General features: G+C 74.2%; 54 protein-coding genes (2 of these 54 running past the window's edge). 23 read left to right on the forward strand and 31 right to left on the reverse strand.

Going from position 1 to position 54,767, the window contains the following annotated elements:
- Positions 1–471 carry the end of a helix-turn-helix domain-containing protein gene (locus ACBI99_RS23440; RefSeq protein ID WP_375073464.1) on the forward strand. The gene continues 1,002 nt to the left of window position 1, outside the view, so the window shows 471 of its 1,473 coding nt (coding positions 1,003–1,473); its start codon lies beyond the left edge, outside the window; the stop codon is at positions 469–471.
- Between the two features lie 43 nt (positions 472–514).
- Positions 515–1,450 (forward strand): glucosyl-3-phosphoglycerate synthase, encoded by a 936-nt coding sequence (locus ACBI99_RS23445; RefSeq protein ID WP_357592013.1) that lies wholly within the window; start codon positions 515–517, stop codon positions 1,448–1,450.
- On the opposite strand, the gene ACBI99_RS23450 is transcribed toward ACBI99_RS23445, so the two are convergent.
- Positions 1,439–2,032 carry a TetR/AcrR family transcriptional regulator gene (locus tag ACBI99_RS23450; protein ID WP_375073465.1) on the reverse strand — a complete coding sequence of 198 codons (594 nt, stop codon included), beginning with the start codon at positions 2,030–2,032 and terminating at the stop codon, positions 1,439–1,441. The genes ACBI99_RS23445 and ACBI99_RS23450 overlap by 12 nt on opposite strands.
- Positions 2,033–2,101: 69 nt before the next feature.
- Here ACBI99_RS23450 and ACBI99_RS23455 point away from each other — a divergent pair, with 69 nt between their 5' ends.
- The gene (locus ACBI99_RS23455) at positions 2,102–3,292 is read left to right on the forward strand and encodes an MFS transporter (RefSeq protein WP_375073466.1); all 1,191 of its coding nucleotides are present in this window, start codon (positions 2,102–2,104) and stop codon (positions 3,290–3,292) included.
- Positions 3,293–3,337: 45 nt separating this feature from the next.
- Positions 3,338–4,729 (forward strand): hypothetical protein, encoded by a 1,392-nt coding sequence (locus ACBI99_RS23460; protein WP_375073467.1) that lies wholly within the window; start codon positions 3,338–3,340, stop codon positions 4,727–4,729.
- Between the two features lie 36 nt (positions 4,730–4,765).
- Here ACBI99_RS23460 and ACBI99_RS23465 read toward each other — a convergent pair whose 3' ends face one another.
- The 9 genes from ACBI99_RS23465 to ACBI99_RS23505 form a co-directional block, all read right to left on the reverse strand.
- Positions 4,766–5,566 (reverse strand): urease accessory protein UreD, encoded by an 801-nt coding sequence (locus ACBI99_RS23465; RefSeq protein WP_219518173.1) that lies wholly within the window; start codon positions 5,564–5,566, stop codon positions 4,766–4,768.
- A complete protein-coding gene (gene ureG, locus ACBI99_RS23470) occupies positions 5,563–6,264 on the reverse strand; it encodes an urease accessory protein UreG (RefSeq protein WP_219518174.1) in 702 nt (233 codons plus the stop codon). Before ureG ends, ACBI99_RS23465 begins: the two co-directional genes overlap by 4 nt.
- Positions 6,265–6,287: 23 nt before the next feature.
- Positions 6,288–6,965 carry an urease accessory protein UreF gene (locus ACBI99_RS23475; RefSeq protein ID WP_375073468.1) on the reverse strand — a complete coding sequence of 226 codons (678 nt, stop codon included), beginning with the start codon at positions 6,963–6,965 and terminating at the stop codon, positions 6,288–6,290.
- Between the two features lie 96 nt (positions 6,966–7,061).
- Positions 7,062–8,948, reverse strand: a complete 1,887-nt coding sequence (locus tag ACBI99_RS23480) for an urease subunit alpha (RefSeq protein ID WP_219518176.1) — start codon at positions 8,946–8,948, stop codon at positions 7,062–7,064.
- The gene (locus tag ACBI99_RS23485; protein ID WP_372455447.1) at positions 8,941–9,597 is read right to left on the reverse strand and encodes an urease subunit gamma; all 657 of its coding nucleotides are present in this window, start codon (positions 9,595–9,597) and stop codon (positions 8,941–8,943) included. Before ACBI99_RS23485 ends, ACBI99_RS23480 begins: the two co-directional genes overlap by 8 nt.
- Before the next feature lie 121 nt (positions 9,598–9,718).
- Positions 9,719–10,357 (reverse strand): response regulator transcription factor, encoded by a 639-nt coding sequence (locus tag ACBI99_RS23490; protein ID WP_219518178.1) that lies wholly within the window; start codon positions 10,355–10,357, stop codon positions 9,719–9,721.
- Entirely contained in the window at positions 10,357–11,547 is a 1,191-nt protein-coding gene (locus ACBI99_RS23495; RefSeq protein ID WP_375073469.1) for a sensor histidine kinase, read from the reverse strand. The genes ACBI99_RS23490 and ACBI99_RS23495 overlap by 1 nt, the downstream gene beginning before the upstream one ends.
- Complete coding sequence (locus tag ACBI99_RS23500) at positions 11,544–12,266, reverse strand: ABC transporter permease (RefSeq protein WP_357594093.1); 723 nt, start codon at positions 12,264–12,266, stop codon at positions 11,544–11,546. The genes ACBI99_RS23495 and ACBI99_RS23500 overlap by 4 nt, the downstream gene beginning before the upstream one ends.
- Positions 12,263–12,982 (reverse strand): ABC transporter ATP-binding protein, encoded by a 720-nt coding sequence (locus tag ACBI99_RS23505; RefSeq protein WP_219518183.1) that lies wholly within the window; start codon positions 12,980–12,982, stop codon positions 12,263–12,265. The genes ACBI99_RS23500 and ACBI99_RS23505 overlap by 4 nt, the downstream gene beginning before the upstream one ends.
- Before the next feature lie 95 nt (positions 12,983–13,077).
- On the opposite strand from ACBI99_RS23505, the gene ACBI99_RS23510 reads away from it, so the two are divergent.
- Complete coding sequence (locus ACBI99_RS23510) at positions 13,078–14,421, forward strand: hypothetical protein (protein ID WP_375073470.1); 1,344 nt, start codon at positions 13,078–13,080, stop codon at positions 14,419–14,421.
- On the opposite strand, the gene ACBI99_RS23515 is transcribed toward ACBI99_RS23510, so the two are convergent.
- Positions 14,357–15,916, reverse strand: coding sequence for a carbohydrate binding domain-containing protein (locus ACBI99_RS23515; protein ID WP_219510069.1), 1,560 nt, complete (start codon positions 15,914–15,916; stop codon positions 14,357–14,359). The genes ACBI99_RS23510 and ACBI99_RS23515 overlap by 65 nt on opposite strands.
- 320 nt (positions 15,917–16,236) lie before the next feature.
- On the opposite strand from ACBI99_RS23515, the gene ACBI99_RS23520 reads away from it, so the two are divergent.
- Positions 16,237–17,490: a serine hydrolase domain-containing protein gene (locus ACBI99_RS23520; RefSeq protein ID WP_357588518.1), complete on the forward strand. Its 1,254-nt coding sequence runs from the start codon at positions 16,237–16,239 to the stop codon at positions 17,488–17,490.
- Here ACBI99_RS23520 and ACBI99_RS23525 read toward each other — a convergent pair.
- Positions 17,372–17,929, reverse strand: coding sequence for a dihydrofolate reductase family protein (locus tag ACBI99_RS23525; protein WP_375073471.1), 558 nt, complete (start codon positions 17,927–17,929; stop codon positions 17,372–17,374). The genes ACBI99_RS23520 and ACBI99_RS23525 overlap by 119 nt on opposite strands.
- 213 nt (positions 17,930–18,142) lie before the next feature.
- Between ACBI99_RS23525 and ACBI99_RS23530 the strand changes: the two genes are divergently transcribed.
- Positions 18,143–18,553 carry a hypothetical protein gene (locus ACBI99_RS23530; RefSeq protein WP_375073472.1) on the forward strand — a complete coding sequence of 137 codons (411 nt, stop codon included), beginning with the start codon at positions 18,143–18,145 and terminating at the stop codon, positions 18,551–18,553.
- Between the two features lie 5 nt (positions 18,554–18,558).
- Here ACBI99_RS23530 and ACBI99_RS23535 read toward each other — a convergent pair whose 3' ends face one another.
- Positions 18,559–19,353 (reverse strand): glucose 1-dehydrogenase, encoded by a 795-nt coding sequence (locus ACBI99_RS23535; protein WP_375073473.1) that lies wholly within the window; start codon positions 19,351–19,353, stop codon positions 18,559–18,561.
- Between the two features lie 113 nt (positions 19,354–19,466).
- On the opposite strand from ACBI99_RS23535, the gene ACBI99_RS23540 reads away from it, so the two are divergent.
- The gene (locus ACBI99_RS23540) at positions 19,467–20,120 is read left to right on the forward strand and encodes a TetR/AcrR family transcriptional regulator (protein ID WP_357588514.1); all 654 of its coding nucleotides are present in this window, start codon (positions 19,467–19,469) and stop codon (positions 20,118–20,120) included.
- Positions 20,121–20,348: 228 nt separating this feature from the next.
- A complete protein-coding gene (locus ACBI99_RS23545; protein ID WP_375073474.1) occupies positions 20,349–21,734 on the forward strand; it encodes an MFS transporter in 1,386 nt (461 codons plus the stop codon).
- 15 nt (positions 21,735–21,749) lie between these two features.
- On the opposite strand, the gene ACBI99_RS23550 is transcribed toward ACBI99_RS23545, so the two are convergent.
- Positions 21,750–22,727 (reverse strand): aldo/keto reductase, encoded by a 978-nt coding sequence (locus ACBI99_RS23550; RefSeq protein WP_357588512.1) that lies wholly within the window; start codon positions 22,725–22,727, stop codon positions 21,750–21,752.
- Between the two features lie 17 nt (positions 22,728–22,744).
- Between ACBI99_RS23550 and ACBI99_RS23555 the strand changes: the two genes are divergently transcribed.
- Entirely contained in the window at positions 22,745–23,458 is a 714-nt protein-coding gene (locus ACBI99_RS23555; protein ID WP_219510059.1) for a hypothetical protein, read from the forward strand.
- Here the strand turns inward: ACBI99_RS23555 and ACBI99_RS23560 are convergent.
- Complete coding sequence (locus ACBI99_RS23560) at positions 23,400–25,106, reverse strand: GNAT family N-acetyltransferase (RefSeq protein WP_375073475.1); 1,707 nt, start codon at positions 25,104–25,106, stop codon at positions 23,400–23,402. The genes ACBI99_RS23555 and ACBI99_RS23560 overlap by 59 nt on opposite strands.
- A 73-nt stretch (positions 25,107–25,179) precedes the next feature.
- On the opposite strand from ACBI99_RS23560, the gene ACBI99_RS23565 reads away from it, so the two are divergent.
- Together ACBI99_RS23565 and ACBI99_RS23570 are read left to right on the forward strand one after the other, a co-directional pair.
- A complete protein-coding gene (locus tag ACBI99_RS23565) occupies positions 25,180–26,193 on the forward strand; it encodes a hypothetical protein (RefSeq protein ID WP_357588508.1) in 1,014 nt (337 codons plus the stop codon).
- 35 nt (positions 26,194–26,228) lie between these two features.
- Positions 26,229–26,360, forward strand: coding sequence for a hypothetical protein (locus ACBI99_RS23570; protein ID WP_375073476.1), 132 nt, complete (start codon positions 26,229–26,231; stop codon positions 26,358–26,360).
- Here ACBI99_RS23570 and ACBI99_RS23575 read toward each other — a convergent pair.
- On the reverse strand, positions 26,349–28,109 hold the full coding sequence (locus ACBI99_RS23575) for an ATP-binding cassette domain-containing protein (RefSeq protein WP_375073477.1): 1,761 nt from the start codon (positions 28,107–28,109) through the stop codon (positions 26,349–26,351). The two genes, ACBI99_RS23570 and ACBI99_RS23575, sit on opposite strands and share 12 nt — an antisense overlap.
- Before the next feature lie 177 nt (positions 28,110–28,286).
- On the opposite strand from ACBI99_RS23575, the gene ACBI99_RS23580 reads away from it, so the two are divergent.
- Positions 28,287–29,144: a tol-pal system YbgF family protein gene (locus ACBI99_RS23580; RefSeq protein WP_375073478.1), complete on the forward strand. Its 858-nt coding sequence runs from the start codon at positions 28,287–28,289 to the stop codon at positions 29,142–29,144.
- Positions 29,145–29,153: 9 nt separating this feature from the next.
- On the opposite strand, the gene ACBI99_RS23585 is transcribed toward ACBI99_RS23580, so the two are convergent.
- Positions 29,154–30,317: an acetate/propionate family kinase gene (locus ACBI99_RS23585; RefSeq protein WP_219510055.1), complete on the reverse strand. Its 1,164-nt coding sequence runs from the start codon at positions 30,315–30,317 to the stop codon at positions 29,154–29,156.
- Positions 30,318–30,432: 115 nt separating this feature from the next.
- Between ACBI99_RS23585 and ACBI99_RS23590 the strand changes: the two genes are divergently transcribed.
- From ACBI99_RS23590 to ACBI99_RS23610, 5 genes are read left to right on the forward strand one after another with little or no spacing between them, the layout of a single operon-like run.
- On the forward strand, positions 30,433–31,212 hold the full coding sequence (locus tag ACBI99_RS23590) for an alpha/beta fold hydrolase (protein ID WP_375073479.1): 780 nt from the start codon (positions 30,433–30,435) through the stop codon (positions 31,210–31,212).
- A gap of 35 nt (positions 31,213–31,247) precedes the next feature.
- A complete protein-coding gene (locus ACBI99_RS23595) occupies positions 31,248–31,736 on the forward strand; it encodes a (2Fe-2S)-binding protein (RefSeq protein ID WP_219510051.1) in 489 nt (162 codons plus the stop codon).
- Positions 31,733–32,704 carry an FAD binding domain-containing protein gene (locus ACBI99_RS23600; protein ID WP_375073480.1) on the forward strand — a complete coding sequence of 324 codons (972 nt, stop codon included), beginning with the start codon at positions 31,733–31,735 and terminating at the stop codon, positions 32,702–32,704. Before ACBI99_RS23595 ends, ACBI99_RS23600 begins: the two co-directional genes overlap by 4 nt.
- Positions 32,701–34,725, forward strand: coding sequence for a xanthine dehydrogenase family protein molybdopterin-binding subunit (locus ACBI99_RS23605; protein WP_375073481.1), 2,025 nt, complete (start codon positions 32,701–32,703; stop codon positions 34,723–34,725). The genes ACBI99_RS23600 and ACBI99_RS23605 overlap by 4 nt, the downstream gene beginning before the upstream one ends.
- 57 nt (positions 34,726–34,782) lie before the next feature.
- Complete coding sequence (locus tag ACBI99_RS23610; protein ID WP_219510048.1) at positions 34,783–35,304, forward strand: DUF6328 family protein; 522 nt, start codon at positions 34,783–34,785, stop codon at positions 35,302–35,304.
- Here ACBI99_RS23610 and ACBI99_RS23615 read toward each other — a convergent pair.
- Genes ACBI99_RS23615 through ACBI99_RS23640 form a run of 6 tightly spaced genes read right to left on the reverse strand, consistent with a single transcriptional unit; the run spans position 35,271 to position 41,313 of the window.
- A complete protein-coding gene (locus ACBI99_RS23615) occupies positions 35,271–35,621 on the reverse strand; it encodes a monovalent cation/H(+) antiporter subunit G (RefSeq protein WP_219510047.1) in 351 nt (116 codons plus the stop codon). The genes ACBI99_RS23610 and ACBI99_RS23615 overlap by 34 nt on opposite strands.
- Positions 35,618–35,878, reverse strand: coding sequence for a monovalent cation/H+ antiporter complex subunit F (locus tag ACBI99_RS23620; RefSeq protein ID WP_219510046.1), 261 nt, complete (start codon positions 35,876–35,878; stop codon positions 35,618–35,620). The genes ACBI99_RS23615 and ACBI99_RS23620 overlap by 4 nt, the downstream gene beginning before the upstream one ends.
- Positions 35,875–36,414 (reverse strand): Na+/H+ antiporter subunit E, encoded by a 540-nt coding sequence (locus tag ACBI99_RS23625; protein ID WP_375073482.1) that lies wholly within the window; start codon positions 36,412–36,414, stop codon positions 35,875–35,877. Before ACBI99_RS23625 ends, ACBI99_RS23620 begins: the two co-directional genes overlap by 4 nt.
- On the reverse strand, positions 36,411–37,961 hold the full coding sequence (locus ACBI99_RS23630) for a Na+/H+ antiporter subunit D (RefSeq protein ID WP_219510045.1): 1,551 nt from the start codon (positions 37,959–37,961) through the stop codon (positions 36,411–36,413). The genes ACBI99_RS23625 and ACBI99_RS23630 overlap by 4 nt, the downstream gene beginning before the upstream one ends.
- On the reverse strand, positions 37,961–38,530 hold the full coding sequence (locus ACBI99_RS23635) for a Na(+)/H(+) antiporter subunit C (protein ID WP_219510043.1): 570 nt from the start codon (positions 38,528–38,530) through the stop codon (positions 37,961–37,963). Before ACBI99_RS23635 ends, ACBI99_RS23630 begins: the two co-directional genes overlap by 1 nt.
- On the reverse strand, positions 38,527–41,313 hold the full coding sequence (locus tag ACBI99_RS23640; protein WP_375073483.1) for a Na+/H+ antiporter subunit A: 2,787 nt from the start codon (positions 41,311–41,313) through the stop codon (positions 38,527–38,529). Before ACBI99_RS23640 ends, ACBI99_RS23635 begins: the two co-directional genes overlap by 4 nt.
- 162 nt (positions 41,314–41,475) lie before the next feature.
- Between ACBI99_RS23640 and ACBI99_RS23645 the strand changes: the two genes are divergently transcribed.
- On the forward strand, positions 41,476–41,844 hold the full coding sequence (locus tag ACBI99_RS23645) for a hypothetical protein (protein WP_219510041.1): 369 nt from the start codon (positions 41,476–41,478) through the stop codon (positions 41,842–41,844).
- A gap of 23 nt (positions 41,845–41,867) precedes the next feature.
- On the opposite strand, the gene ACBI99_RS23650 is transcribed toward ACBI99_RS23645, so the two are convergent.
- Entirely contained in the window at positions 41,868–42,296 is a 429-nt protein-coding gene (locus ACBI99_RS23650) for a hypothetical protein (protein ID WP_219510040.1), read from the reverse strand.
- A 230-nt stretch (positions 42,297–42,526) separates the two neighbouring features.
- Between ACBI99_RS23650 and ACBI99_RS23655 the strand changes: the two genes are divergently transcribed.
- Positions 42,527–44,899 carry a DEAD/DEAH box helicase gene (locus tag ACBI99_RS23655; protein WP_375073484.1) on the forward strand — a complete coding sequence of 791 codons (2,373 nt, stop codon included), beginning with the start codon at positions 42,527–42,529 and terminating at the stop codon, positions 44,897–44,899.
- On the opposite strand, the gene ACBI99_RS23660 is transcribed toward ACBI99_RS23655, so the two are convergent.
- From ACBI99_RS23660 to ACBI99_RS23670, 3 genes are read right to left on the reverse strand one after another with little or no spacing between them, the layout of a single operon-like run.
- The gene (locus ACBI99_RS23660) at positions 44,880–45,701 is read right to left on the reverse strand and encodes a PIG-L family deacetylase (RefSeq protein ID WP_375073485.1); all 822 of its coding nucleotides are present in this window, start codon (positions 45,699–45,701) and stop codon (positions 44,880–44,882) included. The genes ACBI99_RS23655 and ACBI99_RS23660 overlap by 20 nt on opposite strands.
- Positions 45,702–45,711: 10 nt before the next feature.
- Positions 45,712–46,815 carry a glycerophosphodiester phosphodiesterase gene (locus ACBI99_RS23665; RefSeq protein WP_375073486.1) on the reverse strand — a complete coding sequence of 368 codons (1,104 nt, stop codon included), beginning with the start codon at positions 46,813–46,815 and terminating at the stop codon, positions 45,712–45,714.
- 10 nt (positions 46,816–46,825) lie between these two features.
- Positions 46,826–48,046 carry an MFS transporter gene (locus tag ACBI99_RS23670; RefSeq protein WP_375073487.1) on the reverse strand — a complete coding sequence of 407 codons (1,221 nt, stop codon included), beginning with the start codon at positions 48,044–48,046 and terminating at the stop codon, positions 46,826–46,828.
- Between the two features lie 63 nt (positions 48,047–48,109).
- Here ACBI99_RS23670 and ACBI99_RS23675 point away from each other — a divergent pair, with 63 nt between their 5' ends.
- Together ACBI99_RS23675 and ACBI99_RS23680 are read left to right on the forward strand one after the other, a co-directional pair.
- Complete coding sequence (locus ACBI99_RS23675) at positions 48,110–49,096, forward strand: LysR family transcriptional regulator (RefSeq protein WP_375073488.1); 987 nt, start codon at positions 48,110–48,112, stop codon at positions 49,094–49,096.
- Positions 49,097–49,169: 73 nt separating this feature from the next.
- Positions 49,170–49,970 carry an NUDIX domain-containing protein gene (locus ACBI99_RS23680; protein WP_357588477.1) on the forward strand — a complete coding sequence of 267 codons (801 nt, stop codon included), beginning with the start codon at positions 49,170–49,172 and terminating at the stop codon, positions 49,968–49,970.
- A 20-nt stretch (positions 49,971–49,990) separates the two neighbouring features.
- Here ACBI99_RS23680 and ACBI99_RS23685 read toward each other — a convergent pair whose 3' ends face one another.
- The 4 genes from ACBI99_RS23685 to ACBI99_RS23700 are packed head-to-tail and all read right to left on the reverse strand — an operon-like array spanning position 49,991 to position 54,373.
- Complete coding sequence (locus ACBI99_RS23685; RefSeq protein ID WP_375073489.1) at positions 49,991–51,508, reverse strand: acyl-CoA synthetase; 1,518 nt, start codon at positions 51,506–51,508, stop codon at positions 49,991–49,993.
- Between the two features lie 48 nt (positions 51,509–51,556).
- On the reverse strand, positions 51,557–52,072 hold the full coding sequence (locus tag ACBI99_RS23690; RefSeq protein ID WP_357588475.1) for a GNAT family N-acetyltransferase: 516 nt from the start codon (positions 52,070–52,072) through the stop codon (positions 51,557–51,559).
- A gap of 39 nt (positions 52,073–52,111) precedes the next feature.
- A complete protein-coding gene (locus ACBI99_RS23695) occupies positions 52,112–53,293 on the reverse strand; it encodes a hypothetical protein (RefSeq protein WP_375073490.1) in 1,182 nt (393 codons plus the stop codon).
- Between the two features lie 45 nt (positions 53,294–53,338).
- Complete coding sequence (locus tag ACBI99_RS23700; protein WP_219510033.1) at positions 53,339–54,373, reverse strand: helix-turn-helix domain-containing protein; 1,035 nt, start codon at positions 54,371–54,373, stop codon at positions 53,339–53,341.
- Positions 54,374–54,646: 273 nt separating this feature from the next.
- Here ACBI99_RS23700 and ACBI99_RS23705 point away from each other — a divergent pair, with 273 nt between their 5' ends.
- A protein-coding gene (locus tag ACBI99_RS23705; protein WP_375073491.1) for a hypothetical protein crosses the window boundary here: on the forward strand, positions 54,647–54,767 show its 5' portion. It continues 110 nt past the right edge of the window; only the first 121 of its 231 coding nucleotides appear in the window; the start codon lies at positions 54,647–54,649; its stop codon lies beyond the right edge, outside the window.

Here is a 54,767-nt window from a genome sequence, read left to right on the forward strand (position 1 = left end):
ATCATCTACAAGGCGTACGAGAACGACGGCATCGTCTTCCCGGCCGACGAGCAGGGCGCGATCGAGGGCCAGCGGATGTGCCTGCAGTGGTCGGGCCGCCAGGTCTTCACCTCGCCCGACCGCTTCTCCGTCTTCTACCAGTACTCCGACTCGCCGACCGGCACCTACTTCTGCGTCGCGCACGTCGACCCGTCACGCGAGCGCGACTTCGCCATCACGCTCGGCGTGCCGTTCCGGGAGTCGCGCTGGTTCCGGGGCCGGGAGACCACCAACCGGACCCGGTCGCTCTGCCCCAACGGCGACTGCTGCCGCCGCCCGCCGACCGATCTGGCCGAGCGCTGGGAGGGTTACGCCTGGCCGTCGGCCCGCGCCAACTCCCACGTGCTGGCCGCGCTGCCGCCGGGGTCGTTCCCGGGGGTCGACGAGGCCGACGTCTACACGTTCCTGGAGCGCCACGCGGGGGCCGGCTGACCTTCGCCTATCCTGGGGGCGGGGATGAACGGGGGTGGTTCGCATGCTGCCTGAAGTTCAGAGCTGGATGCGGCGCCGCAGCTCGCGGGCCGCGGACTGGCCGGTCGCGGCGCTGGCCGAGGCCAAGGGCGGTGCGACGGTCAGCGTGGTGCTCCCGGCGCGTGACGAGCGGGAGACCGTGGGGGAGATCGTCGCCGTCATCATGGGGGAGCTCGGCGCGGTCGTCGACGAGGTCGTGGTCATCGACTCGCGCTCCACCGACGACACGGCGGAGGTGGCGGCGCGGGCGGGCGCCGTCGTGCACGCCCAGGACACCATCCTGCCGGGCCTCGCGCCGCTCGACGGCAAGGGCGAGGCGCTGTGGAAGTCCCTGGCGGTCACCAGCGGCGACATCGTCGCCTTCGTCGACGCCGATATCCGGAAATTTCGCTCCACCTTGGTGAGCGGATTGCTCGGCCCGCTCCTCAGCGACTCCTCCGTCGCGTACGTCAAGGGCTGCTACGACCGCCCGCTCGACGGCGCGCCCACCGGCGGCGGCCGGGTCACCGAGCTCGTCGCCCGCCCGCTCATCAACCTGCACTGGCCCGAGCTGGCCGGTTTCGTCCAGCCGCTCGCCGGCGAGTACGCCGGCCGCCGCGCCGCGCTGGAACGGGTGCCGTTCCTGACCCGCTACGGGGTCGAGATCGGGCTGCTCATCGACCTGCTGGAGCTGGCCGGGCTCGACGCGTTCGCCCAGGTGGACCTCGGCACGCGCGAGCACGCCCCGCAGTCGACCGAGGCCCTGGGCGGCATGGCGGGGCAGATCATGCTCGCCGCCTGGTCCCGCCTGTGCCGCCAGGGCAAGATCCAGACCTGCCACGACCCGTCGTGCCGCCTCGACCAGTTCCGCCGCGTCAGCGCCGGGCACGAGGTCCTGACCAGCGACATCTCGGTCGCCGAACGCCCGCCGATGGTCACCGTGCCCGCGTCAGCCGCCTGACGGGCCCTCCCCGGGCAGGCCGTCGCGCAGCGCCGCGGCGGCGAAGGCGGCGGCGTGCTCGCGCATCGCCTCCTGGTCGCCCGCCGCCTCGCCCAGGAGGATGCGCGCGAGCTGCGGCATCATCGCCGGGAACAGCGCCAGCCCCGTCAGCAGGAACACCGTGCGCGCCGTCGCGTCCGTGGGCCGCTCGCTCATCGACGCGGTCTTGCGCGCGCACCGCTCGACCCGCGCCTCCTGGCCGGGCAGCAGCTCCTGGCCCCGGTAGTTGAGCGCCTCCCACATCAGCAGCCGCACCAGCTCCGGATGAGCCTGGTAGTAGGCCGACAGCTTGGCCACGTAGTCGACCGGGTCGCTGCCGGGCAGCGCGATCTGCGCGGTCAGGTCGTCGATCGCCTCGGTGATGACCGCGTCGAACAGCTTCTCCTTGCTGCCGAAATGGCCGTAGATGCGCTCCTTGTTGACGCCGGCGCGCTCGGCGATCCGGTCCACGCGCGCTCCCGCGACGCCGTACGCGGCGAACTCCTCGCGGGCGGCGGCGAGCAGGGCGGCCCTGGTGGCGGTGGTCGAGACCTTGGCTGGCATGCGGCCATCCTACCTCGACCAACTAGTTGGTTGACATCCAACTAGTTGGTTGGTGTAGCGTCCCGGCACATGACGACCACTTCCCTCCGCCCCGCGCCGCCCGCCACGGCGCCCTTCGGGTCCACGCTGCTGTCCTTCGTGCTCACCGCCGTGCTGGTCAGCGGCCAGCTCTACATCGTGATCCCGCTGCTGCCCGACATGGCCGCGACCTGGGGGACCGTCCCGGGCGAGCTGACCTGGCTGGTGACCGCGTTCGGCGCCGGCTACGGGGTGGGATTCCTGATCTTCGGCCCGCTTTCCGACCGGTTCGGGCGCAGGCGGCTGGTGCTCGCCGGACTGCCCCTGGCCGCCCTCGCCACCGCGCTGGTCGCCGCCGCGCCCTCGCCGGAGGCCGCCCTCGTGCTGCGTGCCGTCCAGGGGCTGGCCGTGGCCACGTTCCCGCCCGCCGGGCTGGCGTACCTGGCCGAGCGGATCGAGCCGCGCCGGCGCGCGGTCGCGATCTCCGCGGTGACCGGCGCGTTCCTCGCCTCCGCCGTGCTCCTGCAGGTGCTCGCCCAGCTCCTGGTGGACACCACCGGATGGCGCGGGCTGTTCCTGATCTCCGGCGCCGCCCTGGCCCTGTCCGGCCTCGGCCTGCGCGCCACCATGCTGCCCGGCACCCCGCAGGCGCCGACCGGCGGCGGGCTGCTCGCGGCCTACCGGCCGCTGCCGGAGCTGCTGCGCGACCGGCCGCTGCTGGCCCGGTACGCGGCCTCGGTCGTGGTGCTGACCGGGTTCGTGGCCGTCTACACCGGCCTGCAGCTCTACGGCGTCACCCCGTCGTCCGGCGAACTGCTCGCGCTGCGCGCCGCCGGGCTGCCCGCCATGATCGCGGTGCCGCTGCTCATGCCCTGGTTCGGCCGCGTCGCGCCCGTCACCCGGGCCGCCGTGATGCTGGCCGGCGGCGCGCTGGTGCTCGCCGCCGCCGCCCTGACCGGCGCCGCCGGGCCCGGCCTGGTGCTCCTGCTCGCCGTGTACGCCGTCGCCATCACCGCCGGCCTGCCCAGCCTGAACGAGTCCATCTCCGCCCGCGCCGGCCGCTCGCGCGGCACGGCGCTGGCGCTGTTCTCCTTCTCGCTCGCCGTCGGCGGCAGCGCCGGCCCGCAGGTCGCCGCCCTCTTCAGCGGCTTCACCCCGCTCCTGTACGCCCTCGCGGCGGCGATGGGCCTGTCCGCCCTGGCCGTCGCGCTGGTGAGCGGCCGGGGCGGTGTCCCGGTTTGATCTTTTCGCGGCGAATTCCGGGTATGGCTGCGTACGATCGCCCCCGTGGACCTGATCGCGTTCTTCGCCGTCGTGCTCGCCATCCCCCTGGGACTGGCGGGCGGCGCTGCGGTGCTGGCCGCCCGGTCGACGCCGCGCGAACGCCACCGCCCGGTGAGCCGGCTCGCCCTCGCCCACGGGGCGGTCCTGGCGACGCTCGGCCTCGCCGTCCTCGCGGGCAACGCCTGGGCCACGCGCGAGGACGTCCACTACGACGACTTCGGCTCCGCCGTGCAGCTCTACACGAGCATGCTCGGCGCCGCCCTGCTGTTCCTCGGCCTGGGGCCGTTCGTCGCGTGGGCGCTGAAACTCCCGGCCCGGCACGCCGCCCGCCTGCCCGTCACGGTCCGGCTGGCGGCGCGCGAGGCGGCCGGCGCCTCCCGCGGCACGGCGGCCTTGACGGCGGCGGTGATGCTCGCCACCGGCCTGGCGGTCACCCTGATGGTCTCGGCCGCCGCCGTCACCACCCAGAACCGCGCCCAGTACCTCCCGCAGGCCCGGCCCGGCGCCCTCCAGGTGGACACGTTCTACACCGACGACCCCGACGCCGTGGGCGCCGCCGTCCGGGAGGAGCTCCCGCCCGGCGTCCCCGTGCTGCGGAGCGAGGAAACGGCCGGGAGCGGCCACGTGACCTACGCCGGCGACGGCTGGTCGGGGTTCGACGCCTTCGTCGGTGACGAGACGCTGCTCCGCTACCTGACCGGGGACCCGGCCACGCCCTACGACGAGGACACGGCCGTCCTCGTCACCGCGGAACCGGGCGCCGACCCCACGATCGAGCTCCACTACAGCATGACCACGCCTCCCGGCGAGTACCTGACCAAGACCATTCCCGCGATCACGGTCAGACCGGCCGACCCGCGCCTGAGCGCGCTCTTCGTCCCCGCGAAGGTCGTCCGCGGGCTGGGCTTCGACCTGGAGGCGGGCAGGTTCCTCGTCGACCCCGCCGCCCATCGCACCACCCGCGCCGAGCAGGAGCGGCTCACCGACCGGCTCAGCGACCTCGCCGAGGTCCACGTCGAGCGGGGGTACGAGCCGGCGACCGGCTGGATCCCGGTCGCCGGGGCGCTCATCCTGCTCGCCCTCGGCGGCGGGCTGGCCGCCACCGCCCTGGCGGCGCGCGGTTCCCGGCGGGCGCGCGTGCTGCGGCGCGCCGGCGGGTCCCCGCGACGGTACGCGGCCTGCCGCGCGGGGCTGGTCACGGCGTGCGGCGCGCTGCCGGGCGCGGCCGGCGGCGGCGTCGCCGGCCTGCTGCTGGCCTGGCCGCTGACCACCTCGATCGAATGGGACGTGCCGCCACGGGTGGCCTTCGACACCCCGTGGGAGCTGGTCGCCGCCCTGGCAGCCGGGCTCCCGGCGCTCGCGGCGGCCCTGGCGGCGCTCAGACCGGCGAGATGACCCGGCCCCGGCGGCGACCTGTCGGGGCGCCGGGGGTCACGCGATCCGTGAGGCCGCCTCGAGGAGGCGGCGCAGCCGGACCAGGTCCGGGGCGACGGCGCTCACCAGGAAGGCCGGCCCGGCGAGCGGGGTGAGCACGGCCTGCCCCTCCCCGGGATCGTCGCCGGCGAGCCGGACGGCCGGCGCCCGCTCGTCGAGGCCCGGGTCGGCGACGAGGATCTGCCCGGCGGTGCGATGACCGGCCAGGACCGCCGGGCCGTCCCACCCGGGCGCGTCCGGCCCGTACCGGCTCTCCAGGTCGAGAAGGGGACGCCCGCCGCGCCGGACGGTCAGCCGGGCCGACAGCCGGCCCGGCGGCTCGCCGACGCGGCCGAGGACGTGCTCCTCGCGCAGCACGAGCCGCGCCGTGGCCGCCAGGTCGACGACGCACGTCTGCCGCAGGTTGCTGCGCGCGGCGGAGATCAGCGGCTCGGGCAGCCACTGCAGGCTCGCCCCCGCCGCGACGCTCACCCGCACGTCGTAGGCGGCGTGCCCGGACGTGGGGCCGCGCAGCGCGACGGTGGCCCCGGCCGAGGTGACGCGCAGGTGGGCGTCCTCCTCGACGCCGACCTCGATGCGCAGCCGGTCGCCGCCCAGCGGCGCGCTCATGGCGCCGATGACGCACACCCGCGCCTGGCTCCCGTCGGAACGGCCGCGCCGCAGGTCGAACGGGCCGTCCCCGGCCAGCACGGGCAGGGCCGTGACCGTCCCCGCGCGCACCGCCCTGATGCGCGCGGTGGCGTGCACGCCCGGCCCGGGACGACCGGCCCGGCTAGCGGTGGCCGCCGTGAGCGTCACGCGGCGCCCGCGCCCCAGGCGGCCAGCCGCCCGCGCACCCAGTCGGCCACCGGCGTGACGCCGCCCTCGGCCTTCAGCGCCGTGAACGCCACCGGCAGGTCGCCGCGCTGCGCCCTGGCGTCGCGGGCCATGCCCTCCAGGTCGGCGCCCACGTACGGGGCCAGGTCGGTCTTGTTGACCACCAGCAGGTCGGAGGCGGTCACGCCGGGGCCGCCCTTGCGCGGGATGTCGTCGCCGCCCGACACGTCGATGACGAAGATCTGCGCGTCGACGAGGCCCCTGGAGAAGGTGGCGGTCAGGTTGTCGCCGCCGGACTCCACGAGGATCAGGTCCAGCGCGCCGATCCGGTCCTCCAGGTCCTCGACGGCTTCGAGATTGGCGGAGATGTCGTCACGGATGGCGGTGTGCGGGCACGCGCCCGTCTCGACCGCGGCGATCCGCTCCGGCGGCAGGACGGCCTCGCGCAGCAGGAACTCGGCGTCCTCGCGGGTGTAGATGTCGTTGGTGACGACGGCGATCGACACCTCGTCGCGCAACGCCCGGCACAGGGCGGCCACCGTGGCGGTCTTGCCGGTGCCGACCGGGCCGCCCAGCCCGATGCGCAGGGCCCGCCGCCCGCCGCCCGGCCGCTGCGGGGGAGAGCCGCCGGGGCCGTGCGGGTGGCCGTCGGGGAAGGAGTCGCCGTGGTTCAGGTGCATGGGTGCTCCGGATGGTCTGGGGGTCAGGAGGCGAACAGGCGTACCGGCAGGGCAGCATGCCGTTCGGCGGAGATGTCGAGCAGCGGCGCCGAGACGGCGGGCAGCGCCTCGGCGCCCTCGGCGGCGACCCGCCGCGCGGCCCCGGCCGCCCGCGCCGCGACCCGGTCGACGTCCTCGGCGAGGCGGGCGAGCACACCGGCGGCGTCGACCGGGTCCAGCCGCAGCAGCCGGACCGTCGCACCGGCCGGCCCGCTGACGCTCTCGTACGCGGCCGCGTACGCCGCGTCGAGCGCCGGCAGGCCCGCCGAGCGGGCGGCGAGCCCGAGGACGACGGGCTGGTGCGCGCCCCGCGGCCGCGCCGCCGCCAGCGCGTCGAGGTCGCCGCAGGGCCAGATCGCGCGGGCGGCCCGCAGGAGCTGCCGCCCGAGCCTGCGCGAGGCCCGCCGCAGGGCGGGGGAGGGAGTGCGGGCGTCGGCGGCCTCGTCGAGCGGCAGCGGGTCGCAGCCGGCGGCGGCCGCGGCGGCCAGGCCCGCCGCGACCAGCCCGGCGGTGTGCAACCGGCCGCGGCAGAACGCCTCCAGGCCCGCCGCGTCCCGGACGAGCCCCGCCGAGACGGCCGCCTCGGCCCCGCCGGAGTGGGCGTGCCCGCCGGAGGGGAAGCGCCCGTCGGCCAGCACGAGCAGCGCGGCGCGGTCCGTCATGTATGGGCTCCTTCGATGCGAGGCGGTCAGACAGGGCGAGGCGGTCAGACAGGGCGAGGCGGTAAGACAGGGCGGGGTGGTCAGCCGGCGCGGCGGTCAGAAGAGGAAGTAGCGCTGCGCCATCGGCAGCTCGGTGGCGTACTGGTCGCCCTCGACGAGCTCGTCGTCGATCTCCGTCTTCACGTCCTTGGCGATCGCGCCGCCGATCTCCACCGTGAACGTGTCGGGGTCGACGCGGATGTCGGGCCGGGCGTCGTTCTCCCGCATGTCGGCCTTGAACACCTTGCGGGTGTCGCGGATGGCCGTGAACGGCTTGCCGACCTTGACCCGTTCGGCCAGGCCCGCGGCGATGGCGTGCTCGGTGACGAAGTTGACCGAGTTGGCGCCCGGGGCCCGCCCGGTCGCGCCCCACACGGGCCTGGGCAGGACCGGCTGCGGGGTGGTGATGGAGGCGTTGGCGTCGCCCACCTGGGCGTAGGCGAGCTGGCCGCCCTTGATCACCCGGTCGGCGCGGACGCCGAAGAACTTCGGCTCCCACAGCACCAGGTCGGCGAGCTTGCCCACCTCGACCGAGCCGACCACGTGGTCGATCCCGTGCGCGACGGCCGGGTTGATCGTGTACTTGGCGACGTAGCGGCGGGCGCGGTGGTTGTCGGCGTCGCCGTCGCCGTCGAGCGGGCCGCGCCGGGCCTTCATCACGTGCGCCGTCTGCCACGTCCTGATGATCATCTCGCCGATGCGGCCCATCGCCTGCGCGTCCGACGACATGATCGAGATGGCGCCCAGGTCGTGCAGGACGTCCTCGGCCGCCATCGTCGAGGGCCGGATCCGCGACTCGGCGAACGCCAGGTCCTCCTTCACCAGCGGGTTGAGGTGGTGGCAGACCATCACCATGTCGATGTGCTCCTTGACCGTGTTGACGGTGAAGGGCCGGGTCGGGTTGGTGGAGGCCGGCAGCACGTTCGGCAGGGACACCATCGTGATCATGTCGGGCGCGTGGCCGCCGCCCGCGCCCTCGACGTGGAAGATGTGGATCGGGTGGTCGCCGATGGCCTCGATCGTGTCGGCGACCGCGCCCGCCTCGTTCAGCGAGTCGGCGTGCAGCGCGAGCTGCACCCCGGTGGCCTTGCACACCTCCAGACACCTGCGCAGGACGGCGGGCGTGGCCCCCCAGTCCTCGTGGATCTTGAACCCGAGCACGCCCCCCTTCACCTGGTTGAGCAGCGACTCGGTGGACATCGTGCTGCCCTTGCCGAGCAGCCCCACGTTGACCGGGAAGTGGTCCAGCGCCTCGAACGCCCGCGCCACGTGCCAGGAGCCCGGCGTGACGGTGGTGGCGGTGCTGCCCTCGGCCGGCCCGGTCCCGCCGCCGATCAGGGTGGTGACGCCCGCCGCCAGCGCCTCGTGGACCTGCTCCGGGCAGATGAAGTGCACGTGCGTGTCGACCCCGCCCGCGGTGAGGATCTTGCCGTTGCCGGCGATGACCTCGGTCTCCGGGCCGATGAGGAAGTCCGTCGCCCGCTCGTGCCCGTCGTGCAGCCGGTCCATGAGATCGTCGTTGTACGCCTTGCCGAGCGCGACGATGCGGCCGTCGCGGATGGCGACGTCGGCCTTGACCACGCCCCAGTGGTCCAGGATGACGGCGCCGGTGATGACGGTGTCGGGCGGCCGCGGCGCGCCGAACGCCGCCGGGTCGCGCGGCGCGTGCGACTGGCCCATCGACTCGCGGATCACCTTGCCGCCGCCGAAGAGGACCTCGTTGCCGCTGCGGCCGGGGCCGCCGGACCAGTCCTCGGTCACCTCGATCCGCAGGTTGGTGTCGGCCAGCCGGATCCGGTCGCCGGCCGTCGGGCCGTACCGGTCGGCGTAGTCGGCCCGGCTCAGCGGGGCGTCCACCGGGCGCTCGTCCGGCGGGGCGATCCGCTCCCTCGGGACCGCGTCCGCCAGCGGGATGGCCACCGGGTCCGTCACGGACTCATCCATCGAGGGCACCTCCCACCTCGCCGCGCAGCCCGGCGACGACCCGTTTGCCCTCGATGGGCACGAGCGTCACCTCGCGGGTGCAGCGGGGCTCGAACCGCACGGAGCTGCCGGCCGGGATGTTGAGGCGCTTGCCGTAGGCGGCCTCGCGCGGCTCGATGGCGAGCCGGGGGTTGGCCTCCCAGAAGTGGTAGTGGGAGCCGACCTGGATGGGCCGGTCGTCGGTGTTGGTCACCGTCACGGTCGTGACCTCACGGCCCTCGTTGAAGACGACGGGCCCGGCCCCGTCCGGATGGTCCACCTTGCCCGGATGGACCACAGCCTGCTTCGTGGCCTGCTCGGGGAAGGGCTCGCGGATGGTGACGAGCTTGGTGCCGTCGGGGAACGTCGCCTCGACCTGGATGTTGGAGATCATCTCCGGGACGCCCGGCATGACGTCGTCCCGGCTGAGCACCTCCGGGTCCGGCGGGAGCATGAGCTCGGCGACCGGCTTGCCGTCGCGGGCCCCCTCCAGCACGAGCGAGGTCAGCAGCGCCACGGTCTCCGGATAGTTCAGCTGCACCCCCCGCTCCTTACGTCTCCTGGCCACGTCCGCGGCCACGTGGATCATCAGACGTTCCTGCTCGTGGGGAGTCAGGTGCACCCCGGCCACCTCGCCTTCGCTCCGCCGCGCCCGGACGGCCCGGCGTCTCCGAACGTAACGTGACGACTACGGATCGTGACGTGCCGTGACGGTAAGGCATCCGTCACCCGGCCTCACCGGGCTGGTCCGGTCACGCCTCCGAGGCGGGCTTGAGCAGCCCCGTCTCGTAGGCCGCCGCCACGGCTGCCGCCCGGTCGTTGACCCCGAGCTTGGCGTAGACGTGCAGCAGGTGCGTCTTGACCGTCGCCTCCGTGACGAACAGCCGCGCGGCGACGTCGCGGTTGGTCGCCCCCCGCGCGATCAGCGCCAGCACCTCCAGCTCGCGCCGGCTCAGCCGCCGCCGCTCCGGCTCGCGCGCCGCGCGGGTGAGCCGCCCGGCCACCGTGGGCGACAGCACCTGCTCGCCCCGGGCGGCGGCCCGCGCCGCGCGCAGCAGCTCGGCGCGCGGCGTGTCCTTGAGCAGGTAGCCGGTCGCGCCCTGCGCGATCGCGGGCAGCACGTCGGCGTCGTCGTCGAACGTCGTCAGGACCAGCACCCGGACGTCCGGCGCCTGCTCGCGCAGCCTGCGGATGAGCTCGGCGCCGCCCATCCCCGGCATCCGCAGGTCGGTGACCACGAGGCCGGGGGCGGTCTGCCGGGTCAGCGCCAGCGCCTCCGGCCCGTCGGCCGCCTCACCGACGACCTCGAACGCCTCGTCGGAGGCGAAGATCCCGCGCAGCCCGTCACGGACCACCGGATGGTCGTCCACGATGACGACCCGGATCGCCATCAGCGGTCCCCGGGAACGGCGGGCACCGTGGCCGAGATGCCCGTGCCCTGGCCGGGAGCCGACTCGACGGCGAACTCGCCGGCCAGCCGGGCGACACGCTGCCGCATCCCCATCAGCCCGAACCCGCCCGCCGCCGACGGCTCCACCGCCCCCGGGTCGAACCCGGCCCCGTCGTCACGCACGTCCAGCACCACCACGTCCTCCATGTACGACAGGGTGACGGCGACCCGCCCGGCGCGGGCGTGCCTGGCCACGTTCGCCAGCGCCTCCTGCGCCACCCGCAGCAGCGTCGCCTCCACCTCGGCGTGCAGCGGCCGCGCCTCGCCGGTCACCTCCACCGGCGCGGGCACCCCGCTCGCCCGCGACCACGCGGCCGCCACGTCCTCCACCGCCGCCGCCAGCCGGGCCTCCTCCAGCGGGGCCGGGCGCATCGCCCGCACCGACCTGCGCGCCTCGTCGAGACTGTCCCGCGCCAGAGCCCGTACGGTGGCGATCCTGGCACGGGCGGCGGGCACGCCGGCGACGAGGTCGTCGACCACCTCCAGCTGGGTGAGGATGGCGGTCAGCCCCTGGGCGATCGTGTCGTGGATCTCCCTGGCCATCCGCTGGCGCTCGCCGAGCACGCCCGCCTCGCGCGCCCGGGTCAGGAACCGGGCCTGGAGGCTCGCGTTCTCCTCCGCCAGCTCCCGCAGCCGCGCGATCATGGCCTGGCGCTGCCGGTTCTGCTCGGAGATCGTCTGGATGAACAGGCCGACCGTCGAGGCGACGAGGACGGCCAGCAGGAAGGAGAAGATCATCTCGCCCGCCGGTCTCGGCTCCGGCCGGGCGCCGACCAGCACCGCCGCCGTCGCCGCCACCCCCGCGTACGCCTTCCAACCCGGCAGGACGGCGAACGCCTGGACGAACGCCCCCAGCCCGGCCACCGTGAACGCCGAGTCGATCCTGACCAGCACCCCGACCGCGGCCAGCATGACGGCGAAGTAGAGCACCGCCACCGCCAGGCGCTCGATCCGGCTGAACCGCGACGACACCATGAACCGGTGCCACACCCCGAGGAACACCGCCAGCGCCGCCACCTCCGGCCGCCACTCCCGCAGCAGCGAGAACCCGGCCGGAAGCAGCACGAACAGGTACGGCAGCGCCGGCCACGCCCGGTCCCAGCGCGAGACGTCACGCCCGGCGCCGCTCACCAGCGGTACGCCTTCACCGCGGCCCCGCCCGCCACCAGGAAGATCGCCACCATGACGGCGACGGCGACCGGCGGCAGCCCCTGCCCCTCCCAGCCCGCGCGGACCGCCTGCACGACCGGCGCCATCGGCGTCCACTCGCCGATCGCGCGCATCTGCGCCGGCAGCGTCTCCCGCGCGGACATCGCGCCCGAGACGAACACCATCGGGAAGAAGACCGCCAGGCCCACGACCGTGGCGGCCCGGCCGCCCGGCGCCAGCGCGCCGACGAGCAGCCCGATCGAGCCGAGGCAGAGCGCCCCCAGCAGCCAGGCCAGCACGACGGCCGGCGGATCGACCGGCCCGCTCATCCCGTACGCGACCAGGCCCAGGACCGCCAGCACCACGCTGCCGAGCACGGCCAGCAGCAGATGCGCCACCCACTGCGCGCCGAACACCATCGCGGGGGAGGCCGGGGTCGCGCTCAGCCGCTTGAGCACCCGCCGCTCCCGGTACTGCGCCAGCGTCGCCGGCAGCACCACCAGGGTGGCCAGGCCGATGACGAACACGCTGAGCATCGGCACGTACGCCTCGATCAGCGGCAGCCCGCCCGGCAGCGTGCCGCCGTTGCGCATCTTCATCCACAGGATGACGGCCGGGAAGGCGAGCGCGAAGAACGCGGACATCGGATCGCGCACGGCGAGCCTGAGCTCCACGGAGATGACGGTGCCGAGCCCCTTCATGAGGCGTTCCTCTCGATCAGTGCGAAATAGGCGTCCTCGAGGGTGCCGCCGGCCCCGCTCCTGGCGACGAGCTCGCCGGGGGTGCCCTCGTGCGCCACCCGGCCGCGATCGATCACGGCGATACGGTCGCACAGAGCTTCCGCCTCGTCCATGAAGTGGGTGACGAGGACGACGGTGACGCCCCGGTCCCGCATGTCGCGGATCAGGCCCCACGTCGTCCGCCGGGCCGACGGGTCCAGCCCGGTGGTCAGCTCGTCGAGGAACACCACCTCCGGGTCGCCGACCAGCGCCAGCGCGATGAACAGCCGCTGCTTCCAGCCGCCCGACAGCGCGCCGAACCGGGTCCGCCGCTTCCCGTCCAGCCCCCACTCCGCCATGAGCGCGCGCCAGTCGGCGGGCCTGTCGTAGAGGGACGCGTACATCCTCAGCGCCTCCCCGACCTTGAGCGCGTCGGGCAGCGCCGCCTCCTGCAACTGGACGCCGACGCGCTGGAGCAGCTCCCGCCGCCGCTCGCGCGGGTCGAGGCCGAGCACCCGCAGCGTGCCGCCGTCGGGCCTGCGCAGCCCGGACGCGCACTCCACCACCGTCGTCTTCCCGGCGCCGTTGGGGCCGAGGATGCCGAAGATCTCGCCCCGCCCCACCGAGAGCGTGACGCCCGCCAGCGCCTGGTGTGCCCGATAGCTCTTCGTCAGGCCGTTGAGCTCGATGACTGTCATGACCCGAGAATCCCCGCCCGGCCGCGATCGCGGCATCCACCGATCGGTTGACGAATGAGGCCCGCCCCGGCGGGCGGGGCGCGTACGATCGGGCCGTGCTGATCATGGCGACCCTCCTCGCGGGAGCCGTCGCGGTCGTGGCGGTCGTGGCCCGTGGGCCCCACCTGCGTGACCACCTGGTGCTGGGCGGGTTCCTGGTGGCGTTCTGCGCCGGGGCGCTGGCCTTCTTCGCGTGGAGCATGCGCGAGGACGGGCATGCGGAGGCGCCGATGGTGATCTCGCTGCTCGGCCTGGCGGCCGGTGGGCTGCTGCTCCTCGGGCTGGGCCCGTTCGTGCCGTGGGCGCTCGGGCGATCGGCCCGGCCGCTGCGGCTGCCGGACCGGCTCCCGGGCGGCGTGGCCGCGGGCGTCGCCGTGGCGCTCACCGCGACCGCCGTCGCCGTCACGGCGCTGATCCTCGACTCCGCGCGGGAGTCCCAGCAGCGGGCCGCCTACCGGCCCGAGGCCAGGCCGGGCGCCCTGGTCGTCCAGGTCACCGCCGGGGCCGATGCCGTGCTGCGCCGGGAACTGCCCGGCGTCCCCGTCGTACGGGATCACGACGTGCCCGGCCTCAGGGTCGGCGAACCGGACTCGGAGCTGCCCCGCAGCCACATCGGCGACCGGGCGCTGCTCGGCTACCTCACGGGCGATCCGGCCACCCCGTACGACGAGAGCGCCGCCGTGCTGGTCACGGACGCCGTCACGGCCGCGACGGTGGAGATCAGGTACGGCGGCGCCGCCGTCCGGACCGTGCCCGCGACCACCGTCAGGCCCGCCCACCCCGGGATGTACGAGATCTTCATCCCCGCGAAGCTCCTGCGCGACCTGGGCCTGCGGCCGGAGCCCGAGGCGCTGGTCGTCGACCCGTCCGCGCACCGGGTCACGGCCGGCGAGCAGGAGCGGCTCGTCCGCGCCCTGGGCCCCGGCGCCGTCCACGTCGAGCGCGGCTACCAGGAACGGGGCAGCCGCTGGGCGGTCGCCGAGGCGCCGGCCCTCGTCGCGCTCGCCGGCGCGCTGGCCGCCGCCGCGCTCACGGCCGGGACCGGGCGGCCCCGGCCGGCGTCGGCGGGCCGCGCCGGGGCGCTCGCGGCCCTCGCCACGGTCGCGGGCGGGGCCGCCGGGTGCGTGATCGGCCTGGCGGTCGCCTGGCCGTGGACGGCCTCCAACAGCTGGGACCCGCTGCCGAGGGCGCCGTTCGACACCCCGTGGGCGCTGATCGCCGCCCTGGTCGCGGGCCTGCCGGTGCTCACCGCGACCCTCACCGCCCTGCTCCCGTCAGCCCGCCGGGGCCCCCCCGGCGACGCGGGGGGCCCCGGCTCTGACATGCGCAGGCCGCTCAGCGGCCCTGGAGTGACTTCACGTTGTCGCCGAAGGTCCAGCCCTTGGAGCCGTCCCAGTTGATGGACCAGGTCATCAGGCCTTTGAGCTGGCCGTTGAAGCTGTTCCACGCCTGCGACACGAGCGAGGGCGACATGTGGCCGCCGCCCGCGCCCGGCTGGGCGGGAAGGCCCGGGACCTGCTTGTCGTACGGGACCCGGATCGTGGTGCCCTGGATGACGAGGCCGTCGTTGAGGCACTTGGTCTGGGCCACGAAGCCCTGGACGGTGCCGGCCGAGTAGGAGTCGCCGGAGCAGCCGTACATGCTGCCGTTGTAGTACTGCATGTTCAGCCACCACAGGCGGCCGTTGTCGGCGTACTTCTTGATGATCGGCAGGTACGCGCCCCAGATGGAGCCGTAGACGACGCTGCCGCCGGTGACGTACGCCGTCTCCGGGGCCATGGTGAGGCCGAAGTTCGACGGCATCTGGGCGAGCACGCCGTCGATGATGCGGATGAGGTTGGCCTGCGAGGCGGACAGCTGGTTGATGTTGCCACTGCCGGCGAGGCCGGTCTCGATGTCGATGTCGATGCCGTCGAAGTTGTAGCGCTTGAGGATCGGCACGATCGTCTGGACGAAGCGGTCGGCGACGGTGCTGGAGCTGAGGTCGATGCCGGCGGTGGCGCCGCCGATGGACATCAGGATCGTCGCCCCGGCCGCCTTGGCCGCGCACATCTCCTCAGGCGTGGCGACCTTGACGGTGCTGTCCATGCCGTCCTCCCACAGCACGGTGCCGTCGGAGCGGATCACGGGGAACGCCGCGTTGTAGACGTTGTAGCCGTGCTGGCGGATGCGCGCGTCGGTGATGGGGGTCCAGCCGAATGGCGGGTGCACGCCGTTGGAGGCGCCGTCCCAGTTCTCCCAGTAGCCCTGCAGGACCTTGCCGGCCGGCTTGCCCTTGACGGCGCAGGTGCTGCCCGTCGGGGTGACGGTCGGGCTGACCGTGGGGCTCACGGTGGGGCTCACCGTGGCGGTGGGCGTCACCGTGGGGGAGACCGTGACCGTGGGGGTCGGCGTCGGGGACGTCGGCGGGTCGCCGGGGCCGTCGAAGACGAGGTCGTCGGCGTGGTACGTGCCCTGCCCGTACCAGCCGTGCAGGTAGATCTCGGCGGTGGTCTGGCTCGCGCCCGTGGTGAACGGGATCGTGAGCTGGGTGTACGCCGACGGCGAGGAGGCCCAGATGGCCCGGCCGCCGGTCACGCCGAGGTAGACGTAGTTGCCGCGGACCCAGGCGGAGATCGTGTAGTCGGAGTTCGGCCGGACCGTCAGCGTCTGGCTGCACCGGGCGATGTCGGAGTTGCCGGCCGCCCCGGCGAGGGCCTTGCCGCCGGACCTGACCGGGGTGTCGACCACCGATCCGAGGCCGCCGGTGCAGTTCCAGGGGGACAGGGAGCCGGACTCGAAGCCGGGGTTGGCCAGCAGGTTGGCGGCGCTCGCCGAGGTCTGGGTGACGATGACGCCCAGGAAGGCGAGCAGTAACGAGGCGGCCAAGATGAGCGGGCGCGGTGTTCGCGTCATGGGGACTACCCTTCTGTGGCCCGGGGGTCCGGGCTCGTACGGGCGCGGCGCAAGGCCGGGGTGCCGCGACGGTTGGGGGGTGCGCGTCACTCCCATTATTGTAAAGAATCTTATCTATTGTCTATGGCGTCCCAGGTGGCAACCCGATCACTCCCTGTGGCATCGTGCCCGGATGACCCTGCGCACCGTCGAGGACGCCGTTTTGCGGGCCGGGTCTGGGGGATCGCGCTGATGGCCGTACGGGAGAAGCTGACAGGGTTGACAGCGGATGTCCGAAAAATCGGGACACGGACGCCCGATATCCGTTAGAAATTCCCTTTGTGACCACGCTCAGCAGACGCCGCCTCCTCCAGTCCGGCGCACTCGCCGTCCCCGCCCTCGCCCTCGGCGCCGCCCCCGCGCGGGCCGGGACGGCCGCCCTGCCGGCGACCGGCGTGGTGCCCGCGCAGCTGGCCGGCTTCGACGCGGCGATGAAGAAGTTCATCGCCGAACGCGACATCAGCTGCGCGCAGCTCGCCGTGGCGAAGAACGGCAAGATCCTCCTGGCCCGCGGCTACGGCAGCTACACCTACGGCCGCTACGTCAGGCTCGTGCAGCCGACCTCGCTGTTCCGGATCGCCAGCCTCAGCAAGAGCATCACCGCCGCCGCGATCGCCCGGCTCGCCCAGGACGGCAAGCTGTCCCTCGGCGACACCGTGACCGACCTGCTGGGCCTGTCCGCCGACGCCGACCCGCGCCTGGCGGACGTGACGCTGTGGCGGCTCATGCAGCACACCGGCGGCTGGGACCGGGACGCCACCCTCGACCAGCTCTGGGCCGACCACACCATCTCGGCCGCGCTCGACGTGCCGCTGCCGATCGGGCACGCGGAGATCATGCGGTACGCCACGGCCAGGAAGCTCGACTTCACACCCGGCTCCCGCTACGCCTACAGCAACTACGGCTACATGCTGCTCGGCCGCATCATCGCCAAGGTCTCCGGCATGAGCTACGAGTCGTACGTGAGGCAGCGGATCCTGGCGCCGGCCGGGATCACCCGCATGCTGCTCGGCCGGTCGGCGTCCGGCCAGCAGTACGCCGCCGAGGTGCGCTACCAGTCGGTCTACACCCGCAAGAGCGTGCTCGACGACGGCGGCGCGACGGTCCCGTACCCGTACGGCGGCTTCAACATGGCCAACCAGGACGCCAACGGCGGCTGGCTGGGCTCGGCCGTCGACCTGGTCAAGTGGGGCTTCGCCTTCGACCGGGCCGGGCCGGTGCTGAACGCCACCTCGATCGGCCGGGTCTTCGCCAAGCCGGAGATCGGCGTCGGGTCCGGCGGCTCCTGGTACGGGCTCGGCTGGCAGGTCCGCGAGAACAACGTGGGCGGCCTCAACACCTGGCACACCGGCTCGATGCCGGGCACGTTCGGCTTCCTGGCCAGGATCCAGCACGGGGTGAGCTACTGCGCGCTGTTCAACCGCAGGCAGGAGGGCGACGCGCCGTCGTTCGGCGCGATCGACGGGATCCTGGGCACGGCGACGGGCGGCGTGTCCTCCTGGCCGACGACCGACCTGACCCCGCGCTACTTCTAGCCGGCGACGCGGTAGTGCAGGCCGGTGGCCTGCGGGGCTCGTCCAGCATTTCCGCCGCCAGGCACTGGCGGGCCACGTCGGCGCCGATGACGTTGACGTACCGGTCCCCGGCGGCCCGCCGGGCCTCGGCCACGGCGGTGCGGAGGTCGCCGACGAACGTGACGCCCGGGACCGGCGCCGAGGGCGGGCGGTGGGTGAGGACGAACTGCGGCCCGTCCCACCCGCCGCCGAACGCCTTGCCCTCCCGCTCGGGATCGCCCCGGTGCGGGTCGTCCCCGCCGAACGAGCGCCTGCCCGCCAGGATCGCCCCGACCCGGCCCACGAGCCTGTCCGCCATCGGGTCGGGACCGAGGTACGGGGTCAGCCAGGACATGTCGCCGCCCGGGCCGGTGATGAAGCCGTCGAGCGACATGGTCGCCGAATAGAGCATCTTCGCCATGATCTGCCTCCTTGGGACACAGACCGGCGGACGGGCGAAAATTCATCGCGCCCGCGTACTTGTCCGATGATTCGGGCATGCGGCGAGGGCCGGATCCGGCAAGATGATCAGCCGGTGGTCCCCGGACGGCGGGGACGGTTGAGAAGGGCTGGCCGAATGCGCGGGTCGACGACGATCCTCCTTGCCGCGGCACTGTCGATCGGAGGGGGCCTGGTGACTCCCGCGTACGCGGCCGCCTCCGCCGCCACTCCGGAGCGGGTGTGCGGTTCCGGGTTCGCCCGGGTCGCGCACGGCAAGCAGGCCGTGCGGACGCCCTCCAAGCGGGTCCTCGGGTACGTCTACCTGCTGTACAACCGCAGGACCGGCTACAACTGCGTCACCACGTTCAAGTCCTCGAACCTCGGCGTCCGCACCTTCGTCATGGCCACGATCACGACGCAGACGCGCGGCGCCAACGGGCGCGCGAGCGGCGAGAACGAGGGCCGGAGCGTCAAGCACTACCTGGGGCCGGTGAAGACCTACGGCAAGGGCCGGTGCGTCAGCTACATGGGGTCGATCCAGGATGGCGGGCCCCGTGCCGCCGTGGGCAAGTCGCGCTGGAAGTCCTGGGGCAGATGCGGCTGAACCGCTCACCGGTGCACGGGGGACGGAGACGCGTGCTGAAGGGCGGGGCCGAGCAGGAGCCCGCCGTCGATGACGTACTCCGAACCGGTGATGAACGACGCGTCCGATGACGTGAGGAAGAGGAGCAGGCTGGTGACGTCGGCAGGCTCTCCGAGGCGGGGGACGGCGAACGGCTCGGGCGAGTAGAAGTCGGCGATCGCCACGGTGGCGCCGGCCGCCGGCTCCTGGATGAAGGGGGTCGCGATCACGCCGGGGTGGATGGCGTTCACCCGGATGCGGTCGCGGCCGAGTTCGAGTGCCGCCGTCCGGGTGAGACCTCGTACCGCCCACTTGCCGGCGACGTACGGCGCGTAGTGAGCCGTGCCGCCCAGGCCCATGGTCGAGCCGATGTTGACGATGGCTCCCCCCGCCGCGCGGCGCAGAGCCGGGGCGGCGGCCTTGATGCCGAGGAAGGTCCCGGTGAGGTTGATGCCGAGGATGCGTGACCAGGTGGCCTGGTCCGTGTCCTCGATCGGCGCCGGCGGGTTCTGTACGCCGGCGTTGTTGACGAGCACGTTCAGGGCGCCGAAGGCGCTTTCGGCGGCCAGCACGGCGGCGGACCACGAGCTCTCGTCGGTGACGTCGAGGCGGGTGAAGTGAGCACGGGGCCCGAGCTCGTCGGCGAGGGCGGCGCCCCGATCGGCGTCGATGTCGCCGATCACCACGTTCGCCCCCTCCGCGTGGAAGGCGCGTACGTGGCTCGAGCCCTGGCCGCCGGTCCCGCCGGTCACGAGCACGGTCTGGTTGTCGAAGCGGTTCATCGGATGTTCCTTCGGTACGAGGGAGGGATGGTGAGCTGAGTGGCTCACCACACTGCTTGACAGTAGATCGGCGGCAATGGTGAGTCAAGCCACTCGTCTTGTATGCTCGGCCCATGAGCAAGGTCGTGACGACGTACCACCAGCGCGTCGCCCAGGAGAAGCGCGCGCTGATCGTGACGGCCGCGACCGAGCTGTTCCTCGAGCTGGGCTACGACCGCACGTCACTGGCGCGGATCGCGGAGCGCTCGGGCGTTTCGCGGGCCACCCTGTTCAAGCAGTTCCCGACCAAGGCCGCCCTGTTCGACGCCATCGTCACCGAGTCCTGGGCCACCGCTGACGAGGAGGATCCTCCGCCGGCAGGCGACATCGTCGCCGGGCTCGGCGCCATCGGCCGCCGCTACGCCGAGCTGCTGAGCCGCCCCCAGATGACCGACCTGTTCCGCATCGTCATCGCCGAGCTGCCGCGCTTTCCCGAGCTCGCCAATGCGCAGTTCTCGCACGGGAAGCTGCCCTACTTCGAGTCCGTACGCGGCTACCTCCTGGCCGAGCACGAGGCGGGCACGGTGCGGATCGAGGACGTGGAGCTCGCGGCCACCCAGTTCCTGGGCATGATCTCCAACTACGTCTTCTGGCCGGCACTCCTCGTGCCGGGCTGGAAGGTGAGCGCCGAACGCGTCGCTCAGGTGGTCGACGAGGCCGTCCGCACCGTCGCCGCCCGCTACGCCCTGCCCGGATCGGGGACGCGCGCCCGTGGTGGCCGGTCCTGAGGTGCGGCGTCCGGCGTGCCGCGGCGCCTCCCGCGCGGGGAACTCAGGTCAGCGCAGGTAGCCGGCGCCGTTGAGGTCGAGGATGGCGCCACCGGCCCACTCGGCCTCCGGGGAGGCCGGGCGGTCCGCTCATTCCCAGGACGTTACCAGCGGGACGCTCTTGTCATTTAGGTCACACTCCTCTAGAACGGGATTTTAGAAACACCTTCCAATCGTGAGGAGGGCCCGTTGGCCGAGGTCGTTGCGGAGAAGCGCCGGCGCCTGGGAGCGCCACTCAGCCGGGGAATCAGTGCCACCGATCTCGCGCCCTTCGGCTGGGCGCCCCTGGTCGTCCTGTTCCTCGTCGGCCTGGTGGACCGGATCGAGGCCAGCCTGCTGTCCGGCGTGCTGCCCCTGCTCCAGGCGGAATGGGGGATCAGCGACACCGCCGCCGGGTCCATCCCGACCGCCGCCGCGCTGGCCGCCGCCGCCGTGGCGCTGCCCGCCGGATACCTGTCCGACCGGTTCAACCGGACCCGGATCATCGCCGTCGTCGTGTTCTGCTGGAGCCTGGCCACGCTGGGGTCCGGTCTCGCCACCGGGTTCGCCATCTTCTTCGCGATGCGGGTGTTCCTCGCGGCGGCGGAGAACATCGACAACCCCGCCTCCGGAAGCCTGCTCGCCGACTACTATCCGCCGCTGACCAGGGCCAAGGCGTACGGGCTCGTCCGCATCACCACCTACCTGGGCGGCATCGGCACCGCGCTGGGCGGCATCCTCGGCCAGGCCGTGGGCTGGCGGGCCACGTTCATGATCATGGCGATCCCGGGGGCGCTGACGGCGCTGCTCGTGTGGTGGCTCAGGGAGCCGCCGCGCGGCTTCCTCGACCGGGTGATCGCCCTGCGCTCCGACCAGCCGCAGCCCGTGCCCGAGGCCACCGGGCCGGGCAAGGTCACCGCGCTGTCCGACCGGCTGAGCGAGCGGCTGCGGTTCGGCAGGCAGTTCCGCCTGATGCTGAAGATCCCCACCCTCACCCTGGTCTGCGTCGGCCTGATGTCGCTCACCCTCGGCCTGGCCGGGATCGCGTTCTGGATGCCGACCCTCATGGTCAGGAACCTCGGCGTCGCCGCCGGCACCGCCGCCTCACTGGCCGGCCTGATCAGCGTCGCCGGCGTCGTCGGCGGCACGCTCATCGGCGCCTACTTCGGCCGGCGCATGCACGCCACCCGCAAGGGCGGCCGGCTCCTCGTCGGCGGCACCGGCATCACGCTCGGCGCGCTCACCCAGGCCGCCGCGATCTCCATGGACTCGCTGCCGCTGTTCGTGACGCTGCTGCTGACCTCGTCGCTGCTGTCGGCCACCGCCATCCCGAACATGACGGCCTCGCTCGCCGACGTGGTCGGCGCCGATTCGCGCGGGCTCGGCTTCGCCGTGCTGCAACTGTTCATCACGGCCGGCGCCGCGTTCGGGCCGCTGCTGGTCGGCGTCTCGTCCGACAGCAGCGGCTCCCTCGTGACCGCCATGTACGTGCTGATCGTCCCGATGGTGCTCGGCGGCCTGCTCTGCCTGGCCGCGCGCGGCTTCTTCGAACGCGACGCCCAGCGCGTGCTCGACGCCGCCCGCGACTCCGCCTGACCAGCCACAGCTCGACTACCAGCGCCCGTGCACCTGCGGGCGGATCAGCTCGTCGTAGACGTCCCGTACGGCCCGCAGCGTGCTCTCCGGCAGCGGCGGGAGAGCCGCGGCGGCCGCGTTGGCCGCCGCCTGGGCCGGGTTGCGGGCGCCCGGGATGACGACGGACACGCCCGGCTGGTCGAGGATCCAGCGCAGCGCGAACTGCGCCGTCGTCGCCCCCTCCGGCACCAGCGGGGCCAGCCGGCGCACCGCCTCCAGCCCGGTCTCGAACCCGACACCCGAGAACGTCTCGCCCACGTCGAACGCCTCCCCGTGCCGGTTGAAGCTGCGGTGGTCGTCCGGCGCGAACGTGGTCTTCTCGTCGTAGCGGCCCGACAGCAGCCCGCTGGCCAGCGGGACCCGGGCGATGATCCCCACGCCCGCCTCCCGCGCCGCGGGCAGCACGCGCTCCAGCGGCTTGAGCCGGAACGCGTTCAGGATGATCTGCACGCTCGCCACGCCGGGACGGGCGATCGCGGTCAGCGCCTCCTCGCACGTCTCCACGCTCACCCCGTAGGCGGCGATCCGCTCCTCGGCCACCAGCGTGTCGAGCGCGTCGAACACCGCGTCGTCGGAGAACACCGCCGTCGGCGGGCAGTGCAACTGCACCAGGTCGATCGTGTCGACGCCCAGGTTGCGGCGGGAGCGGTCGTTCCAGGCGCGGAAGTTGTCCAGCACGTAGTTCGACGGCACCTGCTCCACCCGGCGGCCCATCTTGGTGGCCACGGTCAGCTCCGGGCGTCCCTGGGCGAAGCGGCCGACGATCCGCTCGCTGCGGCCGTCGCCGTACACGTCGGCCGTGTCGACGAACGTCACGCCCGCCTCCGTGGCGGCAGCCAGCGTCGCGAGCGCCTCGTCCTCGCTCACCTGACCCCAGTCGGCGCCGAGCTGCCAGGCGCCCAGCCCGACCACGCCGACCTGGCGGCCGGTGCGTCCCAATACGCGGTGTTCCATGGGGGTAACCCTGTCATATGACAGTCGAAGAGGAGTTACGACGCCACCCGGCGGTGGCCGACTGCGCCGTCGTCAGCGTCAGGACCGGCTCCGGAGGGCCGAAACTGATCGCGTACGTGGTGCCGGACGGCGAGGTCACCGGCGAGGAGCTGCGGGCCTACCTGGTGGAGCGGCTGCCGGGGCGGCGGCTGCCGCGGTTCGTCACGCTGGTGCGGGCGCTGCCGCGCACGGCCGACGGGCGGGTCGACCACCGCGCGCTGCCGTTGCCGGTGCGCGCCACGGCCACGCCCTCCGGAGGGAAGGGCGGCGACTGGCAGCCCTCGACCGGCGTCGCGATGGCCATCTCCGCCGCGGTCTCCGCGGTCGCCGCCTACCTGCTGACGGACGTGCTGTGGCCGTACTCCACGGACCTGTCGGCCGTGCCGCCGCCGTGGGCGGGCCTGTTCGCGGTGCTCTACCTGTTCGAGTGCGCGGCGTTCGGGCTCGGCGTGGCCTTCCTGCTGTCGGGGCGCACGCTGCTGGCGCGGCTGGACAGGCCGCCAGGGGTGAGCGCGGCGGCGCACCTGGCGATCACGTGGCTGCTGGCCGCCTGGTGGCCGCAGGACAACTTCTACCGGCTCGCCGCCAAGACCGACTGGCCCCTGCAGGCCGCGCTCGTGTACGGGTTCAACGTCACCCTGATGATCGCCGCAGCCGTGGTCGTCGCCTTCGTGGCCGCCCGACCTCGGTGAACGCGAGCGCCTCGTTGGCGGCCCGTACGGCGGCCTCGGCCCGGTCGAGGGCGTCCGCCGTGCGGGCGGCCAGGGCGACGCCCAGGTACGGCCACGGCTCCATCGCGGCCACCGGGATCGTCGGCAGGAACGTCACGCCGAGCCCCCGGCACTCCCGCGCGACCTCGTCCAGATGCCCGCGCAGCGCCGCCGGGGGCAGCCGCGCGCCCAGCGGCAGCCGGTCCAGCGCCCGGACCAGATGCCGCCCGCCGCGCAGCGCGTCGAGCCGGGCTCGCAGGGTGTGGGCGGCCGCCGGGCCGGTCAGGCGCAGGTTGATCTCCGTCGGAGCCAGGCGTCCCGCCGGGTCGGTCACGAAGTCGACGTCGTACCAGCCCCGGTAGCCGTGCTCCGCGAGCGCCCGGCCCACCGCCGTGCCGAACCGGGCGGCCGTGGTCGCCAGCTCTGCGGGCAGCACGCCGGGGCCGGTGGTGACGCCCTGGTAGCGGGGGCCCTCGACCCGCATCAAGCCGGTCCCCACCGGGTGGACCGCGCCGTGGTCGTCGACGACGGCGTCGAACGTCGGGTCGCGGTACGGCCCGGAGCCGGGCACGTACTCCTCCACCAGCACGCCGGCGCGGGCCCACCGCCGCCCGGCCCGGCGCGTGCCGCCGTCGAGGATCAGCGTGCCGGAGCCGCCGACGCCGTACTCGGTCTTCAGCACCAGCGGCACGCCCGAGGCCAGCTCCCGGCGCAGCTCCCGGCGGGAGCCGACCGGCCGCTGCGCCGGCACGACGATCCCCGGATGGTCCGGCGCCAGCGCGCGGAAGAGCTCGTGCGCGCCGCGCTTGGACTCGAACCGGGCGATCGCGGCCAGCACCCGGCCCGGCGTGGGGACGATCCGGGCGAACTGCTCGGTACGGCCCCACGGCAGCACCGGCCCCGGCGCCGACGCCAGCCGCCGCGCCAGCGCGGGCCGCCTCCCGATCGCCGCCGACACCGCGCCGTCCGGGGCGATGCCGTCGTGCACCTCGACCTCGCCCCAGCCGAGCTCGTCCGCCAGCCCGTCGATCCACGCCCGGTCCACCGGCACCGGCAGCACCACGGCCTCCGGCAGCGGCCCAGCGAACACCGCCATGCACGCGTAGTGGTCCGGCCCCGGCGGCGCGCCGTTGAACTCCGCCACGTTCCCCACGTGCACCGCCGGCCGCCCGCCGGTCCACGCCGCCACCCACGACGGCTCCGGCGCCGGCGGCCATGCCACCAGCCGCGCCACCAGCCGCGCCGGACCGCACTCCACCGCGCCCATCGCCGTGTAGAACCCCACCGCGTGCGGGTCGGCCTCGATCACCAGCCGCGCGAACCCGGCCCGGCCCGCCTCCCGCAGCGCGTGCCCGTACAGCGCCCGGCCCACGCCGCCGCCGATCGCCGCCGGCTCCACGAACAGCATGCCCAGCACCCCGTCCGGCGGCTCCCCGTCGACCGTGACGAACCCCAGCACCCGGCCGTCCCGCTCGGCCACCGTCACCCGGCGCGCCGCCACCTCCTCCGGCAGCAGCCGCAACTCCTCCCGGAACGTCTCCTCATACCCCCAGTACGCCTTCGACCGCACCGCCAGCTCGCTCAGCCACCCGGCCTCCTCCGCGCGCGCCGCCCTCAGCCGTAACGCCATGCCAGCATGCTGTCAGCGGGTCAACATGGGGAAAACCCGGATGCGGGGCGGAAGACGCCTCTAGTATCGCTGCGTGGGTGATCGAGCACACTTCGTGATCAAACGGCACGGCTCCTGGAGCCTGCGCTACTCCCCGTGGGCCGGCTACGACCTGGAGCTGGAGCTGCTGCCCGGCCCCGCCGCCGGCCTCGCCCACGCCGAACGCCAGCGGGCCGACACCACCTTCATGAACGAGATCCTGTGCACCGGGGCCGCGCTCGTCGACGTGGACGAGCAGCGGCTGCTGTGGTTCTCGCCGTGCCGCGCCGACCCGTCCTACCGGTGGGCGGCGCTGCGCGTGCTGGCCACCACCTGGGCGGGCTGGCGGGTCGAATGGGCCTACGACGGCCTGGCCGACCTGGTCCGCGCCGTCGGCGAGGACCCCGCCGGGGTGGCCGCGCCCCGGTCGATGCCGGTGCCGCCCGGCGTGCGCACGCCCGAGGAGCTCGCGGCCAGGATGCCGATGCTCTGGCTCGACCCCGCCGTCCACCCGCCCGGGAGCCCGCTGCCCGCCTCCCTGCCCACCTGGCCCGACACGCTTCGGCGGGCCGCGCCGGGCGAGCCCGTGTGCCTGGTCACCGTCGCCCGCGCCGGGACCGTGCGCGGCTACCCGGTCAGCCCGCCCGTCGACGCCGTCATCGGCCACGGGCCCGCCTCCCTCGACACGTACGCGGCCTGGGAGCCCGTCCCCGCGTGGCCGGACGCGCCGACGGCGGGGATCCACCTCGACGCCGACACGCGCACGGCGGGCGTGTGGACGACCCGTGACCTCGCCCAGGTCCTCCCCGACGCGCCGCGGCTGTGGCCCGGCTGGCGCTGGGAGCCCTGGCAGGACCGGCACGCCGAGCACCTGCGCCGCTGTGCCCCCGCCGTCACCTTCCCCGGGCCTTCGCTGCGGACCGGCCTGCTCACGCTCGCCGCCGCCTTCCACGAGCACCGCCACGGCGGCCCCGCCACCCGCGGGATCAGCGCCCTGCTCGGCCTCACCGCCTCCGTGATGCTGGACGAGCGCGCCGTCCTGCGCGCTATCGACGACCTGCGCGCCTGACCGGACTGTCGGGGGCCGCCGCTAGGGTCCCCGACATGTGGAAGGACCTGCTCAAGACCATCAAGACCGGTGACACGGCCGCCGGCTCCACCCGCTTCGCCCAGGAGGCGCGCAGGCTGCACCGGCTGCTCACGGGGGTGACGGCGGACCGCTCGTCAGGAGAGTGACACCAGGTCGCGGTAGTCGTCGTTCCACAGGTCCTCCTCCGCGTCCGGCAGCAGCAGGACGCGGTCCGGGCGCAGGGCGTCGACGGCCCCCTCGTCGTGGGTGACCATTACGATCGCCCCCGGGTACGAGCCGACCGCCGCCAGGACCTCGTCCCGGGACGCCGGGTCGAGGTTGTTGGTCGGCTCGTCCAGCAGCAGTACGTTCGCCCCGGAATGCACCAGACCGGCCAGCGCCAGCCGGGTCTTCTCGCCGCCGCTCAGCACCCCGGCCGGCTTGCCGGCGTCGTCGCCCGAGAACAGGAACGCCCCCAGCACCCCCCGCGCCTCGCCGTCCGTCAGATGCGGGGCCGCCGCCGCCAGGTTCTCCCGTACGGTCCGCGCCGGGTCGAGCGTGTCGTGCTCCTGGGCGAAGTAGCCCAGCCGCAGCCCGTGCCCGCGCACCACCCGGCCGCTGTCCGGCTCCTCGTCCCCGGCCAGCAGCCGCAGCAGCGTCGTCTTGCCCGCTCCGTTGAACCCCAGCACGACCAGGCGGCTGCCCCGGTCCACCGCCAGGTCCACGCCGTCCAGCACGCGGTGGCCGTCGTAGGACTTGGTCAGGCTGATCGCGCCGAGCGGCGTGCGCCCGCAGGGGGCCGGGTCGGGCAGCCGGATGCGCGCCACCCGGTCAGCCCGGCGGGCCGGCTCCAGGTCCGCCAGCATGCGGTCGGCGCGGCGGGCCATGCTCCTGGCCATCGTGGCGGTCGCCGAGCGGGCCTTCATCCGGTCCGCCTGGGCGTGCAGCGCGGCGGCCTTGCGTTCGGCGTTCGCCCGCTGCCGGGTGCGCCGCCGCTCGTCGCTCCCGCGCTGCGCCAGGTAGGCACGCCAGCCGGTGTTGTGCACGTCGATCGTGGCGCGGTGCGGGTCCAGGTGGAAGATCCGGTTGGCGACCGCCTCCAGCAGGCCGGTGTCGTGGCTGATCACCACCAGGCCGCCCCGGTGCCCCTGGAGGAAGCCGCGCAGCCAGGTGAGCGAGTCGGCGTCCAGGTGGTTGGTCGGCTCGTCCAGCAGCAGGACGCCGTCGTGGCCGGCGAACAGGATGCGGGCCAGCTCGGCGCGCCGCCGCTGGCCGCCGGACAGCGTCGCGAGCGGCTGGTCCATCAGCCGCGCGGGCAGCCCCAGCCCGGCGGCCACGCGCGCAGCCTCGGCCTCCGCCGCGTAGCCGCCGCCCGCCTGGAACGCCGCCTCGGCCCGCGCGTACTCCGCCATGGCCCGCTCCAGCGCGGCCTCGTCGCGGGCCCCGGCCATCGCGGCCTCGGCGGCCCGCAACCGCCGCACGGCCTCCCCGAGCCCCCGCGCCCCGAGAATCCGCCCCGCCACCGTCAGCGCCGACCCTTCGGGGGAGTGAAACGCGACGCCTCCGCCCTGCCCTGCGGGCGAGCCTGGGGTGGCGGCCCCGCTCGGTCCTGCGGGAGAGAGCGGGGTGGCGGGCCCTCTTGGGCCCTCGGGGGAGTCCCAGGTCCCGTTCGGCGCCTTTCCGGCGGGGCGGGAGGTGGGGCGGGCGTCCTGGGAGAGGTAGGCGGTGGGGCCGGTGGCGGTGATGGTGCCCGCGGCCGGGCGGGCGTGACCGGCGAGCGCGGTCAGCAGGGTGGTCTTGCCCGCTCCGTTGCGGCCGACGAGGCCGATGCGGTCGCCGGGGGAGACGGTGAAGGACACGCCGGACAGCAGCAGGCGGGAACCCGCGCGCAGCTCGACGTCACGAACGGTGATCATGGAATGACGCTCCGAGAAAGCTGAGGACACACTTCTGGCGTGGAAGCGGGTCCTCAGCTAGGAAACTCGGGGCGTCGACATGGCACCAGGTTACGCGATGTTGCCGCACAGCCGCATATCGGGAGATGGTTGCCATGACGTCGGGCGATCAGATCGCTGACGGGAAGGGAAGCGCACATGACGGCGCCGGGCGAGCTGGAGCGGGCGGCGTACGCCGCGTGGGACCGCGAGGACTGGGACGGCGCGGTGCGGGGCCTGACCGAGCTGGTGGCGCTGGAGCCCGACGGCGAGCGGAGCCCGGCGTGGTGGTTCGACCTGGCGCTGGCGCACAAGTTCCGCAAGGACTGGGCGCACGCGTACGAGATCGGCAAGGAGGCGGTGGCCCGCTATCCGCGCGGCGAGCAGGAGCCGGCGTTCTGGAACCTCGGCATCGCCGCCACGATCATGCGTGACTGGGCGACCGCCAGGGACGCCTGGGCCGGCTACGGTCTGACGCTGCCGCCGGGCGAGGGGGAGATCGACGCCGATCTCGGCATGGCGTGCGTGCGGCTGGAGCCGGACGGCGAGCCGGAGGTGGTGTGGGTGCGGCGGGTGTGCCCGGCGCGGGCCAGGGTCGTCAGCGTGCCGCTGGCGGCCGACCGCAGGTTCGGCGAGATCGTGCTGCACGACGGCGCGCCCAGCGGCGAGCGGGTGGTGGAGGGGGTGCGCTATCCGGTGTTCGACGAGCTGATGCTGTGGGCGACGTCCGACCTGCCGACGCTGTCGGTCACCGTCACGGGGAGCGGCGCGGACGTGGTGGAGCTGGTGGAGCTGTTCGCGGCGGCCGGGCTGGGCGCCGAGCCGGCCGGGAACGTGCGGGTGCTGTGCGCCTGTTGCAGCGAGGGCAGTGTGGAGCAGGAGCGGCACGCCGCCGAGGGCGGCACCCAGCGGATGTGGCTGGCGGCGCCGCCGTCTCGGGCGGCCGAGCTGCTGGCCGGGTGGCGCGGGCGCGCCCCGGGACGCGACTGGACGGATCTGGGCGAGGCCCACACGTGATCACCGGGTTCACGGGCCGCGGTCGGCCTCCTGCGGCGCGGCGGGCCCGTACAGCTCGCGCAGGCACTCGCGGGCGAGCTGCAGCTCCTCGTGCACCTCGACGACCAGCACCGGGACGGCCGCGCCGGGGGCGCTGACCGGGCCGTCGTCGGCCCGGTTGCCGCGCACCGGCGTCGCCACGCCGAGCAGCCCCAGCCTGCGGCAGACCGCCTCGCGCACCTCCGGCTGGTCCCAGCCGATCTCCCCGGTGAACACCAGCGCGTCCAGGCGGTCCAGCGACGTGGCCGCGGCGGCGATCTCCCGGCTGACCCGGTGGCAGAACACCTCCAGCGCGAGCCCGGCCGCCCGGTCGCCGTCCCGCTCGGCCGCCACCAGGTCGCGGGTGTCACCGGAACGCCCGCCGGACAGCCCCAGCAGCCCCGACTCGCGCTCCAGGCCGCGGCGCAGCTCGTCCGGCGTGAGCCGGCCGTCCTCCAGCAGCCACAGCAGCATCCCGGGGTCGACCGCGCCGGACCGCTTGCTCATCGGCAGCCCGTCGAGCGGCGTGAAGCCCATCGAGGTGTCCAGGCTGCGCCCGCCCGACACCGCGCACACCGACGCCCCGCCGCCCAGGTGTGCCAGCACCAGGCCGAGGTCGGCGACCGGCCGGCCGAGCAGTTCGGCGGCGCGGCCCGACGCCCACGCGTACGACAGGCCGTGGAAGCCGTAGCGGCGCAGCCCGTAGCGCTCCCGCCAGGGCCGCGGCAGCGGGTAGACGGCGGCGGCGTCGGGCAGGGCGGCGTGGAAGGCGGTGTCGGGGCAGAGCACGTGCGGCACGGCGGGCAGCAGCTCGCGGGCCGCGTCCAGCAGCGCCAGCGCGGGCGGCAGGTGCAGCGGCGCCAGCCCGGTCAGCTCGCGCAGCCCGCGCGCCAGCTCGTCGTCGGCGACCACCGGGGCGCGCACCAGGTCGCCGCCGTGCACCAGCCGGTGCGCGACGGCCGCGACGTCGCGGTCCAGGTGGCGGCCGAGGAAGGCGGACAGCTCCTCGCGGGCGGCGTCCGGCTCCATGGCGCGCTCGGCGTGCGCGCTGTCGACGACGCTGCCGCCGTCGACCAGGTCGAGGCGGAGGCTGGACGACCCCGCGTTCACGGTCAGCACCGCCGCCGGGCCGCCGTCCCACACCTGCGCCGTCATGTCCCTCCCCGCCGATCGCCGTCCCCGTCGGCGCTACCCGTGAGGCATGGCGTGACACATGCCCTGGCCCGCCCTTTACGCTGCCGGGGGAGCACGTCGCCAGGAAGGGCCGCGAATGATCGAGTTCGGGTATGCCGGCACGCCGTTCGGACAGATCCACTACGCCTCGTGCGGGTGGGGCGAACCCGTCCTGCTGCTGCACCAGTCACCCCGGTCGTGGGACGAGTACCGCGAGGTGCTGCCGCTGCTCGGGCGCACGCGCCGGGCCGTCGCCATGGACACGCTCGGGTTCGGCGCCTCGGCGTCGCCGCCCGAGCACTCCGTCGAGGCGTACGCGGGCGGCGTGCTCGCCCTGATGGACGCGCTCGGCCTGGAGCGCGCCGCGATCGCCGGGCACCACACCGGTGGCGTGATCGCGATCGAGGCGGCGAGCCGGGCCCCGGAGCGGGTCACCGCGCTGGTGCTGTCGTCCACGCCGCTCGTCGACGCCGAGGGCAGGCGGGTGCGGCGCGAGAGGCCGCCGGTCGACCACGCCGAGGAGAGCGCCGACGGCTCGCACCTGACCGCGCTGTGGGCGGGCCGCGCCGGCTTCTACCCGCCGGAGCGGCCCGACCTGCTGGCCCGGTTCGTGCGTGACGCGCTGGCCGTCTGGCCCGACGTGGAGCTCGGGCACCGGGCGGTCGCCGCGTACCGGATGGAGGACCGGCTCGGGCTGATCCGCTGCCCGGTGCTGGTCGTCGGCGCGTCGGCCGACCCGTACGCCTTCCCGGAGCTGAAGGCGCTGGCGGGGCGGCTGCCCGGCGCGCGGACGGCGGTGATCGAGGGCGGCATGGTGCCGCTGGAGTTTCAGGCCGAGGCGTTCGCCAGGGTCATCCAGAATTTCCTGGACGAGTAGCTTGTCCCCGGCGGCGCCCGGGTAGTCGAGCGGCCATGGAGATCACCCTGCGCGTGAACGGAGACGAGCGCACGCTGCCCGTGGATCCCCGCACCTCGCTGCTCGACCTGCTGCGCGAACGGCTCGGGCTGACCGGCTCGAAGAAGGGCTGTGACCACGGCCAGTGCGGCGCCTGCACGGTGCTGCTGGACGGGCGGCGGGCCAACGCCTGCCTGCTCCTGGCCGTGGCGTGCGACGGGCAGGCCGTGACGACGGTCGAGGGGCTGGCCGGCGACGGCGCGCCGCACCCGCTGCAGGAGGCGTTCATCGCGCACGACGCCTTCCAGTGCGGCTACTGCACCCCCGGGCAGCTCTGCTCGGCCGCCGGGATGCTGGCCGAGCGCGGGCCCAGCGCCGTCACCGAGGACCTGACCGCCGAGCCCGAGCTGACCGCCGGGGAGATCCGCGAGCGGATGAGCGGCAACCTGTGCCGGTGCGGCGCCTACCAGGGCATCGTGGCCGCGATCGCGGAGGTGGCGCGGTGAAGGCGTTCGAGTACACGCGCGCCGCCGACCCGGCCGCCGCGGTGGCGGGTTTCCGGCCTGGCGACATGTACCTGGGCGGCGGCACGAACCTGGTGGACCTCATGCGGCTCGGCGTGGCCGAGCCCGAGCGCCTGGTGGACGTCAGCAGGCTGCCGCTGGACCGCGTCGAGGCGGCCGGCGACGGGCTGCGCGTCGGCGCGGCCGTGCGCAACAGCGACCTCGGCACGCACCCGCTGGTGCTGGCCCGCTACCCGATGCTCGCCAGGGCCGTGCTGTCGGGCGCGTCCGGGCAGATCCGCAACCTGGCGACCGTCGGCGGCAACCTGCTGCAGCGCACCCGCTGCCCGTACTTCCAGGACGTCTCCAAGCCGTGCAACAAGCGGCGGCCGGGCTCCGGCTGCCCGGCCATCCCCGGCGACCACTCCCACCTGGCCGTGCTCGGCTACTCGGAGGCGTGCGTGGCCACGCACCCGTCGGACATGGCGGTGGCGCTGGCCGCGCTCGACGCCCGCGTGCACGTGACCGGCCCGGCCGGCTCGCGCGTGCTGCCGATGCCCGGCCTGCACCGGCTGCCCGGCGACGAGCCCGAGCGCGACACCGTGCTGGAGCCCGGCGAGCTGATCACCGCCGTGGAGCTGCCGCCCCCGCCGCCCGGCCGCTCGGCCTACCTCAAGGTGCGCGAGCGCGCCTCGTTCGCGTTCGCGCTGGTGTCGGTCGCCGCCGCGCTCGACGTCGGCGCCGACGGCATCGTCACGGGCGTCCGGCTCGCGCTCGGCGGCGTCGCCCACGCGCCCTGGCGCGCCGCCCGCGCCGAGGCCGCGCTGCTCGGCGCCCCCGCCGGCGAGGAATCCTACGCCCGCGCCGCCGAGGCCGAGCTCGACCAGGCCAGGCCGCTGCCGCGCAACGCCTACAAGGTGCCGATGGCCCGCAACGTGATCGTGCGCGCGCTGAAGGAGCTGACCCCGTGAACCGTGTCGAAGGCCGGGACAAGGTCACCGGCCGAGCCCTCTACGCCGCCGAGTACCCCGTGGACGGCGTCGCCCACGCCTACGCCGTCCAGTCCGGGATCGCCAAGGGCCGCGTCACCGCGATCGACGCCGAGGCGGCCCGCGCGATGCCCGGCGTGCTGGCCGTGCTGTCCAGCGACGACCCGCCGGACCTGGCCGGCGACGCCGACCCCGAGCTGCGCCTGTTCAGCAGCCGGGACGTCGCCTACCGGGGGCAGATCGTCGCCGCCGTCGTCGCCGACACCTACGAGAACGCCCGCGCCGCCGCCCGCGCCGTCCGCGTCACCTACGCGGCCGAGCCGCACGACGTGCTGCTGCGCGCCGACCACCCCGGCCTCTACCGGCCGGAGAAGGTCAACCCGGCCTTCCCCGCCGACACCGCGAAGGGCGACGTGACCGCCGGGCTCGACGGCGCCGCCGTCACCGTGGACGTCACCTACAGCACGCCGCCGCTGCACAACAACCCGATGGAGCCGCACGCCGCCCTCGCCGTCCTGGACGGCGACCGGCTGACCGTCTACGACTCCACCCAGGGCGCCGCCGCCGACCGCGACACCATCGCGCGCACGCTCGGCCTGCCCCCGGAACGCGTGCGCGTCGTGTCGCGGCACGTCGGCGGCGGCTTCGGGTCCAAGGGCACCACCCGGCCGCACGCGATACTCGCCGCGCTCGCCGCCCGCGCCACCGGCCGTCCGGTCAAGATCGCGCTCACCCGGCAGCAGCTCTTCGACGTCACCGGCTACCGCACGCCCACCATGCACCGGCTGCGCCTCGGCTGCGACGCGACCGGCCGGCTGACCGCGCTCGACCACGAGGTGCGCGTGCAGAGCTCGACGCTCGTCGAGTTCGCCGAGCAGGCCGCCGTGCCCGCCCGCACCATGTACGCCACGCCGGCGCTGCGCACCGCGCACCGGCTGGTCCGCCTGGACGTCGCCAGCCCCTCGTGGATGCGCGCCCCCGGCGAGTGCCCCGGCATGTACGCGCTGGAGTCGGCGATGGACGAGCTGGCCGTGGCCGCCGGGATCGACCCGATCGAGCTGCGCGTGATCAACGAGCCGCACGCCGAGCCGGAGGGCGGGCTGCCGTTCAGCTCCCGCAACCTGGTGGCCTGCCTGCGCGAGGGCGCCCGCCGGTTCGGCTGGGAGGGGCGCGACCCGGCGCCCGGGGTCCGGCGCGACGGCCGCTGGCTGGTCGGCACCGGCGTCGCCGCCTCCACCTACCCGGCCATGACCCGGCCCTCCCAGGCCACCGCCACCGCCGAGGACGGCGCCTTCGTGATCAGGCTCGCCGCCGCCGACATCGGCACCGGCGCCCGCACGGCGCTCACCGCCATCGCCGCCGGCGCCCTCGACGTGCCCGCCGGCCGGGTGCGGGTCGAGCTCGGCGACAGCGACCTGCCCGCCGCGCCGCTCGCCGGCGGCTCGATGGGCCTGGCCTCGTGGGGCTCGGCCGTCGTACGGGCCTGCGAGGAGCTGCTGCGCGACGGGAAGCACGGCGCCGCCGACACCGCCGGGGAGGCGGGGAGGGGCGGCGACTACGCCAGGCACGCGTTCGGCGCGCAGTTCGCCGAGGTGCGCGTCGACCCGGACACCGGCGAGGTGCGGGTGCCGAGGCTGCTCGGCGTGTTCGCCGCCGGCCGGGTCATCGACCCCGACCTGGCCCGCTCCCAGTTCGTCGGCGGCATGACGATGGGGCTGGGCATGGCGCTCATGGAGGAGAGCGTCACCGACGCGGAGTTCGGCGGGTTCGGCAACCACGACCTGGCCCAGTATCACGTCCCGGCGTGCGCCGACGTGCCGGACGTGCGCGCGTACTGGATCGACGAGGACGACCCGCACCTCAACCCGATGGGCGCCAAGGGCATCGGCGAGATCGGCATCGTCGGCACGGCCGCCGCGATCGGCAACGCGGTCCACCACGCCACCGGCGTCCGGGTCCGTGACCTGCCGATCACCCCGGCCAAGCTGCTGGCGGGGTTTTGACCCGCTTCCTCAAGGAAGAGGAGATCCCCGGCAGGCGCGAGGTCAGGGAGGGCGGGTATGGAACAGGTGCCGGAGCAGGACAGGGAGACCCGGCAGGAGCGGGCCGACCGTAATTTCGTCGAGCTGCTGCAGGGCGCCCGCGTGGCGGTCACCGGGGTGCAGGTGCTGTTCGCGTTCCTGTTGACGGTGCCGTTCTCGCAGGGGTTCGTCCGGCTGAGCGCGTTCGACCGGTGGCTGTTCTACGTGGCGCTGGTCAGCGCGGCGATCGCGTCGATCTGCTACATCGCGCCCGCCAACCAGCACCGGGTGCTGTTCCGGCAGGGCATGAAGGAGCGGCTGGTCCGGCGCTCCAACTTCTACGGGATCGCCGGGGCGCTGGCGCTGGCCATGTCGATGACGGCGGCGACGATGCTGGTCGTGGACTTCCTGTTCGACTCGGCGCTCGCCTGGGGCACGGCGGGGGTCGTCGCGGCGCTGGCGGCGTGGGCGTGGTTCGCCCAGCCGGCCATCGACCGGCACAACTCCAACGGGGACGACGGCGGGTCTCAGCGCCGCTCGCGGCCCGGCGCGGGGGAGTGATCGGGCGGCAGCGCGGTGCCGTCGTCGTCCTCGGGGGCTCGGCGGCGGTGGGCCGCCCTGGCGATCACGTACGCGGCCACCGACACCGTGATCACCTGGGACACGCCGACGATCAGCAGCGGCCCGGCGAGCCACAGGGTGGGCTCGCGCAGCCACATCGCCAGCAGCACCAGCAGCACGCTCAGCACCTGCGGCTTGGTGCCGGCGTGCATGCGGTCGAGGGTGTTGCGGAAGCGCATCAGCCCGGCCCCCGCCGACAGTGCCAGCACCGCCCCGGTGAGCAGGCACGCGGCCGCCGCCACGTCCAGCACGCTCACCGCGACCGGCCGGGGAAGAAGCGGGCGATCGACACCGACCCGACGAACCCGAGCAGCGACAGCACCAGCAGGATCGGGACGTCCGAGTAGTCGTCCGTGACCGCCGCGAACGCGCCCAGCCCGCACATCGCCAGCGACGTCAGCACGTCCAGCGACACCGCCCGGTCCAGCATCGACGGCCCGCGCGCCACCCGGTAGAGCGCCGCAGCGGCCCCGCAGGCGAGCAGCGCCAGCGTCACCACATAAACCGCAGTCATCCCAGCTCCTCCCGGTCGGCCGAGGTGCCGAACGCCCGGACGATGCGCGACTCCAGCCCGGCCACCTCCGCCCGGCCGATCTCGTCCAGGTCCCCGCGCCGCCCCAGCAGGTGCAGCACCAGCTCGCGCCGCTCCGGCAGGTACTCCAGCACCAGGCTCCCCGGCACGGTCGACACCGCCACCATCACCATCATGATCATCGACTCGGACGAGGTGCGCAGCGGCGCCCGGACCACGCCCGTCGGCGGCGGCCCCGGATGCAGCACCCAGAACACCACCCGCACCGTCGAGGTCACCAGGTCCAGCCCGAACCACGCCGCGAACCGCACGAAAGCGATCGGCCACAGCCGGATGCCCGGGTCGAGCACCGGCAGCGGCAGCAGCCACACCACCAGAGCCCCCGCCACCACCCCGCCCGCCAGCGTGAGCGGCGACACGCTGCCCCACAGCATCACCCAGATCAGCGTCAGCCACGCCACCAGCGGCACCGGCACCGGCCTGCCGAACACCCTCGGCGTGAGCAGCCTCGACGTCACTCGCCCCTCCCCAGCACGGCGGAGACGTACGGCCCCCGGGACATGAGCTCGGCGGCGGCCCGGTCGGTCAGCGCCGACAGCGGCCCGGCGAGCAGCGTGTACGACAGCCCGAGCACCACCAGCGCCGCCGTGGACCCGACGAGCGTCAGCGGCATCGTGGTCGTGGTCACCACCGGGTCCTCGCCGGTGGACTCGTCGCTCTCCACCACCGTCCCGGTGACCGACGGCTCCGGCGCCCGCCAGAACGCCTTGCCCCACACCTTGGCCACCGCGTACAGGGTGAGCAGGCTCGTCGTCAGGCTGCCCGCGACCAGCAGCAGCGCCAGCGGGCTGCCGTCGGCGAGCCCGGCCTGGATGAGCGCCAGCTTGCCCAGGAAGCCCGACATGGGCGGGATGCCCGACAGGTTCAGCGCCGGGATCAGATACAGCAGCGCGATCAGCGGCGTGGCCGTCATCAGCCCGCCCAGCCGCTCCACCCGCGTGGTGCCGGCCCGACGCTCGATCAGCCCCGCCACCAGGAACAGCCCGGTCGTGACCGTGATGTGGTGCACCACGTAGAAGATCGCCCCGCTGAGCCCCTGCACGGTCGACAGCGCCACCCCGAACACCATGTAGCCGATGTGGCTGACCAGCGTGAAGGAGAACACCCGCTTGATGTCGGTCTGCGCGACCGCGCCCAGCACTCCCACCAGCATCGTCGCCAGCGCCACCCACATCAGCAGCGTCGCCACCGGCCCGCCGGGGAACAGCAGCGCCTCCAGCCGGATGATCGCGTACACGCCGACCTTGGTGAGCAGCCCGGCGAAGACCGCGGTCGCCGGGGCGGGCGCCGTCGGATAGGAGTCGGGCAGCCACGCCGACAGCGGGAAGATCGCCGCCTTGATCGCGAACGCGAGCAGCAGCGTCAGCTCGATCAGCAGCTTCACGTGCGTGTCCAGCGGCCCGAACCGCTCGGCGAGCTGCGCGAACGACAGCGTCCCCGTCGCCGCGTACGTGACGGCCAGCGCGATGAGGAACAGCATCGACGAGGCCAGCCCCATCACCGTGTACGTGGCCCCGGCCCGGATGCGCGACTGGGTGCCGCCGAACGTCAGCAGCACGTACGAGCCGCTCAGCAGCATCTCGAACGCCACGAACAGGTTGAACAGGTCACCCGACAGGAACGCGTCCGCCACCCCCGCCACCATCACCAGGAACGCCGGATTGAAGATCGCCATGGGCGCGTCGTGCTCCTGGTCGGCGTACGCGCCGCCCACCGCGTACACCATCACGCAGAGCGTCACCAGCGTCGAGACCACCAGCATCAACGTCGACAGCCGGTCGGCCACCAGGCAGATGCCCAGCGGCGACTCCCAGCCGCCCAGCTCGGTGACCACCGGCCCGTGCGCGTCCACCTCCACGAGCAGCACCAGCGACACCACGGCCGTGATCGTCAGCGTCACGATGCTGATGAGCGACTGCAGACGGCGCAGCCGCGCGCCGATCGCCAGCTTCACACCGGCCGCCAGCAGCGGCAGCAGCACCGGCACCGCGACGAGGCTCTCCATCAGTCGTCGCCCTCCAGCTCCGGGTCCAGCGCCAGCGCCTGCCGCGCCCGCTCCTGCCGGATGGCGTGCCGCATCAGCCGCAGCGCCTCGCGCCGCCGCAGCCGCAGCCGCCGCCGGGCCTCCTTCTCCGTGGGCCGCTGCACCCGCTCCTCGGCCAGCAGCCGCCGGTACTCCTCCTGCCTGCGCCGCACCGCCTCGCTCAGCTCGCCCGCCCGCGCGCGCAGCCGCACCCGCCGGTCCTCGGTGTCGTCCTGCACCTCGTCGCTGCCGGTGAGCTGCCACGACCGGTGCACCATCGCCAGCAGGAACGCGGTCACGCCCAGCGTGATGACGATCGCGGTCAGCACCATCGCCTGCGGCAGCGGGTCGGCCATCCCCTCCTGCGGGAACCGGCCCAGGATCGGCGGGCTGCCCGGGCTGCCGCTGGAGGTGACGATGAGCAGGTTCACCCCGTTGCCCAGCATCACCACGCCGGCCAGCAGCCGGACCAGGCTCCGCTCCAGCATCAGCGTCACCCCGGTGGCGATCAGCACCCCGGAGGCGGCGAACGGCAGCAGCGGGATCGTCACGAGGCGTTCTCCTTCTCGATCTGACGGTCGAGCTCGGCGCCCAGCGCGCGCAGCACGTCCTGCACCATCCCGATCACGGTCACGTACACGCCGAGGTCGAACAGCAGGCCCGTGGACAGGTGCAGGGTGCCGAGCAGCGGCACCGTCACGTCGGCGGCCAGCATCGTCAGCGCCGCGCCGCTCGACAGCAGCCCTGCCAGCGCGGTGCCGGTCGACAGCGTCAGCCCCGCGCCCAGCAGCACGCCCGCGTGCACCGGCACCGCCGCCGCCAGCTCGTACCGGCCGCCCGCCAGGTAACGCACGGTGATCGCCAGCCCGGCCACGATGCCGCCCGCGAACCCGCCGCCCACCAGGCTGTGCCCGACGAGCAGCAGGTAGACCGACAGCACCAGCACCGTGTGGAACGTCAGCCGCGCCGCCACCTCGAACGCCAGCGCCCGCTCCCCCCGGGGCAGCGCCGAGCTCAGCCAGTGCGGCCGCCCCGGCGGCCGGGCCGTGCCGCCCTCGTCCCGCTCGATCGTGTACGAGGTGCGCCGCAGGAACACCAGGCTCGTGACGCCCAGCGTGAGCACGACGAGCACGGTGCTCTCGCCCAGCGTGTCCCAGGCGCGGATGTCCAGCAGCAGCGCGCTGACGATGTTGTGCGCCCCGGCCCGCTCGGCCGCCCCCGCCATCAGCCCGCCGACGGGCTCGGCCTGCCGCGCCTCCATCGCCAGCATCCCCGCGCCCGCCGTCACCGTCCCCACCACCAGCCCGATCGCCAGCCGGAACGGGAAGCGCAGCCGCGCCTGGACCGGCTCGATCGGCAGCCGCCGCAGCACCAGCGCGAACACCACCAGGCTCAGCGTCTCGGCCAGGAACTGCGTCAGCGCCAGGTCAGGAGAGCCGTGCGCCAGGAACAGCAGCGCCGTCCCGTACCCGGTCAGCCCGGTCACCACCGCGAGCAGCACGTACGCGCGCGCGGCCAGCGCCAGCGCGGCCGCCGCGACCATCAGCACCACGACGAACGGCTGCTCCGGCTGCTGCCAGGCGACGATCCGCAGATCCAGGTCCGGCGGCGTCACGTACAGGAAGGAGAACAGGCCGAGCGCCGCCACCGACGCCAGCGTGATCAGCAGGTAGTCCGGCACCGAGCCGCGCTGGACGATGCCGGTCGTCTGGATCGCGAACAGGTCCAGCCGCCGCATCACCGTCCAGAACAGCGTGGCCGAGTCGGCGAACTGCAACGCCGCGCCGATCCGCGCCACCGGCCGCCGCGCCCAGAACAGCAGCCCGCCCACGGCGAAGATCAGCAGCGACAGCAGCAGCGGCACCACCGCGCCCGTCCACAGCGCCAGATGCGTGCCGTGCCCCGCGTCACGGAAGGAGCCCGTGTAACCCGACATGGCCGCGTCGTACACGCCCGCCAGCGGCGCCAGCGCCAGCCCCAGCGCCGACAGCAGCGCCGCCGGCGCGAACATCGCCGCCGGCGTGCGATGCGCCGGCGACGGCCGCAGCCCCCGCTTCGTGCCGAACGCCCCCCACAGGAACCGCAGCGTGTACGCGACGGTCAGCGCCGAGCCGGCCACCACCCCCGCCAGCGCCAGCGTGTCGAAGGTCTCCCACGTCAGCAGCGACTCCAGCGCCGCCTCCTTCGCCACGAACCCCACCAGCGGCGGCACCCCCGCCATCGACGCGCCCGCCAGCACCGCCGCCGCGCACAGCCACGGCGCCGACCGCCACAGCCCGCTCAGCCGGTTCAGGTCCCGCGTGCCCGCCGCGTGATCCACCGCGCCCACCACCAGGAACAGCGCCGCCTTGAACAGCGCGTGCGCCAGCAGCATCGCCACCCCGGCCAGCGCCGCGTCCCGGGTGCCCATCCCGAACAGGATCGTCAGGAAGCCGAGCTGGCTCACCGTCCCGTACGCGAGCAGCCGCTTCAGATCCGTCTCCCGCAGCGCCCGCCAGCCGCCCAGCACCATCGTCAGCACGCCCAGCGGCACCGCCACCGCCCGCCACACCGGCACGTCCCCGAACGCGGGCGCCAGCCTGGCCAGCAGGTAGACGCCCGCCTTGACCATCGCCGCCGCGTGCAGATACGCCGAGACCGGCGTCGGCGCCGCCATCGCCGCCGGCAGCCACGTGCTGAACGGGAAGATCGCCGACTTCGCCAGCGCCCCCGCCAGCACCAGGACCAGGCCCGCCGCCACCGGCCCGCCCCGCGGCGGGTCCGCCACGATCGCCGAGAGCCGGTACGTGCCCGCCGCCTGCCCGATCACCACGAACCCGGCCAGCATCGCCAGCCCGCCCAGCGTCGTCAGCGTCAGCGCCTTCATCGCCGCCCGCCTGCTCGCCCGGCTCTCCGGGTCGTAGCCGATCAGCAGCCACGAGAAGACCGTCGTCAGCTCCCAGAACACGTACAGCAGGAACAGGTCGTCGGCCATGACCAGCCCCAGCATCGCCCCCGCGAACGCCAGCATGAACCCGCCGAACCTGGACAGCCCCGCCTCGCCCGCCGGAAAGTAGCGCGAGCTGTAGACCATGACCAGCAGCCCCACCCCCGTCACCAGCGCCATCATCAGCAGGCCCGGCTCGTCGGCGCGGAAGGACAGCGACAGCCCCAGCGCCGGCGCCCACGACGAGCTCGACACCTCCGGCACCCCCGAGGCCAGCACCCACAGCGAATAGCAGAAGCCGGCCGCCGGAGCCAGCGCGAGCAGCGGGAACGCGTCCCTCCCCAGCAGCCGGGTCAGCCAAGGAGCGCAGAGGGCGGCTGCCGCGTGCAGGATGAGCAGCGACTCCATGGTCTCCTCGGGACAGGCGTGGGCACTTCCCCCAATCTCCCGCCTGCCGGACCCGGCACGGAGCAGGCGCGGCCCGGGTTGACCGGAACCTCACCAGCCCATGAACATGCCGCCCACAGCCACGGGTATCGGGAGGGGCACGACAACAGGGGGAGAAGCGCCATGTCCGAGCAGAACCGCCCCGTCGAGGGCGAGCACAAGTACGAGCAGGAGATCGGCTCCACCGGCGAGCACGAGGAACGGCCCGGCCGCAGCCTCATCACCACCGACCACGACGTGATCCGCAAGTGGGCCGACGAGCGCGGCGCCCGCCCCGCCACCGTCCCCGGCACCGAGCACGACGGGCGGGCCGGGGTGCTCCGGTTCGACTTCCCCGGCTACGGCGGCGACGACCTGGAGGAGATCTCCTGGGACGACTGGTTCCGCACCTTCGACGAGCGCGGGCTCAACTTCATCTACCAGGAGCACAAGAAGGACGGCAAGCAGAGCAACTTCTTCCGGCTGGAGAACCCCGGCCGCGAGGACGCCTGACCGCTGCGCCTGGCCGACGCGCCTCAGCCCGCGTCGGTGACCCGGCGGCCCACCTCGTCCGCCAGTCGGCGCAAGGCGTCCTCCAGCATGGCCTGCACCTCGTCGGCCCGGTCACGCGACGTCTTCTCGCCCGGCTCGTCCATGAGCGAGATGTGCACGGTCACCTCACTGGCGCCGCTCTGCCCGTCGGCCACCTGCAGCCAGCCGGCGTAACCAGGGTGGTCCCGGCCGCCCCACTCCACCCGCAGCTGGTCCGGCGAGGCGCTGAACAGGCCCTCGTGCCTGCCCTCGCCGGGCACCACCTCGCCGCCCGCCTCCAGCGTGTTCGGCCCGCTGTCGCGCACCCACAGGCCGTGCGGCAGCCACCGGTTCACCATCGAGACGTCCGACGCGATCCCGTACACCAGCGTGCTGTCCGCCGGCATCCCCCGCGTGGCCTCGTACTCCGCCATGACCGACCCCCGTTCCCCATCCCGTGCCCGACCGCCTGCCCGCCCGCCCCCTCCCCAAACCGCCCGCCCACCGGCCCGACCTACCCGGCACGCTCCGTACGGGCAGCGTCCGGCCAGGGTCCGGGCGGGGTGCGCGGCACGAGCGGCGGCGCGCGGCACGGGTGCGGGCAGGGAGGCGGGACACTCGGGCGGCGGCGCGGGAGGTGGGGGCGGCGTGGCACAGTGAGGCCATGCCCGACCCCCTTCCCCCGATCGCGCCGGGCCGCGCCGAGGTGCGCGAGCTGCTGCGCCGCGCCGCACGGCTGCTCGGCGAGGCCGGCGCGCTGCAGCAGGAGCACGACGCCGCCCGCCAAGCCGTGCACGCCGCCCTGTCGGTGCTGCGCGGGCGCCAGGCCAGGACGGGGCTCGGCGCCATCCCGATCAGCAGGCTCAGGGACGCGACCGGCGGCCGGCTGCGGCTCGGCGCCCTGGAGTCCGCCGGTTACGCCACGGTCCTCGACGTGCTGGACGCGACCCCGTACGAGCTCCAGCGCGTCCCCGGCATCGGCCCCCGCACGCAGGCGCAGGCGCACGCCGCCGCCCGCGAGATCGCCCGCGCGGCGGAGGCGGCCGAGACCGTCCACATCGACGTCGAGCGGCAGGACCCCGAGACCACCGCGCTGCTCACGGCCCTCCACCGGCTCGTCGCCGCCGGCCCCGACCTCCCCCGCGCCCGCCGCACCGCCGACGCCCTCACCGGCATCCCCACCGGCACCCCCGTCGGGCCCTCCAACGCCACCACCGGCACCGGCCCGGCCGACGCTGCGGGGCCCGCCCCCTCCACCGTCGACCGTGAGGGGTTCGTCGGTCCTGGGAGGCCCGCCGGTCCCGGGGTCGCGGCCGGCGGCACCGGCGCCTCCTCTGGTGTCGCCGGTGGGCTCGGGGAGCTGGTCTCGGTGGCGCGGCCGGCCGCGAGCTGGTGGCGGGGGCTGGTGGCCGGCGGGCGGCGGCGGGCGGCGGCCACGGAGGCCGTGCGGAGGATCGGCGGGCTGCTGGAGGGCGAGACCGAGACGCGGCTGCTGATCAACCAGGCCACCGCCGACCTGCTCCGCCCCGCGCCCGGCGGCATGGAGGCGTGGATCGACTACGAGCTGCGCGCCGCCGAGTATCACAACCTGCTGGCCGAGCTCGCCGCCGTGGAGCCGCGCGACCGCGCCGCCGCCGAGGGATTCCTGCCCGACGACCTGTCGGCGCGCGTGCGCGGGCAGGAGCTCGACGACACCCTGCTGCGCGTCTCGCTCCGCGGCTACCAGGCGTTCGGCGCCCGGTTCGCGCTCGCGCAGCGGCGGGTCATCCTGGGCGACGAGATGGGGCTCGGCAAGACCGTCCAGGCCATCGCGGCGCTCGCGCACCTGGCCGCCCGCGGGGAGACGCGCTTCCTCGTCGTCTGCCCGGCGAGCGTCCTGGTCAACTGGGTGCGCGAGGTGGAGACGCGCAGCACGTTGCGCGCCTACCGGCTGCACGGCGGCGAGCGCGCCCTGGCCGAGGCGGAGTGGGCCGAGCGCGGCGGCGTCGCGGTGACGACGTTCGAGGGGCTGCGGCGGCTCGACGGCGAGCGGGCCGGGGGCGGGCCGCCGGTCGGCATGCTCGTGGTCGACGAGGCCCACTACGTGAAAAACCCGGAGGCGCGGCGCTCGCTGGCCGTCGCCGCCTGGTGCGCCCGCGTGGAGCGGGTGCTGTTCGTCACGGGGACGCCCATGGAGAACCGGGTGGAGGAGTTCCGCACGCTCGTCGGCTATCTGCAGCCGGGCGCGCTGGCCGGGCTGAGGGAGAGCGACGCGGTGGCGGGCGCGCGGGCGTTCAGGCGCGCGGTCGCCCCCGTCTATCTGCGGCGCAACCAGGAGGACGTGCTCACCGAGCTGCCCGACCTGGTCCACGTGGACGAGTGGGAGGAGTTCAGCGCCGCCGACGCCGCCGCCTACCGGGAGGCCGTCGAGGCGGGCAGGTTCATGGCCATGCGCCGCGCCGCCTACGCGGTGCCGGAGAAGTCGGCCAAGCTCGAACGGCTGCGCGAGCTCGTCGGCGAGGCCGCCGGCGGCGGGCACAAGGTCGTCGTCTTCTCCTACTTCCGCGACGTGCTCGCCGCCGTGGAGGGGGAGCTCGGCGGCTGCTTCGGGCCGATCTCCGGCAGCGTCCCGGCCGAGCGCCGCCAGGAGATCGTCGACGCGTTCGCGGCGGCGCCCGGCCACGCGGTGCTGCTCAGCCAGATCCAGGCCGGCGGCGTCGGCCTCAACCTCCAGGCCGCCTCCGTGGTGATCCTCTGCGAGCCGCAGATCAAGCCCACGCTGGAGAGCCAGGCCGTGGCCCGCGCCCACCGGATGGGGCAGGCCCGCCGCGTGCAGGCCCACCGCCTGCTGTCGCCCGACAGCGTGGACGAGCGCATGCTGCGGCTGCTGCACGCCAAGACGGCGCTCTTCGACGCCTATGCCCGCCGCAGCGAGCTGGCCGAGTCGACGCCCGAGGCGCTCGACGTGTCGGAGCGCGAGCTGGCCCGCCGCATCGTCGAGGAGGAGCAGCTCCGCCTGGCCACCGGCGGCCCGGCGGCTACGGACGCAGGCCCGTGAACAGGTCCTCCTCGTGCGACGGCGCGCTGACGCGGCTGAACACCCGGGTGAACGCCTCGTGCGAGAACGCCTGCTGCTGCGCCTCCTGAGGCATCTTCAGCAGGAAGATGTTCTCGCCCTGGCTCTCGTGCGAGCGCAGCGCCTTGAGCTTGCGCTCAGTGAACGCGGTGACGTCGACGACGGTCGTCACCAGCTCGTCGGGGGTGCCGAAGTCGTCGGACGGCTCGAAGTCGGTCTCCACGCCGCTGTCGCGCATCAGCTCGAACATGCGCTGGATCGCCGCGCGGGGGATGGCCGTGTGGTAGAGCTTGGCCGGGATGCCGGTCTTCTCGGCCGCCGCCATCGTGACGCGGTGCGTCTGCACGTGGTCGGGGTGGAAGTAGCCGCTGCCGCCGGTCTCGTCGTAGGTGACCACGACCTGCGGCCGGTAGCGCTCCATCAGCTCGCCCAGCCGGGCCGCCGCCACGTCGACCGCGACGTTGGCGAACGCCTCGGGGTGCTCGTTGGTCTCCCAGCCCTGCATGCCGGAGTCGCGGTAGCCGAGCAGCTCCAGGTGCTCCACCCCGAGGTGCTCGACCGACTCGTGCAGCTCGGCCAGGCGGCGCTCGGCGACCTCGTCGGCGTCGTGGCCGGGGTCGCCGGGCTTGACGCCGCCGGGGCCGTCGCCCTGCTCGCCGTTGGTGCAGGTCACCAGCACCGTGCGGATGCCCTCCTCGCCGTAGCGGGCCAGGACGCCGCCGGTGCTGAGGCATTCGTCGTCGGGGTGGGCGTGCACGACCATGAGGGTGAGCTGCTGATCCATGCCTGAGACCCTACTCGCCACGGCTGACAGAACGGCGCGCCACCACCGCCCGGCCGATGCCCGGATCGTCGCAGAACGCGCCGTCCACGCCCGCGTCGAGCAGCCGCGACAGCCAGCCCGCCACGTCGCCCGTCGCGCGCCCGTACACCGGGCTGGCCGGATCGCCGAGCCGGTGATCGGCGGGAAGCTGGGAGTTCTCGTTGCGGACGGTCCACACGTGCACGTCCAGCCGCCTGCGGTGGGCGTCGGCGACCAGCGTCGTGGGCTGCTGGAGCCTGCCGTCCGGGCCGACGGGGATGACGCGGCGGGTGTCGACGCCGATCCCGTCGGCGTAGCGGGCCACCTCGCGCAGCCCTTCGGGCGTCACCATGTCGTCGTAGGTGCGCCCGTTGCCCGCCGCCACCCAGTCGTACGGCGCGCCGCCGTACGTGATGAGCTGGATGAGCGGCAGCCGCGTGCGGCCGCTCAGCTCGCGCAGGTTCGCGGTCTCGAACGACTGGATGTACGCCTTGCGCACCCGGTGGCGCTCCAGCACGTCGAGCAGCGGCTCCTCCAGCGACAGGCCGATGGAGTCGAAGTAGCTCGGGTGCTTGGTCTCGGGGTAGACGCCGACGCCGTGCCGCCGCGCGAGGCGGACGACCTCCTCGAACGTGGGGATCTCCGCCAGCCCGTCGAGCGCCGTGTTGCCCGGGCGCAGGTCGGGCACCCGCTCCTTGGCGCGCAGGGTCTTCAGCTCGGCCAGCGTGAAGTCCTCGGTGAACCAGCCGGTCACCGGGCGGCCGTCGATCGTCTTGGTGGCCCGCCGGGAGGCGAACTCGGGCCGGGACGCCACGTCGGTCGTGCCGGAGATCTCGTTCTCGTGCCGGGCCACCAGGACGTGGTCCTTGGTGGAGACCAGGTCGGGCTCGATGTAGTCGGCGCCCAGGGCGATGGCCGTCTCGTAGGAGAGCAGCGTGTGCTCGGGACGCAGGGCGCTGGCGCCCCGGTGGGCGATGACAAGGGGGTCGTGGCCGCGGCGCTCGGCGGCGGCGGGAGTCGTCTGGAACACCACGACGGCGACCGTACCGCCGCACAGCACCGCCAGCACACCGGCGATCAACGCGCGCATCGTCATGCGCGCGACGTTAGAGCGCCGAGGTGGCCTGCGGGTTACGCGTCGGCGAACCCCGGCGCCCGCGCGGCGGGCGGCGCGTCACCAGGACGGTGACGAGCGCCAGCAGGAGCCAGCCCGCGATCAGCGCCACCAGAGCCGGCCAGCCCGCGTGCCCGTACACCGCCGTGCCGGCCGTGCCTCCGGCGCCGCTGCCCAGGTAGTAGCAGAGCGTGTAGAGGCCCGCCGCCCGGCCGCGCGCCCTCGGCGGCGCCTCGGCGGCCACCCAGGCGCTGGCCACGGTGTGCGCGGCGAAGAACCCGGCGGTCAGGATCGCGAATCCGGCGGCCACCACGGGCACCGCGTCCGGCAGCGTCAGGAGGGTCCCGGCGACCGTCGTGGCCAGCGCCGCGACGAGCGCGGGCCCGCGTCCCAGCCGGTCCACCAGCCGCCCGGCCGCCGCCGACGACACGGTCCCCGTCGCGTACGCCAGGAACACCAGCGACGCCACCGCCGGGGCCAGGTCGAGCGGCGGCGCGGTCAGCCGGAACCCGGCGGCGTTGTAGACGGCGACGAACGCCCCCATCCCCAGCGAGCCCGCCGCGCACGGCACGGCCATGCGCCGTATCCACCCCCGGTCCGGCGCGGGCCCGCTCCGCGCGGGGGCGGGCGCGGGCCGGACGGTGCGGGGGAGCGTGACGGCGGCGAAGACGGCGCAGGCCGCGGACACGCCCGCCACCACGAGCAGCGCCCCGTGCCAGCCCAGCGGCTCGGCCGTGAAGCCCGCGCCGAGCCGCCCCAGCATGCCGCCCACCGAGTTGCCCGCGATCATCGCCCCGACGGCCGCGGGCAGCCTGGCCGCCCCCACCTGGTCGGCCAGGTACGCCGCCGCCACGCCGGGGAACCCGGCGATCGCCACCCCCTGCAACACCCGCATGACCAGCAGCACCCGGTAGTCGGGAGCCAGCGGCAGCAGCAGCCCGAGCACCGCCGAGCCGATCACGGACCAAACGATGATCTTCCGGCGGTCCACCACCTCCGACAGCGCGGCCAGCGGCAGCACCGCCAGCGCGAGCGCCGTCGTGGCCACCCCCACCGTCAGCGAGGCGCTGCCGGGATCCAGCCCGTACGCCCAGGCGAGCTGCGGCAGCACCGCCTGGGGCGCGTACAGCAGGGCGAAGGACGAGACGCCCGCCGCGGCGACGGCGGCGCTGACCCGCCCGGTGCTCACGGGGGCGCGGAGATCGGTAACCACTCACCCGACGCTAAGCAAAGCTAACAAATACGTCCAATACCGGCATGAGCCATAATTCATACCGTGCTGGATGAATTGATGGACGAATCCGCCGACGCCCGGCTCGCCGCCACGCTCGCCCCCGCCCTCGCGCTGCTCGCCGCCGTCGCCGAGACCGGCCACGTCACCCGGGCCGCCGAACTCCTCGGCATCCCCCAGCCCACCGCCAGCAGACGCCTCTCCGCCCTCGCCGACGCCGTCGGCGCGCCCCTCGTCGTCCCCGCCGGGCGCGGCATCCGCCTCACCGCCGCCGGGCGCACCCTGGCCGCCTCCGCCGCCCGCGCGCTCGCCACCGTCGCCGCCGGGGTGCGGGAGGTGCGCGAGGAGGCCGACCCCGGCAGCGGCCACGTCAGGCTCGGCTTCCTGCACCTGCTCGGCCGCTCCCTCGTGCCGGGCCTCATCCGGAGCTTCCGCCGCCGCCATCCCCGCGTGCGGTTCAGCCTCGTCCAGGGCTCGCGCCAGGACATGCTGCACGGGCTCCGCGAAGGCGACATCGACCTGGTGTTCGTCGCGCCGCTGCCCGACGGCGATCCCGCCCTGGCCTGCCGGGCGCTCACCGACCAGGAGCTCGTCCTGTCGGTGCCGCGCGCCCACCCGCTGGCCGGGCGCTCCAGCGTCCGGGCCGCCGAGCTGGCGGGGGAGGAGCAGATCATGCTGGAGCACGGGTACGGGCTGCGCCGGATCGTCGACGACCTGTGCGCCGCCGCCGGGTTCGAGCCCCGGATCGCCTTCGAAGGCCAGGAGTCCGAGACCGTGCGCGGGCTGGTGGCGGCGGGGCTCGGCGTCGCGATCCTGCCCAGCACCGGCCTGCCCAGCACCGGCCAGCCCGGCACCGGCCAGCCCGGCATCGGCCTGCCCAGTGCCGGACCCGTGCCGTCCGGGGTGGTCGAGATCCCGCTGTCGCCGCCGGTGTACCGGACGATCGGCGTCGCCTGGCGCGCCGGGGACCCGCTCACCCCGGTCGTCCGCGCCTTCCTCGACCACGCCCGCGCCCCCGCCCCGCAGCCCTGATCTTCCGGGCATCTCAGGCCAAGCCGGGCCTGGGTCGTGCGGGCGAGGGGCGGGCGCGGCACACTTGTCGGCCATGACGCATGACGGTGACGCGGGAGTGCCAGGGTCGCTGGCGAAGGTGCTGGCCGAGGTGGCGGCGGAACGGGCGGCGCAGGACGCGCGGTTCGGCATGCAGGCGCTGCCCGACGGCACCGGTGGCGCGGCGGCGGCCGAGGCGGCCGGCGCGGCGCGGCGGGAGACGGACGAGGCGGCCCGCGACGGCGCGCTGACCTGGCGGCACATCCTCATGGAGGAGGTCCTGGAGGCGGCGGCGGAGAGCGACCCGGAGCCGCTGCGCGCCGAGCTGGTGCAGGTGGCGGCGGTGGCGGTCAAGTGGCTCCAGGCCCTCGACCGCCGCGACGGCCCCGCGACCGAGCCGGGCCGCGGGGCGGGAGCCGCTGCGGGCCCGGCGCCCGACCGGTTCCGGGCGATCGTGGACGTGCACGTGATGCTCGTCCGCGACGGCCAGGTGCTGCTGGGCAGGCGGTCGGGCACCGGCTACGCCGACGGGCTGTGGCACCTGCCGTCGGGCCACCTGGAGGCCGGCGAGTCGGTGGTGGCCGCCGCCGTGCGCGAGGCGCGCGAGGAGACCGGCGTCGTCATCGACCCCGCCGACCTGACCTTCGCGCACGTCATGCACCGGGCGCCCGACCGCGTCGGCCTCTTCTACGCCGTCACCCGCTGGCGGGGCGAGCCGCGCAACGCCGAGCCGCACAAGTGCGCGGAGGTCGCCTGGTGGCCGCTCGACCGGCTGCCGGAGGACACCGTCGACTACCCGGCCGCCGCGATCGCCCACATCCGCGACCGGGTCCCGTTCGCCCTGCACGCCTGGTAGCGACCGCCGCCCCGCGCAGGTCAGAACGCCTCGCGCAGTTCCCGCTTGAGCACCTTGCCGCTGGCGTTCTTGGGCAGCGCGGTCACGAACTCCACCCGCTTGGGCGTCTTGAACGGCGCCAGCCGCTCCCGCAGGAAGGCGATCAGCTCGGCGGAGGTGAGGCTCGCGCCGTCGCGCAGCACGACGGCGGCGGTGACGGCCTCGATCCACCGCTCGTCCGGCATCCCGAACACGGCCGCCTCTGCCACGGCGGGATGCTGGTAGATGGCCTCCTCGACCTCGCGGCTGGCGACGTTCTCGCCGCCCGACTTGATCATGTCCTTCTTCCGGTCGACGACCGACAGGTAGCCGTCGGCGTCCATCACGCCCAGGTCGCCGCTGTGGAACCAGCCGCCCCGGAACGCCTCGGCCGTCTTGTCCGGGTCGTTCCAGTAGCCGAGCATGGCGTGCGGGCTGCGGTGCACGATCTCGCCCACGACGCCGGGCGGCACGGGCTCGTCGTTGTCGTCGACGATCCGGGTCTCGACGTTGAGCGCGGGGCGGCCCGCCGAGCCGAGCCGGGTGAGCTGCTCGTCCGGCCCGAGGATGGTGGCGACGGGCGCCATCTCGGTCTGACCGTAGAAGTTGAACAGCCGCACCTGGGGCAGCCGCGCGGCGATCTCCTTGAGCACCTCGACGGGCATGATGGAGGCGCCGTAGTAGCCCTTGCGCAGCGACGACAGGTCACGGCGGTCGAAGTCGGGGTGGCGCAGCAGCGCGATCCACACGGTCGGCGGGCAGAACAGCTTGGTGGCCCGCTCGCTCTCGATGGCGGCCAGGATCGCCGCCGGGTCGGCGCCGGGCAGCACGATGTTCGTGGCCCCGAGGTAGACGCCGGGCGTCAGGAAGCAGTGGAGCTGCGCGCAGTGGTAGAGCGGCAGCGCGTGCACCTCCACGTCGGCGGCGCTCATCTCGCCGTCGACGACGCAGGTCACGTACTGGGCGATGAGGCTGCGGCTCGACAGCGCCGCGCCCTTGGGCCGCGACTCGGTCCCGCTGGTGTACATGAGCTGGATGGGGTCGTCGTCGCCGATCCCGGTGGCGGGCTCGGTGTCGTCGGCGTGGGCGGCCCAGTCGTCGAACGGCTCCCACCCGTCGGCCCGCCCGATGACGCCGCGCACCGTGACGCGCTCGCCCGCCGCCCGGGCGGCCACCGGCGCCAGCGCCTCCTCCACGAGCATCCCGGTCGCGCCGGAGTGCTCCAGGATGTACGCGACCTCGTCGGCGCCGAGCATGAAGTTGATCGGCACGGAGACGGCGCCCAGCCGGGCGAGCGCGAAGTAGGCGACCACGAAGGCGTGGTGGTTGTGCGAGAACAGCGCGAACCGGTCGCCCTTGCCGACGCCGCGGGCGGCCAGCGCGTTGGCGGTGCGGTTGACCGTGCGGTCGAGGTCGGCGTAGCTCTGCCGCAGGTCTCCGAAGACGATCGCGGTCTTGCCGGGGAAGCGGGCGGCCGAGCGCCGCAACAGGTCACCGATGGCATGCTGGCGAGAGGTCATACCGGCACATCCTCACTAGGCCCGAACTATGTTCGGTGATCCTAACCCTCAGCGCGCCCGGACCTCACGCAGATCCTTGACCAGGATGCGGCAGACGTCCGGCACCTGCTCGACCCGCCCGTCGGCCCGGTAGACGCGGCGCGTGGTCCGTACGGGCGGATGGCCCCACTCCCGATACCCGAGCCGCCCGTACAGCGAGCCGGCGCGGTCGTTGTCGAGGTCGACGCCGAGCGCCACCCGCGCGTGCCCGAGGTCGCGCAGCCATCCTTCGGCGGCCTCGACGAGCCGGGTGCCGATCCGCCGGTTGCGATGCTCCGGCAGCACCTCCAGGTGCGTCAGGAGGGGCACGCCGGGCAGCCGGTCGCGCAGCTCCGGCTCCTCGGCCGAGCCGAGCCACAGGTACACGTCGCCGACCGGCGTGAAGGCGTGCCACGCCACCAGCAGCACCCCGTGCCCCGCCCGCTGCCGCCGGAGCTGGGCGGCGAAGTACGGCCCCTGCCCCAGAGCGCGGACGAGCGCGGAGAGATCTCCATCAGAAGCCACCCTGATCCGGACATGACGCATGACTTCCACGATCAGGGGACGAAACGCCCCATCACAAGCTCACACCGGCAATCTGTCAGATGACGACGAAGGATCGGGCCGGGCTTCGGCAATTTTCGGCAGCCTCAGTTGCAGGTGCGGCGGGGCGTGGCCGGGCGCGGTGAGTGCGCGCAGCGCCTCGCGCACGGTCCGGGCCGGTCGCAGGCACGTGACGAAGTCGCGCCAGACCTTCAGGTCGGCCCGCCAGGCGTCGAGGTAGCCCAGGCACAGCTCGGGCGTGATGAGCGTGAGGCGGCCCAGCGACGCCTTCAGCGCCTCCTCCATGCGCCGCCGCTCGCCGGGTTCGAGGCCGGCGGCGGGGACGCGGTCGAGCACGCTGACGATGAAGCGGCGGCGCCTGGCCAGGAAGTCGACCCAGTGGGACCGGTGCGCGTCGGCGATCGTGCGGCCCTCGTCCAGCAGCCAGAAGACGCCTTCGGCGAGCACGTCGCCGAGCTCCTCGGTGCGGGCCCGGTCGGGGGTGCGGAACGGGTCGTAGCGGGCCTGGCGCACCTGGCCGGTGACGGCGAGCGGCCGCAGCCCGTCCGCTTCGAGGAGATAGAACCAGTCCTCGTTATAAATATCCGGAAAAAAGGCGATATTTCGGGTCGTCTCCACGGCGAGCGCCCCGCCCCCGACGAACGAGTCCTGTTTCCCGCCCACCGCCCGGTACGCATGGCACACCACGGAGTTGTCCGGGAACCCCCCGATGGACAGCCCCACGGCGGCGAACCGGTCGAGCAGCCCGGCGGCCCGCCGCAGGTCGTCAGGCGCGCTCACCTCGATGTCGTCGTCGAGGAAGACGATCCGCGCCCAGCCCAGCATCCGCGCCAGGGCCAGCGCCAGGTTGCGCTTGGCCGCCGTGTCGGTGCCCCGCCGGAAGATCCTCGGCAGCATCTGCGAGGTCTCGAAGCGGGGCAGCGTCAGCCCCTCGGCCCCGCCCACGTCGACGGCGACGACCTCCGCGCCGGGCGGCGCCATGGCGCGCACCTCGGCCGCCGAGGTCCACCTCCCGCTGCAGAGCGCGACCAGCGGGCAGCGCAGGTCCATCGACAGCCGCAGCGCGTGCGCCAGGTAGCGGCTGGGCCGTGCGGTCGGCACGACGACGGCGTCGATCCGGGCCGGTCCCACGGCCGCCCCCGGGGCCGGGAGCAGGTGCCTGTGGGAGCCGTGATGGTCCCCGGATCTCAGCGAAGGCTTCATGGATGGGCTTCACCGTTCGGGATGTGCGAGAAGGGATCGGAGCGGTCACTCCGGCCATTCGACGAGCCTCGACGCGGGGCTCGTCCAGTCGGGTGTGATCACCAGGTTGTTCAGGATGACGACGCGGCTCAGGATGGCGAACGAGGGGCTGTCGCCGAAGCGCTCGCGCAGGAACTCGGTGTTCCTGTCGCGGAAGACGCTGTCGGTGAGCGCCCGGACCACGCCCAGCGTGCCGCGCCCGTACATGCCGTTGCAGATCGTCAGGGTCCGCTCCTTGTTGAGCGGGCTGGGGCCCCGGTAGAACAGCGCGACGTCCTCCTCGAGCCGGCCGTCGGACAGCCGGGGGTGGAAGCGCTCGCTCCCGCTGTCGAAGTACGGGCCGTTCTCGCCCTTCCAGTCGTTGACCTGCTCGACGGGCAGGGAGAGCTGGTGGACGACGCCGGTCGTGATGTCGTTCCAGTCGACGCCGCCCAGGAGCACCAGGTGAGCGGTCAGGTCGTCGGGCTCCAGCTCGCGGGGCGTGCGGCGGCGCACCTCGCTGCCCGGGTTGCAGGCGCGGATGTGGCCGTGCAGCTCGAACAGGGCGTCGAGGTCGGCGTAGGTGTAGAGCTCGATGTAGTCGGGGTCCTCGGGCACGACGTAGGGCATGCGCGTTAACAGCTCCGGCGGCAGCCGGCCGCACACGAGCGTGATCTGCTGGCCGTCGTCGAACTGCCACGGGTTGCGCGTGGCGTGGAAGACCGTGTGGCCGGGCTCGCCGAGCGCGGCGGCGCGCAGCGTGAGCAGCTCGTGCAGCAGCTTCTCGCGCAGCCGCTGCTCCTCGGCGGTCAGCTCGTCCTCGCCGAGCCGGACGAGGTCGTCGCCGCGCAGCGAGCGGGGCGTGCAGAACAGGGCGGCGTAGACCTCCAGGCGGCCGGCCGGCGGGACCTTCGGCGCGGTGGAGGACTCCCACGAGGAGATGAGGGGGACGCTCACGTCGAGCGCGCGTGCCAGCTGGGGCTGGGTGACGCGGGTGCCCGGCCATTGCCGGGTGCGCAGCGAACGGAGCCGGCGTGCAAGGGCCGGACCGGAATCCGTCATGAGGACACCCCCCATCTGAACTTCAGTGTTTTCAGTAAACCTCTACTGATGCCCAGATGCGAGCACATTTTTCCTGTTCAGCGCCGGGTCGCGGATCGCAGGACAGTGGGAGGTCATTCTAGGCCAGAGGACCCTCACTCCGCACGGCGATTAGTGCGACTTTATCGGGGGAATGCAATCTTTAGGAGTTCGATGTAGATCTTCTGAAGGTTCACTGAAGTTTCTGCGAGGTCGTCCACGACCCCATCGGCGCTTCACACAACGGGACCCTACATGCTCGTCGCCACAGTCTTCCCCACCCCTGAGGGCATCGCGATGGCCAGCATGGTCTACGGCCTGCTCGCCATGCTCTCCGTCTGGACCCTGGTCTACGCCGTCCGGCAGATCAAGAAGG

Source organism: Nonomuraea sp. ATR24 (assembly GCF_041950485.1).
GTDB lineage: Bacteria > Actinomycetota > Actinomycetes > Streptosporangiales > Streptosporangiaceae > Nonomuraea > Nonomuraea ceibae.

Excerpts from the sequence above, each read along its gene's own strand:
- ACBI99_RS23685 (WP_375073489.1), bottom strand. The coding sequence starts at position 51,508 with ATGACCTCTCGCCAGCATGCCATCGGTGACCTGTTGCGGCGCTCGGCC.
- ACBI99_RS23585 (WP_219510055.1), bottom strand. The coding sequence starts at position 30,317 with ATGACGGCGCAGGTGTGGGACGGCGGCCCGGCGGCGGTGCTGACCGTG.
- ACBI99_RS23535 (WP_375073473.1), bottom strand. The coding sequence starts at position 19,353 with ATGAACCGCTTCGACAACCAGACCGTGCTCGTGACCGGCGGGACCGGC.
- ACBI99_RS23695 (WP_375073490.1), bottom strand. The coding sequence starts at position 53,293 with ATGAAGCCTTCGCTGAGATCCGGGGACCATCACGGCTCCCACAGGCAC.
- ACBI99_RS23505 (WP_219518183.1), bottom strand. The coding sequence starts at position 12,982 with ATGACAGTCATCGAGCTCAACGGCCTGACGAAGAGCTATCGGGCACAC.
- ACBI99_RS23645 (WP_219510041.1), top strand. The coding sequence starts at position 41,476 with ATGTCCGAGCAGAACCGCCCCGTCGAGGGCGAGCACAAGTACGAGCAG.
- ACBI99_RS23555 (WP_219510059.1), top strand. The coding sequence starts at position 22,745 with ATGACAGTCGAAGAGGAGTTACGACGCCACCCGGCGGTGGCCGACTGC.
- ACBI99_RS23525 (WP_375073471.1), bottom strand. The coding sequence starts at position 17,929 with ATGGCGAAGATGCTCTATTCGGCGACCATGTCGCTCGACGGCTTCATC.
- ACBI99_RS23455 (WP_375073466.1), top strand. The coding sequence starts at position 2,102 with ATGACGACCACTTCCCTCCGCCCCGCGCCGCCCGCCACGGCGCCCTTC.
- ACBI99_RS23480 (WP_219518176.1), bottom strand. The coding sequence starts at position 8,948 with ATGGATGAGTCCGTGACGGACCCGGTGGCCATCCCGCTGGCGGACGCG.
- ACBI99_RS23665 (WP_375073486.1), bottom strand. The coding sequence starts at position 46,815 with ATGACGATGCGCGCGTTGATCGCCGGTGTGCTGGCGGTGCTGTGCGGC.
- ACBI99_RS23630 (WP_219510045.1), bottom strand. The coding sequence starts at position 37,961 with ATGGAGAGCCTCGTCGCGGTGCCGGTGCTGCTGCCGCTGCTGGCGGCC.
- ACBI99_RS23475 (WP_375073468.1), bottom strand. The coding sequence starts at position 6,965 with ATGACGGACCGCGCCGCGCTGCTCGTGCTGGCCGACGGGCGCTTCCCC.
- ACBI99_RS23445 (WP_357592013.1), top strand. The coding sequence starts at position 515 with ATGCTGCCTGAAGTTCAGAGCTGGATGCGGCGCCGCAGCTCGCGGGCC.
- ACBI99_RS23660 (WP_375073485.1), bottom strand. The coding sequence starts at position 45,701 with ATGGATCAGCAGCTCACCCTCATGGTCGTGCACGCCCACCCCGACGAC.
- ACBI99_RS23500 (WP_357594093.1), bottom strand. The coding sequence starts at position 12,266 with ATGAAGGGGCTCGGCACCGTCATCTCCGTGGAGCTCAGGCTCGCCGTG.
- ACBI99_RS23655 (WP_375073484.1), top strand. The coding sequence starts at position 42,527 with ATGCCCGACCCCCTTCCCCCGATCGCGCCGGGCCGCGCCGAGGTGCGC.
- ureG (WP_219518174.1), bottom strand. The coding sequence starts at position 6,264 with ATGCACCTGAACCACGGCGACTCCTTCCCCGACGGCCACCCGCACGGC.
- ACBI99_RS23640 (WP_375073483.1), bottom strand. The coding sequence starts at position 41,313 with ATGGAGTCGCTGCTCATCCTGCACGCGGCAGCCGCCCTCTGCGCTCCT.
- ACBI99_RS23540 (WP_357588514.1), top strand. The coding sequence starts at position 19,467 with ATGAGCAAGGTCGTGACGACGTACCACCAGCGCGTCGCCCAGGAGAAG.
- ACBI99_RS23620 (WP_219510046.1), bottom strand. The coding sequence starts at position 35,878 with ATGACTGCGGTTTATGTGGTGACGCTGGCGCTGCTCGCCTGCGGGGCC.
- ACBI99_RS23490 (WP_219518178.1), bottom strand. The coding sequence starts at position 10,357 with ATGGCGATCCGGGTCGTCATCGTGGACGACCATCCGGTGGTCCGTGAC.
- ACBI99_RS23690 (WP_357588475.1), bottom strand. The coding sequence starts at position 52,072 with ATGCGTCATGTCCGGATCAGGGTGGCTTCTGATGGAGATCTCTCCGCG.
- ACBI99_RS23650 (WP_219510040.1), bottom strand. The coding sequence starts at position 42,296 with ATGGCGGAGTACGAGGCCACGCGGGGGATGCCGGCGGACAGCACGCTG.
- ACBI99_RS23595 (WP_219510051.1), top strand. The coding sequence starts at position 31,248 with ATGGAGATCACCCTGCGCGTGAACGGAGACGAGCGCACGCTGCCCGTG.
- ACBI99_RS23515 (WP_219510069.1), bottom strand. The coding sequence starts at position 15,916 with ATGACGCGAACACCGCGCCCGCTCATCTTGGCCGCCTCGTTACTGCTC.
- ACBI99_RS23570 (WP_375073476.1), top strand. The coding sequence starts at position 26,229 with ATGTGGAAGGACCTGCTCAAGACCATCAAGACCGGTGACACGGCCGCC.
- ACBI99_RS23450 (WP_375073465.1), bottom strand. The coding sequence starts at position 2,032 with ATGCCAGCCAAGGTCTCGACCACCGCCACCAGGGCCGCCCTGCTCGCC.
- ACBI99_RS23680 (WP_357588477.1), top strand. The coding sequence starts at position 49,170 with ATGACGCATGACGGTGACGCGGGAGTGCCAGGGTCGCTGGCGAAGGTG.
- ACBI99_RS23550 (WP_357588512.1), bottom strand. The coding sequence starts at position 22,727 with ATGGAACACCGCGTATTGGGACGCACCGGCCGCCAGGTCGGCGTGGTC.
- ACBI99_RS23580 (WP_375073478.1), top strand. The coding sequence starts at position 28,287 with ATGACGGCGCCGGGCGAGCTGGAGCGGGCGGCGTACGCCGCGTGGGAC.
- ACBI99_RS23610 (WP_219510048.1), top strand. The coding sequence starts at position 34,783 with ATGGAACAGGTGCCGGAGCAGGACAGGGAGACCCGGCAGGAGCGGGCC.
- ACBI99_RS23575 (WP_375073477.1), bottom strand. The coding sequence starts at position 28,109 with ATGATCACCGTTCGTGACGTCGAGCTGCGCGCGGGTTCCCGCCTGCTG.
- ACBI99_RS23590 (WP_375073479.1), top strand. The coding sequence starts at position 30,433 with ATGATCGAGTTCGGGTATGCCGGCACGCCGTTCGGACAGATCCACTAC.
- ACBI99_RS23560 (WP_375073475.1), bottom strand. The coding sequence starts at position 25,106 with ATGGCGTTACGGCTGAGGGCGGCGCGCGCGGAGGAGGCCGGGTGGCTG.
- ACBI99_RS23700 (WP_219510033.1), bottom strand. The coding sequence starts at position 54,373 with ATGACGGATTCCGGTCCGGCCCTTGCACGCCGGCTCCGTTCGCTGCGC.